Source organism: Streptomyces sp. NPDC053432 (assembly GCF_055585365.1).
This window is the reverse complement of record NZ_JBVJKF010000026.1, coordinates 1-53192: the sequence shown is the minus strand read 5'-3', so window position 1 is coordinate 53192 and position 53192 is coordinate 1. Positions and strand designations below refer to the sequence as shown.

Annotated in this window: 55 protein-coding genes and 1 tRNA gene (1 of these 56 running past the window's edge); 19 read left to right on the top strand and 37 right to left on the bottom strand. The window is 73.1% G+C overall.

What is annotated here, in order from left to right:
• The 6 genes from ACZ6Y1_RS32010 to ACZ6Y1_RS31985 form a co-directional block, all read right to left on the bottom strand.
• Positions 1 to 1274, bottom strand: partial view of a pyridoxal phosphate-dependent decarboxylase family protein gene (locus tag ACZ6Y1_RS32010; RefSeq protein WP_469638029.1) — the 5' portion only. The gene continues 136 nt to the left of window position 1, outside the view; only the first 1274 of its 1410 coding nucleotides appear in the window; its start codon is at positions 1272 to 1274; its stop codon lies off the left edge, out of view.
• Positions 1275 to 1753: 479 nt separating this feature from the next.
• The gene (pepN, locus tag ACZ6Y1_RS32005) at positions 1754 to 4345 is read right to left on the bottom strand and encodes an aminopeptidase N (protein WP_469638026.1); all 2592 of its coding nucleotides are present in this window, start codon (positions 4343 to 4345) and stop codon (positions 1754 to 1756) included.
• 74 nt (positions 4346 to 4419) lie between these two features.
• Entirely contained in the window at positions 4420 to 4737 is a 318-nt protein-coding gene (locus ACZ6Y1_RS32000; RefSeq protein WP_469638023.1) for a chorismate mutase, read from the bottom strand.
• 76 nt (positions 4738 to 4813) lie between these two features.
• Entirely contained in the window at positions 4814 to 5998 is a 1185-nt protein-coding gene (locus ACZ6Y1_RS31995) for a sensor histidine kinase (protein WP_469638020.1), read from the bottom strand.
• Between the two features lie 412 nt (positions 5999 to 6410).
• The gene (locus tag ACZ6Y1_RS31990) at positions 6411 to 7064 is read right to left on the bottom strand and encodes a response regulator (protein WP_469638017.1); all 654 of its coding nucleotides are present in this window, start codon (positions 7062 to 7064) and stop codon (positions 6411 to 6413) included.
• 157 nt (positions 7065 to 7221) lie between these two features.
• Positions 7222 to 8040, bottom strand: a complete 819-nt coding sequence (locus ACZ6Y1_RS31985; protein ID WP_469638014.1) for a serine protease — start codon at positions 8038 to 8040, stop codon at positions 7222 to 7224.
• 107 nt (positions 8041 to 8147) lie between these two features.
• On the opposite strand from ACZ6Y1_RS31985, the gene ACZ6Y1_RS31980 reads away from it, so the two are divergent.
• The gene (locus ACZ6Y1_RS31980; RefSeq protein ID WP_469638011.1) at positions 8148 to 9056 is read left to right on the top strand and encodes a hypothetical protein; all 909 of its coding nucleotides are present in this window, start codon (positions 8148 to 8150) and stop codon (positions 9054 to 9056) included.
• 122 nt (positions 9057 to 9178) lie between these two features.
• Complete coding sequence (locus tag ACZ6Y1_RS31975) at positions 9179 to 9829, top strand: HAD family acid phosphatase (protein WP_469638008.1); 651 nt, start codon at positions 9179 to 9181, stop codon at positions 9827 to 9829.
• Between the two features lie 29 nt (positions 9830 to 9858).
• Here ACZ6Y1_RS31975 and ACZ6Y1_RS31970 read toward each other — a convergent pair whose 3' ends face one another.
• Genes ACZ6Y1_RS31970 through hsaA form a run of 5 tightly spaced genes read right to left on the bottom strand, consistent with a single transcriptional unit; the run spans position 9859 to position 14967 of the window.
• Complete coding sequence (locus ACZ6Y1_RS31970) at positions 9859 to 11556, bottom strand: FAD-dependent oxidoreductase (protein WP_469638005.1); 1698 nt, start codon at positions 11554 to 11556, stop codon at positions 9859 to 9861.
• Positions 11553 to 12056 (bottom strand): flavin reductase family protein, encoded by a 504-nt coding sequence (locus ACZ6Y1_RS31965; protein WP_469638002.1) that lies wholly within the window; start codon positions 12054 to 12056, stop codon positions 11553 to 11555. The genes ACZ6Y1_RS31970 and ACZ6Y1_RS31965 overlap by 4 nt, the downstream gene beginning before the upstream one ends.
• A complete protein-coding gene (locus ACZ6Y1_RS31960; RefSeq protein ID WP_469637998.1) occupies positions 12044 to 12937 on the bottom strand; it encodes a VOC family protein in 894 nt (297 codons plus the stop codon). Before ACZ6Y1_RS31960 ends, ACZ6Y1_RS31965 begins: the two co-directional genes overlap by 13 nt.
• Before the next feature lie 12 nt (positions 12938 to 12949).
• Positions 12950 to 13801, bottom strand: coding sequence for a 4,5:9,10-diseco-3-hydroxy-5,9,17-trioxoandrosta-1(10),2-diene-4-oate hydrolase (hsaD, locus tag ACZ6Y1_RS31955; RefSeq protein ID WP_469637995.1), 852 nt, complete (start codon positions 13799 to 13801; stop codon positions 12950 to 12952).
• Positions 13798 to 14967 carry a 3-hydroxy-9,10-secoandrosta-1,3,5(10)-triene-9,17-dione monooxygenase oxygenase subunit gene (gene hsaA / locus ACZ6Y1_RS31950; RefSeq protein WP_469637992.1) on the bottom strand — a complete coding sequence of 390 codons (1170 nt, stop codon included), beginning with the start codon at positions 14965 to 14967 and terminating at the stop codon, positions 13798 to 13800. Before hsaA ends, hsaD begins: the two co-directional genes overlap by 4 nt.
• Positions 14968 to 15335: 368 nt before the next feature.
• Here hsaA and ACZ6Y1_RS31945 point away from each other — a divergent pair, with 368 nt between their 5' ends.
• Positions 15336 to 16217: an IclR family transcriptional regulator gene (locus ACZ6Y1_RS31945; protein ID WP_469637988.1), complete on the top strand. Its 882-nt coding sequence runs from the start codon at positions 15336 to 15338 to the stop codon at positions 16215 to 16217.
• An 86-nt stretch (positions 16218 to 16303) separates the two neighbouring features.
• Here ACZ6Y1_RS31945 and ACZ6Y1_RS31940 read toward each other — a convergent pair whose 3' ends face one another.
• From ACZ6Y1_RS31940 to ACZ6Y1_RS31905, 8 genes are all read right to left on the bottom strand, one after another.
• Positions 16304 to 17371 (bottom strand): 2Fe-2S iron-sulfur cluster-binding protein, encoded by a 1068-nt coding sequence (locus ACZ6Y1_RS31940; RefSeq protein ID WP_469637985.1) that lies wholly within the window; start codon positions 17369 to 17371, stop codon positions 16304 to 16306.
• Complete coding sequence (locus ACZ6Y1_RS31935) at positions 17364 to 17594, bottom strand: hypothetical protein (RefSeq protein ID WP_469637982.1); 231 nt, start codon at positions 17592 to 17594, stop codon at positions 17364 to 17366. The genes ACZ6Y1_RS31940 and ACZ6Y1_RS31935 overlap by 8 nt, the downstream gene beginning before the upstream one ends.
• The gene (locus ACZ6Y1_RS31930; protein ID WP_469637977.1) at positions 17594 to 18733 is read right to left on the bottom strand and encodes a Rieske 2Fe-2S domain-containing protein; all 1140 of its coding nucleotides are present in this window, start codon (positions 18731 to 18733) and stop codon (positions 17594 to 17596) included. The genes ACZ6Y1_RS31935 and ACZ6Y1_RS31930 overlap by 1 nt, the downstream gene beginning before the upstream one ends.
• 96 nt (positions 18734 to 18829) lie before the next feature.
• A complete protein-coding gene (gene dmpG, locus ACZ6Y1_RS31925) occupies positions 18830 to 19861 on the bottom strand; it encodes a 4-hydroxy-2-oxovalerate aldolase (RefSeq protein WP_469637974.1) in 1032 nt (343 codons plus the stop codon).
• A complete protein-coding gene (locus ACZ6Y1_RS31920; RefSeq protein ID WP_469637971.1) occupies positions 19858 to 20757 on the bottom strand; it encodes an acetaldehyde dehydrogenase (acetylating) in 900 nt (299 codons plus the stop codon). The genes dmpG and ACZ6Y1_RS31920 overlap by 4 nt, the downstream gene beginning before the upstream one ends.
• Before the next feature lie 15 nt (positions 20758 to 20772).
• On the bottom strand, positions 20773 to 21558 hold the full coding sequence (locus ACZ6Y1_RS31915; RefSeq protein ID WP_469637968.1) for a 2-keto-4-pentenoate hydratase: 786 nt from the start codon (positions 21556 to 21558) through the stop codon (positions 20773 to 20775).
• A gap of 460 nt (positions 21559 to 22018) precedes the next feature.
• Positions 22019 to 22933: an SDR family oxidoreductase gene (locus ACZ6Y1_RS31910; protein ID WP_469637965.1), complete on the bottom strand. Its 915-nt coding sequence runs from the start codon at positions 22931 to 22933 to the stop codon at positions 22019 to 22021.
• A 1-nt stretch (position 22934) separates the two neighbouring features.
• Positions 22935 to 23699, bottom strand: a complete 765-nt coding sequence (locus tag ACZ6Y1_RS31905) for an SDR family oxidoreductase (RefSeq protein WP_469637962.1) — start codon at positions 23697 to 23699, stop codon at positions 22935 to 22937.
• Positions 23700 to 23755: 56 nt separating this feature from the next.
• On the opposite strand from ACZ6Y1_RS31905, the gene ACZ6Y1_RS31900 reads away from it, so the two are divergent.
• Genes ACZ6Y1_RS31900 through ACZ6Y1_RS31880 form a run of 5 tightly spaced genes read left to right on the top strand, consistent with a single transcriptional unit; the run spans position 23756 to position 28127 of the window.
• Positions 23756 to 24511 carry an enoyl-CoA hydratase family protein gene (locus ACZ6Y1_RS31900; RefSeq protein ID WP_469637959.1) on the top strand — a complete coding sequence of 252 codons (756 nt, stop codon included), beginning with the start codon at positions 23756 to 23758 and terminating at the stop codon, positions 24509 to 24511.
• A complete protein-coding gene (locus tag ACZ6Y1_RS31895) occupies positions 24508 to 25359 on the top strand; it encodes a CoA transferase subunit A (RefSeq protein WP_469637956.1) in 852 nt (283 codons plus the stop codon). The genes ACZ6Y1_RS31900 and ACZ6Y1_RS31895 overlap by 4 nt, the downstream gene beginning before the upstream one ends.
• Positions 25356 to 26084, top strand: coding sequence for a CoA-transferase subunit beta (locus ACZ6Y1_RS31890; RefSeq protein WP_469637953.1), 729 nt, complete (start codon positions 25356 to 25358; stop codon positions 26082 to 26084). Before ACZ6Y1_RS31895 ends, ACZ6Y1_RS31890 begins: the two co-directional genes overlap by 4 nt.
• Positions 26085 to 26090: 6 nt before the next feature.
• The gene (locus tag ACZ6Y1_RS31885; RefSeq protein ID WP_469637949.1) at positions 26091 to 27164 is read left to right on the top strand and encodes an NAD(P)H-dependent flavin oxidoreductase; all 1074 of its coding nucleotides are present in this window, start codon (positions 26091 to 26093) and stop codon (positions 27162 to 27164) included.
• A 30-nt stretch (positions 27165 to 27194) separates the two neighbouring features.
• The gene (locus tag ACZ6Y1_RS31880; RefSeq protein WP_469637946.1) at positions 27195 to 28127 is read left to right on the top strand and encodes a tyrosine-protein phosphatase; all 933 of its coding nucleotides are present in this window, start codon (positions 27195 to 27197) and stop codon (positions 28125 to 28127) included.
• 100 nt (positions 28128 to 28227) lie between these two features.
• Here ACZ6Y1_RS31880 and ACZ6Y1_RS31875 read toward each other — a convergent pair whose 3' ends face one another.
• Together ACZ6Y1_RS31875 and ACZ6Y1_RS31870 are read right to left on the bottom strand one after the other, a co-directional pair.
• Entirely contained in the window at positions 28228 to 29901 is a 1674-nt protein-coding gene (locus ACZ6Y1_RS31875; protein ID WP_469637943.1) for a DEAD/DEAH box helicase, read from the bottom strand.
• A 100-nt stretch (positions 29902 to 30001) separates the two neighbouring features.
• The gene (locus tag ACZ6Y1_RS31870) at positions 30002 to 30205 is read right to left on the bottom strand and encodes a cold-shock protein (RefSeq protein WP_030028954.1); all 204 of its coding nucleotides are present in this window, start codon (positions 30203 to 30205) and stop codon (positions 30002 to 30004) included.
• Positions 30206 to 30415: 210 nt separating this feature from the next.
• On the opposite strand from ACZ6Y1_RS31870, the gene ACZ6Y1_RS31865 reads away from it, so the two are divergent.
• A complete protein-coding gene (locus ACZ6Y1_RS31865; protein ID WP_469637939.1) occupies positions 30416 to 31057 on the top strand; it encodes an SIMPL domain-containing protein in 642 nt (213 codons plus the stop codon).
• A 160-nt stretch (positions 31058 to 31217) separates the two neighbouring features.
• On the opposite strand, the gene ACZ6Y1_RS31860 is transcribed toward ACZ6Y1_RS31865, so the two are convergent.
• From ACZ6Y1_RS31860 to ACZ6Y1_RS31845, 4 genes are read right to left on the bottom strand one after another with little or no spacing between them, the layout of a single operon-like run.
• Positions 31218 to 32375 (bottom strand): acetyl-CoA C-acetyltransferase, encoded by a 1158-nt coding sequence (locus tag ACZ6Y1_RS31860; protein WP_469637937.1) that lies wholly within the window; start codon positions 32373 to 32375, stop codon positions 31218 to 31220.
• Between the two features lie 21 nt (positions 32376 to 32396).
• Positions 32397 to 33011, bottom strand: coding sequence for a TetR/AcrR family transcriptional regulator (locus tag ACZ6Y1_RS31855; RefSeq protein WP_469637934.1), 615 nt, complete (start codon positions 33009 to 33011; stop codon positions 32397 to 32399).
• A gap of 15 nt (positions 33012 to 33026) precedes the next feature.
• On the bottom strand, positions 33027 to 33812 hold the full coding sequence (locus tag ACZ6Y1_RS31850; protein WP_469637932.1) for an SDR family oxidoreductase: 786 nt from the start codon (positions 33810 to 33812) through the stop codon (positions 33027 to 33029).
• The gene (locus tag ACZ6Y1_RS31845) at positions 33809 to 34954 is read right to left on the bottom strand and encodes an acyl-CoA dehydrogenase family protein (RefSeq protein ID WP_469637928.1); all 1146 of its coding nucleotides are present in this window, start codon (positions 34952 to 34954) and stop codon (positions 33809 to 33811) included. Before ACZ6Y1_RS31845 ends, ACZ6Y1_RS31850 begins: the two co-directional genes overlap by 4 nt.
• Positions 34955 to 35000: 46 nt before the next feature.
• Between ACZ6Y1_RS31845 and ACZ6Y1_RS31840 the strand changes: the two genes are divergently transcribed.
• Genes ACZ6Y1_RS31840 through ACZ6Y1_RS31830 form a run of 3 tightly spaced genes read left to right on the top strand, consistent with a single transcriptional unit; the run spans position 35001 to position 38025 of the window.
• Entirely contained in the window at positions 35001 to 35864 is an 864-nt protein-coding gene (locus ACZ6Y1_RS31840; protein ID WP_469637926.1) for an enoyl-CoA hydratase, read from the top strand.
• Positions 35864 to 37045 carry an acyl-CoA dehydrogenase family protein gene (locus tag ACZ6Y1_RS31835; protein ID WP_469637924.1) on the top strand — a complete coding sequence of 394 codons (1182 nt, stop codon included), beginning with the start codon at positions 35864 to 35866 and terminating at the stop codon, positions 37043 to 37045. The genes ACZ6Y1_RS31840 and ACZ6Y1_RS31835 overlap by 1 nt, the downstream gene beginning before the upstream one ends.
• Entirely contained in the window at positions 37045 to 38025 is a 981-nt protein-coding gene (locus ACZ6Y1_RS31830) for an acyl-CoA dehydrogenase family protein (RefSeq protein WP_469637921.1), read from the top strand. The genes ACZ6Y1_RS31835 and ACZ6Y1_RS31830 overlap by 1 nt, the downstream gene beginning before the upstream one ends.
• Here the strand turns inward: ACZ6Y1_RS31830 and ACZ6Y1_RS31825 are convergent.
• Together ACZ6Y1_RS31825 and ACZ6Y1_RS31820 are read right to left on the bottom strand one after the other, a co-directional pair.
• Positions 38007 to 38363, bottom strand: a complete 357-nt coding sequence (locus ACZ6Y1_RS31825) for a YrdB family protein (RefSeq protein ID WP_469637918.1) — start codon at positions 38361 to 38363, stop codon at positions 38007 to 38009. The two genes, ACZ6Y1_RS31830 and ACZ6Y1_RS31825, sit on opposite strands and share 19 nt — an antisense overlap.
• Before the next feature lie 56 nt (positions 38364 to 38419).
• The gene (locus tag ACZ6Y1_RS31820) at positions 38420 to 39142 is read right to left on the bottom strand and encodes a class I SAM-dependent methyltransferase (RefSeq protein WP_469637915.1); all 723 of its coding nucleotides are present in this window, start codon (positions 39140 to 39142) and stop codon (positions 38420 to 38422) included.
• Positions 39143 to 39231: 89 nt separating this feature from the next.
• On the opposite strand from ACZ6Y1_RS31820, the gene ACZ6Y1_RS31815 reads away from it, so the two are divergent.
• Positions 39232 to 39696, top strand: coding sequence for a hypothetical protein (locus ACZ6Y1_RS31815; RefSeq protein WP_469637912.1), 465 nt, complete (start codon positions 39232 to 39234; stop codon positions 39694 to 39696).
• 67 nt (positions 39697 to 39763) lie between these two features.
• Here ACZ6Y1_RS31815 and ACZ6Y1_RS31810 read toward each other — a convergent pair whose 3' ends face one another.
• Positions 39764 to 40129 (bottom strand): hypothetical protein, encoded by a 366-nt coding sequence (locus tag ACZ6Y1_RS31810; RefSeq protein ID WP_469637909.1) that lies wholly within the window; start codon positions 40127 to 40129, stop codon positions 39764 to 39766.
• A 43-nt stretch (positions 40130 to 40172) separates the two neighbouring features.
• Positions 40173 to 40724: a hypothetical protein gene (locus ACZ6Y1_RS31805; RefSeq protein ID WP_469637906.1), complete on the bottom strand. Its 552-nt coding sequence runs from the start codon at positions 40722 to 40724 to the stop codon at positions 40173 to 40175.
• Between the two features lie 42 nt (positions 40725 to 40766).
• Between ACZ6Y1_RS31805 and ACZ6Y1_RS31800 the strand changes: the two genes are divergently transcribed.
• Positions 40767 to 40840, top strand: a tRNA-Ser gene (locus ACZ6Y1_RS31800).
• Positions 40841 to 40844: 4 nt separating this feature from the next.
• On the opposite strand, the gene ACZ6Y1_RS31795 is transcribed toward ACZ6Y1_RS31800, so the two are convergent.
• From ACZ6Y1_RS31795 to ACZ6Y1_RS31785, 3 genes are read right to left on the bottom strand one after another with little or no spacing between them, the layout of a single operon-like run.
• Positions 40845 to 41720 (bottom strand): alpha/beta hydrolase, encoded by an 876-nt coding sequence (locus ACZ6Y1_RS31795; RefSeq protein ID WP_469637903.1) that lies wholly within the window; start codon positions 41718 to 41720, stop codon positions 40845 to 40847.
• Positions 41717 to 42448: an SDR family NAD(P)-dependent oxidoreductase gene (locus ACZ6Y1_RS31790; RefSeq protein WP_469637900.1), complete on the bottom strand. Its 732-nt coding sequence runs from the start codon at positions 42446 to 42448 to the stop codon at positions 41717 to 41719. The genes ACZ6Y1_RS31795 and ACZ6Y1_RS31790 overlap by 4 nt, the downstream gene beginning before the upstream one ends.
• 3 nt (positions 42449 to 42451) lie before the next feature.
• On the bottom strand, positions 42452 to 43579 hold the full coding sequence (locus tag ACZ6Y1_RS31785; RefSeq protein ID WP_469637897.1) for an LLM class flavin-dependent oxidoreductase: 1128 nt from the start codon (positions 43577 to 43579) through the stop codon (positions 42452 to 42454).
• Between the two features lie 109 nt (positions 43580 to 43688).
• Here ACZ6Y1_RS31785 and ACZ6Y1_RS31780 point away from each other — a divergent pair, with 109 nt between their 5' ends.
• Entirely contained in the window at positions 43689 to 44309 is a 621-nt protein-coding gene (locus ACZ6Y1_RS31780) for a PadR family transcriptional regulator (protein ID WP_469637894.1), read from the top strand.
• Here the strand turns inward: ACZ6Y1_RS31780 and ACZ6Y1_RS31775 are convergent.
• Positions 44219 to 44791: a flavin reductase family protein gene (locus tag ACZ6Y1_RS31775; protein ID WP_469637890.1), complete on the bottom strand. Its 573-nt coding sequence runs from the start codon at positions 44789 to 44791 to the stop codon at positions 44219 to 44221. The genes ACZ6Y1_RS31780 and ACZ6Y1_RS31775 overlap by 91 nt on opposite strands.
• Positions 44792 to 44889: 98 nt before the next feature.
• On the opposite strand from ACZ6Y1_RS31775, the gene ACZ6Y1_RS31770 reads away from it, so the two are divergent.
• Genes ACZ6Y1_RS31770 through ACZ6Y1_RS31755 form a run of 4 tightly spaced genes read left to right on the top strand, consistent with a single transcriptional unit; the run spans position 44890 to position 49008 of the window.
• Entirely contained in the window at positions 44890 to 46467 is a 1578-nt protein-coding gene (locus ACZ6Y1_RS31770) for a FadD3 family acyl-CoA ligase (protein ID WP_469637888.1), read from the top strand.
• Positions 46464 to 47714, top strand: a complete 1251-nt coding sequence (locus ACZ6Y1_RS31765; protein ID WP_469637885.1) for an acyl-CoA dehydrogenase family protein — start codon at positions 46464 to 46466, stop codon at positions 47712 to 47714. The genes ACZ6Y1_RS31770 and ACZ6Y1_RS31765 overlap by 4 nt, the downstream gene beginning before the upstream one ends.
• Positions 47715 to 47728: 14 nt before the next feature.
• Positions 47729 to 48457, top strand: coding sequence for a VWA domain-containing protein (locus tag ACZ6Y1_RS31760; protein WP_469637880.1), 729 nt, complete (start codon positions 47729 to 47731; stop codon positions 48455 to 48457).
• Positions 48458 to 48492: 35 nt separating this feature from the next.
• Positions 48493 to 49008 (top strand): pyridoxamine 5'-phosphate oxidase family protein, encoded by a 516-nt coding sequence (locus ACZ6Y1_RS31755; RefSeq protein ID WP_469637877.1) that lies wholly within the window; start codon positions 48493 to 48495, stop codon positions 49006 to 49008.
• Here the strand turns inward: ACZ6Y1_RS31755 and ACZ6Y1_RS31750 are convergent.
• The 4 genes from ACZ6Y1_RS31750 to ACZ6Y1_RS31735 form a co-directional block, all read right to left on the bottom strand.
• Positions 49001 to 50305, bottom strand: coding sequence for a DUF1906 domain-containing protein (locus tag ACZ6Y1_RS31750; RefSeq protein WP_469637874.1), 1305 nt, complete (start codon positions 50303 to 50305; stop codon positions 49001 to 49003). The two genes, ACZ6Y1_RS31755 and ACZ6Y1_RS31750, sit on opposite strands and share 8 nt — an antisense overlap.
• A gap of 419 nt (positions 50306 to 50724) precedes the next feature.
• Positions 50725 to 51741 carry an ABC transporter permease subunit gene (locus ACZ6Y1_RS31745; protein WP_469637872.1) on the bottom strand — a complete coding sequence of 339 codons (1017 nt, stop codon included), beginning with the start codon at positions 51739 to 51741 and terminating at the stop codon, positions 50725 to 50727.
• Entirely contained in the window at positions 51738 to 52598 is an 861-nt protein-coding gene (locus ACZ6Y1_RS31740; protein WP_469637869.1) for an ABC transporter ATP-binding protein, read from the bottom strand. The genes ACZ6Y1_RS31745 and ACZ6Y1_RS31740 overlap by 4 nt, the downstream gene beginning before the upstream one ends.
• Positions 52595 to 53008, bottom strand: coding sequence for a GntR family transcriptional regulator (locus tag ACZ6Y1_RS31735; RefSeq protein ID WP_469637866.1), 414 nt, complete (start codon positions 53006 to 53008; stop codon positions 52595 to 52597). Before ACZ6Y1_RS31735 ends, ACZ6Y1_RS31740 begins: the two co-directional genes overlap by 4 nt.
• Between the last annotated feature and the right edge of the window lie 184 nt (positions 53009 to 53192).

Genomic DNA, 53192 nt, shown 5'->3' with positions numbered 1-53192 from the left:
TGGAGGAGGGTGCGGCGCAGTTCGGCGACGTCCTCGTCGGTGGCGTGGGCGGGCCGAAAGAGGACGGTGCTGATGGTGGGCGGTGCGTGGAGTTCGAAGCGGGGGTGGGCGTCGAGGCGTTCGGCGAGTCGCCGGGCGAGTGCGCAGGTGTGGTCGATGAGGTGGGCGAGTCCGTCGCGGCCCAGGGCGCGCAGGGTGGTGGCGATCTTGAGTGCGTCGGGGCGACGGGTGGTGCGCAGGGAGCGGCCGAGGAGGTCGGGGAGGCCGGCTTCGGTGTCGTCGGTGGCGTTGAGGTAGTCGGCCTGGTGGGCGAGGGGGGCGAGCAGGGCGGTGTCGGGGACGAGGAGGAGTCCTGCGGCGACGGGCTGCCAGCCGAGTTTGTGGAGGTCGACGGTGAGGGAGTGGGCGCGGTCGGTTCCGGCGAGTTTGTGGCGGTGGTGGGGGCTGAGGGCGAGGGGTCCGCCGTAGGCGGCGTCGATGTGGAGGTCGGCGCCGTGGTGGTCGCAGAGGTCGGCGATGGCGGGGAGGGGGTCGATGAGGCCGGCGTCGGTGGTGCCGGCGGTGGCGGTGACGAGGGTGGGGCCGGTGGTGGCGGCGAGGGCCTCGGCGAGGCGGTCGGGGTCGAGGGTGCCGTTGGGGGTGGGGACGGTGACGGCGGGCGGGAGGCCGAGGAGCCAGGCGGCGCGGGGGATGGAGTGGTGGGCGTTGGCTCCGTGCAGGACGGTGAGGGCGGGGCCGTGGCGTTCGCGGGCGAGGAGGATGCCGAGCTGGTTGGCTTCGGTGCCGCCGGTGGTGACGAGGGCGTCGGCGTGGGGGGTGTCGTAGAACTCGGCGGCGAGTGTGCGGGTGAGGAGGGCCTCGATCGCGGAGGCGGCGGGGGCCTGGTCCCAGGAGTCGAGGGAGGGGTTGAGGGCGGCGGCGGCGAGGTCGGCGGCGGCCGCGACGGCGAGGGGCGGGCAGTGCAGGTGGGCGGCGCAGAGGGGGTCGGCGGGGTCGGCGGCGCCGGCGGCGAGGGTGTGGACGAGGGTGGTGAGGGCTTCGTGGGGGCCGGTTCCTTTGTCGGGCAGTACGTCGCGTACGTCGCCCAGCGCGGCCTCGACGCCGGCGGTGACGGTGGCGGGGCCGCCGGGTGGGAGGGGGCCGCCGCGCGCCTGGGCGCCGGTGTGGAGGGCGGTGAGGACGGTGTCGAGGAGGGGGCGCAGTGACTCGGCGCCGGTGGCTCCGCCGGCGAGCGGTGGGGTTCCGGGTCGGCGGGCGGGGGGCGGCGCGGTCATGTCGGTGTCCTCACGGGGATGGGGCGGCGGCGGGGCCGGCCCTTCGTGGGGGCAGGTGGCGGGGGCGGTGCCGCGGTGGCGGCGGGTGCCCGGTGGGTACAACGATCAGACCCGAATGGGGTAACCGCCGGGGTTTTTCCGGGTTTCGTTTCGACCGGTTCCCTCCCGGGGGGCGGGTTCCTTGGCCTGTGCCTGGGCGGGTTCCTTGGCCGGGCCTGGGCGGGTTCCTTGGCCGGTTGCAGGGCGGATTCCTTGGCCGGTTGCGGGGCGGGGCGGGGCTGCCGGGCGGGGCGGGGGCCGCTGCGCGGAGCTGCTCCCCGCCCCGCCCTTTCTCCGTTTCCCGGGCTCCGCCCGGACCTGGTCCTCGAACGCCGGACGGGCTTGAACGGCACCGGAGCCGGCCCCGAGGGCCGGACGGGCTGGGTGGTCCAGCCTCGCCGGCGTTTGAGGCGCAGCGGAGCGGCGCGCCCCCGCGGGGGTCAGGTGCCGCGGACGCGGAGGGCGCGGGCGAGGTCGTCCAGTTGGTCGATCAGTTTGCGGCGGAGGAGGGGGAGGATGTCGTCGTTCGCCAGGCAGGTGCGGCCCGCCTGGAGGTTGGATTCGTCGATGGCGTGGACGGGGAAGGCCCAGCGGCCGGCGGCTTCGGCGATGGCGGGGCCCCGACGGGCGCCGAGGGCCACGGCTTCGGGGTAGAAGCGGGGCACGTAGTCCCGTACGAGGTCGGTCTGTTCGGGCTGCCAGAAGCCCTGGGCGGTGGCGCTGAACAGGTAGTTGGACAGGGTGTCGTCGTGGAAGAGGCGCTCCCAGGCGGCCGCCTTGGCCTCGGGGGTGGGCAGGGCGGCGCGGCAGCGGGCGGCGCCTTCCTGGCCGGTGGCGCTGGGGTCGGTGGCGAGCGCGGCGTCGATGGCGGCTTCGTCGACGGCGCCGAGTACGCAGAGCCGGGCGAGGATGCGCCAGCGCAGTTCGGGGTCGAGCTCGGGGCCGCCGGGGACGGTGTCGTCGGCGAGCCAGGCGGCGATGGTGTCGGGCTGGGTGGCGCTGTCGACGAGGGCGCGTACGGCGGTCAGCCGCAGGCCCGGGTCCGAGCCGTCCTCGGTGCGGCGCAGCAGGTCGCGGGCGATGCCGGTGAGGGTGTTGAGGGCGGCGGTGCGCTGCTCGGGCGGGAGGAGGCGGACGGCGACCTGGGTGCGGGCGAAGCCGAGGACGCCCTGGACGATGGCGAGGTCGTGTTCCTCGGGGAGGTGGGCGCGGGCGGTGGTGAGGTAGTCCTGCGGGTCGAGTTCGCCGTCGCGGACCATGTCGCGCAGGGAGTTCCAGACGACGGCCCGGGTGAGCGGGCCGGGGATGCCGGACAGGCCGCGCAGGACGGTTTCGACGGAGGTTTCGTCGAGGCGGACCTTGGCGTAGGTGAGGTCCTCGTCGTTGACGACGAGGAGTGCGGGGCGCGGGCCGCTGACGGAGAGGACCTCGTCGGAGGGGACGTCGAGGTGGAGGAGTTCGGTGCGTTCGAGGAGGCGGCCGTCGAGGGGGTCGCGGTCGTAGACGCCGACGGCGACGTGGTGGGGGCGGGTGCCGTGGCGGTCGATGGTGAGGGTCCAGCCGGTGGGGCCGGCGTCGGTGCCGGGGTCCTGCTCGATCTGGGGGGTGAGGGTGTCGATGCCGGTGGTGCGCAGCCAGATGTCGGCCCAGGCGTGGATGTCGCGTTCGGTGTGGGCGGCGAGGGAGTCGACGAAGTCGGCGAGTGAGGCGTTGGCGAACTTGTGGCGGGCGAAGTGGGTGTTGATGCCGGCGAGGAAGTCCTTCTCGCCGAGCCAGGCGACGAGCTGGCGCAGGGCGGAGGCGCCCTTGGCGTAGGAGATGCCGTCGAAGTTGAGGAGGGCGGAGGCGGTGTCGGGGACGTCGTCGGGGGTGGGGGCGACGGGGTGGGTGGAGGGGCGCTGGTCGGCGTCGTATCCCCAGGGTTTGCGGGTGACGCCGAATTCGGTCCAGGTGTCGGTGAAGCGGGTGGCTTCGGTGAGGGTCTGGTAGCCCATGTATTCGGCGAAGGACTCGTTGAGCCAGATGTCGTCGAACCAGGCGAGGGTGACGAGGTCACCGAACCACATGTGGGCCATCTCGTGGGCGATGACCATGGCGCGGGACTGGCGTTCGGTGTCGGTGACGGCGGAGCGGTAGATGAACTCGTCGCGGAAGGTGACGAGTCCGGGGTTCTCCATGGCTCCGGCGTTGAACTCGGGGACGAAGGCCTGGTCGTAGGAGTCGAAGGGGTAGGGCTCGGTGAACTTCTCCTGGTAGCGGTCGAAGCAGGCCGTGGTGATGGAGAGGATCTCGTCGGCGTCGGCGTCCAGGTGGGGGGCGAGGGAGCGGCGGCAGTGGATGCCGAAGGGGAGGCCGGCGTGCTGGGTGCGGACGCTGTGCCAGGGGCCTGCGGCGATGGCGGCGAGGTAGGTGGAGATGAGGGGGGTGGGGGCGGAGTGCCAGACGCCGACGGAGGCTTCCCGGTCCGTGTCGCTACCGTCGTCGTTGCGGCTGCGGCTGCGGCTGTCGCTGCCGTCGCCGTTGTCGTCGCGTTCGCCGGTTCGGGTGGTGATGCCGTTGGCGAGGACCGTCCAGTGGGCGGGGGCGGTGACGGTGAAGGCGAAGACGGCCTTGAGGTCGGGCTGGTCGAAGGCCGGGAAGACGCGCTGCACGTCGTCCATGAACATCTGGCTGTAGACGTACGTCTCGCCGTCGGCGGGGTCGGTGAAGCGGTGGAGGCCTTCGCCCGTGCGGGAGTAGCGCATGCGGGTGTCGATGCGCAGCTCGTGGGGGCCTTCGGTGAGGCCGGTGAGGGGGAGGCGGTTGTCCTGGAGCGCGGTGACGGGGAGGGGTTCGCCGTCCAGGAGGGCGCTTTTGAGGGTTTCCGGCTTGAGCTCGACGAAGGTGTCGCCCGCGGCGCGTGCGGTGAAGCGGATGTGGACGCTGGAGTCGAAGGTTTCGTCGCCGACGGTGAGGTCGAGGGCGACGGCGTAGTGGTGGACGTCGAGGAGCCGGGCTCGGAGTTGCGCTTCGTTGCGCGTCAGTGCGGACATGGGGCCCATGCTGCCGCAGTGGGCGGTCGGGCCCCAGTCGCCGGTTCGGCGGATGCGCTCGGGCCGCGCTTCGGCTACGCCTCGTCCTCGCTGGCGGCGATGGTCTCGTGGTGGCGGATGACCTCGGCGATGATGAAGTTGAGGAGCTTCTCGGCGAAGGCCGGGTCCAGTTTGGCGTTCTCGGCGAGCTGGCGCAGCCGGGCGATCTGGGCGGCTTCGCGGCCCGGGTCGGCGGGGGGCAGCTGGTGGCGGGCCTTGAGGTGGCCGACCTGCTGGGTGCACTTGAACCGCTCGGCGAGCATGTGGACCACGGCCGCGTCGATGTTGTCGATGCTGTCCCGCAGGCGGGCGAGTTCGGCGGCGACGCTTCCGTCGATGGCACTGTTGTTCATGGTCCCCGAGAATACGTGCCGGGGGCGGCGCGGGCCCCGGCCGGCCGGGTTGTGAGACGCGGCCGTGATCTTGTGGTCACAGGGGCAGGAGTGCGGTGACGCTCCAGCCGCCTTCTGGGGTGGGACCCGCGGTGAGGGTGCCGCCGAGGGCTTCGGCGCGTTCGGTCATTCCGGCGAGTCCGTAGCCGCCGCCGCGGGCGTTCTCGGAGAGTCGGGCGGGGTGGCCGCCGTCGTCGGCGATCCGTACTTCCAGGCCGGTGGGGACGGTGCGCAGGGTGACGCGGACGGCGGTGGCGGTGGCGGCGTGCTTGCCGGTGTTGGTGAGGGCTTCCAGGACGATGCGGTGGGCGGTGGCGGCGACGTGGCCGGGGATGCGGTGCTCCAGGCCTTCCTCGATGTAGAGGGTCACGGGCGGGCCGGTGGCGGAGAACCGTTCGGTGAGTTCGCGGATGTCGGCGAGGCCGGCGACGGGGGTGGTGGCGGCGGTGCCGGCCGTGCCGGGGCCTGTGCCGGGGCCTGTGCCGGGGGTTCCGTTCTCGCGGAGGACCTTCACGACCCGGCGCATGGAGCCGAGGGCTTCGTCGCCGGCGGTCTCGATGCGGCCGAAGATCTCGGCGGCGCGTTCGGCGGAGACCTTGGTGAAGCGGGCGGCGCGGGCCTCGACGACGATGCCGGTGACGTGGTGGGCGACGAGGTCGTGGAGCTCGCGGGCGAGCTCCAGGCGTTCGGCGGTGCGGACGGCCTGCAGGTCGCGCAGGCGCTGGACGGACTGCAGGCGCAGGAGGAGCGAGTACGTGCTGATGACGACGGTCAGGACGGAGAAGAGGAGGGTGAAGCGGCCGGGGTCGGTGTCCCGTACGGGTACGGCCATGCAGCCGAGGCCGAGGAGGGGGCCGAGGACGGCGGCGGTGCGGGCGGGGGCGCGGAGCAGGACCTGGGAGAGGAGGACGAGGAGGGCGAGGGCCTCGCCGCCGCCCCAGACGACGAGGGGGTGGTTGCCGAACATCAGGGTGAGGGTGGCGGTCCAGGTGACGGCGGCGGCGAACCAGGCGCGGGTGAGGAGGGGGATGCGGGGCCAGGGCGCTGCGCTGAGGCAGACGAGGATGCCGGACACCCAGACGGTGGCGTGCGGGACGCTGGGCTGGCGGGTGAGGACGACGCCCTCGAAGGTGACGAGGGCGAGGAGGACGAGGGAGAGGGTGAGGCGGGCCAGGTCGGCGGAGTGGGGGTGGCGGCGGGCCCAGCCGCTGAGCGGGCTCATCCGGGGCTCCCGTCCCTGGCGGTGGCCGTTGCCGTGGCCGTGGCCGTGGCCGTGGCACCGGGGCCTTCCGGGGTTCCGCCCCGGGCCCCGTGCCGGGGGCGGCTGCGGATGTGGCTGCGGCCGGTGGCCGGGCGCGCCTCACAGACCGGGGCTCCGCCCCGCACCCCGCTCCTCAAACGCCGGAGGGGCTGGTTTGGGCCGATGCCGTCCGTCCCGTGCGGCTCACGGAACGAGCCTCCGCCGCGGGACCCGCGCCCCGGGCGCCGGAGGGGCTGGTTTGGGCCGATGCCGTCCGTCCCGTGCGGGTCACAGAGGGGGGCTCCGCCGCGGGATCCGCGCCCCGGGCGCCGGAGGGGGTGGTTTTTGGCCGGGCGCGCTTGGACGTCGGGCGGGGGGTGGTGGGGGTGCGGCGTCATGCCGCGCTGGTGGCCAGGCCGGATTCCCAGGCCCAGGCGGCGATTTCCACGCGGTTGCGGGCGTCGAGTTTGGCCTGGACGTTGGCCAGGTGGGTCTTGACCGTGGAGAGGGAGACGTAGAGCTCCGCGGCGATCTCGGCGTTGGTCAGGCCGCGGGCCAGGCAGCGGACGACGTCGCGTTCCCGTCCGGTGAGCGGTTCCGCGGGGCGGCGGGCCTGGGTGGCGGGGGTGCGGGGGGCCATTTCCCGTAGGAGGCGGACGGTGATGGCGGGTGAGACGAGGGAGTCTCCGACGGCTGCCGCTCGGACCGCTTCAACCAGCATGGCCGGGCTCGCGTCTTTCAGGAGGAAGCCGGATGCTCCGCCGTGGAGCGCCGCGTGGACGTATTCGTCGAGGTCGAAGGTGGTGACGATGACGATGCGTGGCCGGTCGCGGTCGGAGAGCCGCCGGGTGACCTCCAGGCCGTCGAGTTTCGGCATGCGGATGTCGAGGAGGAGGACGTCCGGCCGGTGTTCCTCGACGGCGGCCAGGGCGGCTTCGCCGTCGACGACGTCGGCGAGGACCTCGATGTCGGGCTGGCTTTCGAGGATCATCCGGAAGCCGGTCCTGACCATGTCCTGGTCGTCCGCGATGACCACTCTGATCGCCATGCGCTGCCTGCCCCACTGTCGCTGTCGCCCGCTGCCGGTGGACCCGGTGGGCCCGGTGGATCCTTCTCATGGGAACGGTGGCGGTAGCGGGGCGCAAGCGGGGCTTCGTCCTTCCGGCCGTACGGGGACGACGGGCCGGAAGGACGAGGACCGGCTGCTAGAGGGTGGCCGCCGCGGCCTTGATGTCGGCGGCGAAGGTGGAGACCTCGGTGTAGACGCCGGGGTAGCCCGCGCGGGCGCAGCCTTCGCCCCAGCTGACGATGCCGACCTGGATCCAGGCGTTGTTGTCGTCGCGGCGGAACATGGGGCCGCCGCTGTCGCCCTGGCAGGTGTCGACGCCGCCCTGGTCGAAGCCGGCGCAGATCTCCTCGCCGGGGACGAGGGAGCTGCCGTACGCGGCCTGGCAGGCGGCGTCGGAGACGAAGGGGACGGTGGCCTTCATGAGGTAGCGCTGCTGGGACCCGCCTTCGCGGGTGGCGCCCCAGCCGGCGACGGTGAAGGTGCCGTTGTCGAAGGCCTTCGTCTCGGCGATCTTGAGGGTGGGCAGGTTGACGGGCTTGGCGAGTTTGATGAGGGCCCAGTCCTTGCCCTGGCCGTTGTAGCCGGGGGCCTGGAGGACCTTGGTGGATTTGACCTTGATGGCGCTGGAGCTGCGCAGGTCGACGACGCCGGCGGTGGCGGTGATGGTGGTGTTGTTGCCGGAGCCGTCGACGCAGTGGGCGGCGGTGAGGACGATCTGCTGGGTGTAGAGGGCGCCGCCGCAGCCCATGGAGAGGCGGACCATGAAGGGGAATTCGCCCTGTGCGGCGCGGGTGCCGCCGACGACGGGGGTCGGGGAGGCGGTGGCGGCGCCGGGCTGGAGGCTGAAGGCCGCGAGGGCGACGGCGCCGACGGCGAGGGTGCGCTTGACGAGACGCGCAAGGGTGGTCACGTTCAACACACTGCCTTTCGTGGGGGGTTGGGCGGTGCGGGCCATCAAAGAGATGACGGGGCCATGACACACCGGTTGGACGGGGGGCATCAAGAAGGTCTTTTCGGCCAACTGCGGCCGAGCACAGCAGGGTTTGCGGCGAGGGGTGCCCGATGACGCACGACGGGAGGCCGGGAGGCCCGGTCGAGCACGGATTTCCGCACCTGCCCACGGTGCGCGCCTCGATCACCGCGCTGTTCCGGCGGCTGTCGGCCGACGGGATCCGCGCCTACTCGACGAGCCTCTCCCCCGCCGAGGTGGCCTTCGGCCCCTCCGACGACCTGCACCTGGGCGCGCAGCGGGTGGCCTCGGCCATGGTGCGGGCCCTGCGGCTGCCGGAGGCGCGCATGGTCGTGAGCTTCCGGCCGATGCGGGACGCGGCGACGGTGGAACTGGCGGCGGGACCGGAGTACTTCGTGGAGGTCAACGACCGCTTCCGCACGCACCGCCGGGACCTGGCGGCGGCGCTCTCCCACGAGGTGGCGCACGTGCTGCTGCACCGGCTGGGCCTGCGCTTCGCGGACACCGCGCGCAACGAGATCCTCACCGACACCGCGACCGCCTACCTCGGGGCCGGCTGGCTGCTGCTGGACGCCTACCGCGAGGACGCGCTGACCCTGCAGCGGTTCGGCTACCTCACGCCGGAGGAGTTCGGGTTCGTCCTGGCCAAGCGGGCGGCACTGTTCGGCGAGGACCCCGCGCCGTGGTTCACCAGCCCGCAGGCGTACGAGGCGTACGTGCGCGGCCGCGCCGTGGCCGAGCGGGACCTGCGGCGGGCTCCGCTGGCCGCGGCGGGGCCGGTGGCCCGGCTGCGTTACGCCAAGGACCGCCGCGCCGGGACGGCTGCGGTACCGGGCGCGGGTGCGGCGTACCGCTTCGAGGGGGTGGCGGGGGTGGACGGGGGCCCGCCGCGGGTGAGCTTCCCGTGTCCGGTGTGCGGGCAGCGGGTCCGGGTGCCGGTGCGGGGGCGGCTGCGGGCCCGGTGCGGGCTGTGCCGTTCGGTGCTGGACTGCGAGACGTGACCGCGGTCCACCAGGGTTCACCGGGTGGCCACGAAAAATTACCTACTGGCCGGTAGACATCGGTGGGGATCTGGCCAACCCTGGTCGCGTACATGCCAATGCGTGACCGAGGAGCGTCCCCCATGCGCAGCACCCGCACCGCCGCCACCACCGCCGCCCTGGCCGCGGCCGCCGCCGTCCTGGCCCTGGTTCCGGCCGGCGCCGCCCAGGCGGCCCCCGCCGCGACGACCGCCTACACCGCGTCCGCGCCCGGCGGGAACGCGGCGATCCTCGGCATCGACTACGCCACCTGGCAGCGCGACGTGGCGGGCGTCATCGACGCGGTCCGCCCGGCGATCGAGCGGCGCATCGCGGCCTCCCCGGCCGGCGAGAAGCCCGCGATCGTCCTCGACATCGACAACAGCTCGCTGGAGACGGACTTCCACTGGTTCTGGACGTTCCCGACCCCGGCGATCGCCAAGGTGCGCGAGCTGACCCGGTACGCGAACGACCGCGGGGTGGCCGTCTTCTTCGTCACCGCCCGCCCGGGGATCGTCCACTCCCTCACCGAGCGCAACCTGCGGGCCGTCGGCTACCCCGTCTCGGGCCTCTACGTCCGCGACCTGCCCGACCTGTTCGACGAGGTCAGCGCCTACAAGACGGGCAAGCGCGCGGAGATCGAGGCGCGCGGCTACACGATCATCGCCAACATCGGCAACAACACCAGCGACCTCGTCGGCGGCCACGCCGAACTGACCGTCAAGCTCCCGGACTACGGCGGCAAGCTGTCCTAGGGCCGCCGCCGCGCCCAGCCCGCCTCACGTCAGCGGGCCGGGTCCGGCCGCTCCCCCGCGATGGCGTTGACCGCCGCCCAGCTGAAGGCCATGGCGGGGCCGATCGTCGCGCCCGGGCCGGGGTAGGTCTCCCCCATCACCGCCGCCGAGCAGTTGCCGGAGGCGTACAGGCCGGCGATCGCGGTGCCGTCCTCGCGCAGCACCCGGCCGTCGCCGTCGGTGACCAGGCCGCCCTTGGTGCCGATGTCGCCGGGGTGGACGGGGACCGCGTAGAAGGGGCCCTTGTCGATCGGTGCCAGGTTGGGGTTCGGCAGGGTCGGGTCGCCGTAGTAGCGATCGTAGACGCTGGTCCCGCGCCCGAAGTCCTCGTCGACGCCCTGCTCGGCGAAGCCGTTGAAGCGGCGGATCGCGGCGGGCAGCCCGGGCGCCGAGATCTGCCGGGCCAGCTCCTCCACGCTGTCGGCCCGCTTCAGGAAGCCGCTCTCCAGCCACTTCCTGGGGAAGGGCCGGCCGGGGAAGAGGCCGGCGAAGATGTACCGGGCCTTGGAGCGGGCGTCGAGGACCAGCCAGGAGGGCACGGTCCTGGCCTCCGGGCGGTCGGCGGCGTACATCCGGTCCACGAACGCGTGATAGGGCGCGGCCTCGTTGGCGTACCGCTCCCCCGCCTCGTTGACGATGACCATGCCCGGGATGCCACGGTCGGCGACGAGGAAGAACGGCTTCTCGCCGGGCGGGCACACCGAGGGCGCGCCCCACACCTTGTCGAGCAGGTCGGTTGCGGCGCCCAGTTCCTCGCCGAGCCGCAGCGCGTCACCGGTCTGGCCCTCGGAGGCGTGCGTCCAGGCCGTGGAGGTGGGGTGCGGCAGGTGCTTCTCGCGCAGCTGCTGGTCGTGGGAGAAGCCGCCGGAGGCGAGCACCACCCCGCCCCGGGCCCGTACGGTCACCTCGCGCCCGTCGCGGGTGACCCGTACGCCCGCCACCCGGCCGGCCGCGTCGGTGACCAGGCCGGTCAGCGGCGCCGACAGCCACAGCTCACCGCCGAGCCGGTGCAGGGACAGCCGCATCCGGGCAACGAGCGCCTCCCCGAGGGAGAGCAGGCTGCGGCCGGTGACCAGGGCCTTCACGGCGCGCGCCCCGACCTTGAGGGTCACCTTCCTGCCCGCCCGGGTGCGGGTGACCATGTTCAGGAAGCGGAAGTCGTGGGAGGTCATGGTCAGCCCGTACGTGGGCAGGCCGGCCCGGCGCATGTCGTGGCGCAGCGCGCCCAGCTGCTTGAAGTCGACGATGCACGGCTCGATGGAGCGGCCCTGCCCCATGCCGCCCTGGGCCTCGGGGAAGTAGTCCGAGTAGCCGGGGGTGTACATGAAGCGGATCGCGGTGCGGTCGTGGAACTCCTCGACCATGCGCGGCCCGTGGGCGAGGTAGGCCTCCTTGCGGGCGGCGGGGACGCGGTCGCCGACGGTGGCGTCGAGGTAGGCGCGGGCCTTGTCACGGGTGTCGGCGAGGCCGGCCCGGTCGAGGTGGAGGTTGCCGGGGACCCAGATCGCGCCGCCGGACAGGGCGGTGGAGCCGCCGTACTTGTCGGTCTTCTCGACGACGAGGGCGCTCAGGCCGCGCAGCCGGGCGGTGACGGCGGCGGCGAGACCGGCCGCGCCGGATCCCACCACGACCACGTCGTACTCGTGCTCGTACTCGGGCTCGTGCTCGTACTCGTGCTGGTCGGTCATTCGAAGGCTCCGGTGGCGTAGTCGCTGCGGAAGTAGAGCAGGGGCGATCCGCCTTCCCGGGCGGCCAGTTGGAGGATCCGGGCGGTGACCAGGTAGTGGTCGCCGGCTTCGTGGACCTCTTCGAGGGCGCAGTCGAGGGTGGCGAGCGCCCCGGTGATGCGGACGGCCCCGTGCCCGGACAGCTCCCACTCCACTCCGTCGAACTTCTCGCCGCCGCGCCGGCCGAGGGCCCGGCAGACCTCGCGCTGTTCCTCGGCGAGGATGCTGACCCCGAACCGGCCGGCGGCCCGCACGGCGGGCCAGCTGGCGGAGGACCTGCCCACGCACAGCAGGACCAGAGGCGGGTCCAGGGACAGGGAGGCGAAGGACTGGCAGGCCAGGCCGGCCGGGCGGCCGTCGTCACCGACGGCCGCGACGACGGTGATCCCGGAGGCGAAGGTGCCGAGGACCTCGCGGAAGGAGGCCGGGTCGACCGGGGTGGCCGGGGTCAGCCGTTCCACTGGTGGCCCCAGAAGCTGTCCGCGGTGATCTCCTTCGCCGTCCAGGTGGCGGGGTCGACGATCAGCCCGTCCCAGCCGTATTCGACCTGGAAGCCGCCGGGGGCCTGGGCGTAGAAGGAGACCATGTGGTCGTTGGAGTGCCGGCCGAGGGTGGAGGCGATGGGGATGCCGGCCGCGTTCATGCGGTCCAGGCAGTGGCCGACGTCGTCGAGGCGCTCCAGTTCGACCATGAAGTGGACGATGCCGGGGGGCAGTGCACCCGGGTAGAGGCCGAGGCTGTGGTGGCGGCGGTTGGGGCTGAGGAAGTGCATCCAGTGGAAGTCCTTGCCGGGGGCGCCGGTGGGGACCGCGACGGGGGGCAGCTTCATGGAGTCGCGCAGCTGGAAGCCGAGGAGGTTCTCGTAGAAGTCGAGGGTGGTCTCGGTGTCGGGGGCCGGGAGGACGACGTGGCCGAGGCCGAGTTCGCCGGTGACGAAGCGGTTGCCGTACGGGGAGGCGAGCGGGGTGTGGTCCTGGGCCTGGCCCCAGTAGAGCTCCAGCGGGTTGCCGCTGGGGTCCTGGCAGTGGACCAGGCCCTGCACGCGGCGGTCGGCGAGGGTGGTGGCGTCGCCGGGCTTGACGGCGTGTCCGGCGGCCTCCAGCTCGGCTGCGGCCTCGGCCAGCGCCTTCGCGTTCGCGACTTCGAAGCCGGCGGCGAGCAGCCGGTCCTGGGAGCCGGCGACGAACTGGAAGCGGTGGATGCGGTCGTCGATGCGGACGTTCAGCCGCTCGGCCGTGGAGCCCTGTGCTTCGGTCATGCCGAGGACGTCGAGGACGTAGCCGCGCCAGGCGGCGAGGTCGGTGGTCTCGATGCGGAGGTATCCGAGTGCGCGGATGTCCATGTGCGGGCTCCTCTAGTACAGGAAGAAGTCGGTGGCGAGGCGGTTGAACGCGGCGGCAGCCTCGGTCTGCGCCCAGTGGCCGCAGTGCGGGAAGACGTGGAGGCGGGCGTCGGGGATGGCCTTGAGGGCGACGAAGGCCCCGTCGACCGGGTTGACGCGGTCCTCGCGGCCCCAGGTCAGCAGCACGGGGCAGGTGATGCGGTGGGCGTCGCGCCACAGCTGGGAGTCCTGGGGCCACCTGGCGAAGGCGGCGCCCATCCGGGCGTTGCCGAGGGCCGCCTCGGGGTCGGTGGCCTGGGTGTAGCGCTCCTCGACGAGTTCGTCGGTGACGATCGCCGGGTCGTGGACGAGGGTGGTGAGGAAGGCGCGCATCTGCGCGCGGGTGGGTTCGGCGCTGCCGGAGAATTCGAAGAGCCGCTTGATGCCTTCGGTCGGGTCGGCGGAGAAGAGGTTGAGGGAGATCCCGCCGGGTCCCATGAGCAGGAGCTTGCCGACCTTGCCGGGGTGGTCGAGCGCCATGCGGGTGGCGGTGCCGCCGCCGAGCGAGTTGCCGACGAAGTGGGCCTTGTCGATGCCCAGTTCGTCCATGAGGGCGGCGACGGCGTCGGCGGCGAAGCTGAAGAAGTCCTTGTCCGGTTCGGGCTTGTCGGACTTGCCGAAGCACGGCTGGTCGACGAGGAGTGTGCGGAAGTCCTCGGCGAAGTGGGGGAGGTTGCGGCCGAAGTTGGACCAGGCGGAGGCGCCGGGGCCGCCGCCGTGCAGGAGGATGACGACGTGTCCGTCGGCCGGGCCCGCCTCGTGGTAGTGGAGGGTCAGGCCGCCGGCCTCGGCGGTGCGCGAGGTGTTCTCGTACGTGATCGTCACAGCATGGTGTCCTGGATGTCGAGGCCGAGGGCGCCCTGGCCGAAGAGGACGAGGGCCCGCTCGGGGTCGTTGGCGGCGTGGCCGCGGCCGGTGTGGACGTCGCGCCAGGCCCGCTGGACCGGGTTCGGGCCGGTGCGCATGGCGCTGCCGCCCGCGTTCTCCATGAGGAGGTCGACGGCGCCGACGCAGCGTTCGGTGGCCAGGACCTGGTCGCGGCGGGCCCGGGTGCGCAGCGCCATCGGCAGTTCCTCGCCGCGTTCGGCGAGGGCGTAGAGCTCGGCGATGTTGCGGCGGAGCTGGAGCCAGGAGGCGTCGATGTCGCTCGCGGCGCGGGCGATGCGGACCTGCGCGAAGGGATCCTCGGCGACCTGCTGGCCGTAGGAGATGCGGAACCGCTCGCGGGTGGCCGCGACGTACGCCTCGTACGCGCCTTCGGCGATGCCGACGATCGGGGTGGAGATGGTGGTGGTGAACACGGAGGCGTAGGGGAGGCGGTAGAGCGGCTCGGGGTTGGCGGCGTGGCCGGGGACCTTCAGCGCGGTGACGGGGCCGAAGCTGAGCGCGCGGTGTTCGGGGACGAACACGTGGTCCAGGGTGATGTCGTTGGAGCCGGAGCCGCGCAGGCCGACGGTGTCCCAGACGTCGTCGACGCGGTACTGGGAGCGCGGGACGAGGAAGGTGCGCATGTCGACGGGCCGGCCGTCGGCGTCGGTGACGAGGCCGCCGAGGAGGGCCCAGTCGGCGTGGTCGCAGCCGGAGGAGAAGTGCCAGCGGCCGCTGACGGTGAAGCCTCCATCGACGGGGGTGACCTTGCCGGTGGGGGCGTAGGAGGAGCAGATGCGGGTGTCGGGATCGGTGCCCCAGACCTCTTCCTGGGCGCGGGGGTCGTAGAGGGCGACGTGCCAGGGGTGGACGCCGACGACGGAGGCGACCCAGCCGGTGGAGCCGCAGGCCTTGGCGATCTCCTTGACCGCGTCGTAGAAGACGGCGGGGTTCGCGGCGCGGCCGCCGTGGGCCCGGGGCTGGAGGAGGCGGAAGAAGCCGGTGTCGGCGAGTTCCTTGATGCTCGCCTCGGGGACCTTGCGCTGGGCCTCCGCCTCGGTGGCGCGTTCGCGCAGGGCCGGGGCGAGGGCGCGGACTGCGTCGAGGACGTCTTCGTCGCTCATGGTGTCCCTTTCTCGGGGTCGACCTCTCTGCGTCGACGGCTTCGGGGTGCGGTGAACGTACGCCCGGGGGTCGGGGGCGTGGAACGGGCGGTTCCCGGTGAGTGGGAAGGCGGAGCCCGGCTGCGGCCCGCGGGTCCGGGCCGGGAGCCCGCCTGTCCCGTACCGCCGGCGCTCCGGTGCCGCCCGCCCCTGCCGCGGTGCCGCCCGGGCCGCGCGCGGGGCCTCCACCGAGCGGTCTCCCTTCGTGCTTCCCACTGCCGCCTGGCTACCCGAAGTATTACTGATTGAAATACATGCCTTCCGGGTGCTTCCCTCCGCCCGGGGGCCCGTGGCAGGGTCGGGCCAATACCTCACGCAGGGGGTTTCTCGTGCTCGACCAGGTCATGGAGACCGAGCTCGCACCGCTGTCGCTGCTGGAGAAGGCCGCGAGGGTGCTGGGCGCCTTCGAGGGGTCGCAGCCGCGGCTCTCGCTCACCGAGGTCGTCCGCCGCTCCGGGCTCCCACGCTCCTCCGCCCACCGGATCCTCGACCAGCTGGTGCGGCTGCGCTGGCTGGACCGCGAGGGCCGCGACTACCGGATGGGCATGCGCATGCTGGAGCTCGGCGCGCTCGCCTCCCACCACAACCGGCTGCGCCGGGCCGCCCTCCCGCTGCTGCACGCGCTGCACGAGCAGACCGGGCAGGTGGTGCACCTGTCGGTGCCGGACGGGGGCGAGGTGGTCTGCCTGGAGCGGATCGGCGGCTCGGAGGCCACGGCCGTGCCCTCCCGGGTCGGCGGCCGGCTGCCCGCGTACTGCACCGCCGCCGGCAAGGCGATCCTCGCCTTCAGCGACCCGGCGGAGCTGGAACACGTCATCGGGCACGGGCTGCGGCCGCGTACGCCCCGAACCCTGATCCGGCCCCTCGCGCTGCGCGCCGAGCTGGCCGCCACGCGCGAGCGCGGGGTGGCGTACGACCGGGAGGAGACCTTCCGCGGCATCTCGTGCGTGGCGGTGCCGCTGCGGGGCGCGGGGCGGGCGGTGGCCGCCGTCTCGGTCTCCACCGGCCGCGGCGAGCGCGAGCTGGCCCGGCTGGCGCCGGCGGTGAGCGCGTGCGCGCGGGCGGTGTGGCGGGAGCTGTACGGGCCCGGTCGGACGGGGTGGCCCGGGCGGGCCGGGCGGGCGGCCGCGGGGCCGCAGCCGGAGCCGGCCGTCTCGGCGCAGGCGATGGACAACATGATGGGCTGGCTGCGGTTCAGCGAGTGGATGTAGCGGGTAGTCATATCCCATCGCACGACAAGGACCCGGACCCGACCCCTCGCCAGGGGGCCGGGCCCGTTCCTTTTTCCGGCCTGCGCTCAGCCCTCGTAGGTGACCCGGACCCGGTCGCCCTCCGGCAGGGCCTGGCAGGCCAGGACATAGCCCTCGGCCAGGTCCTCCTCGTCCAGGACCTCGTTGCGGGCCATCGTGACCTTGCCCTCCACGACCCGGCAGCAGCAGGCACTGCACGCCCCTTCCCGGCAGGAGTACGGCGCCGGGACGCCCGCGGCGAGCAGGGCGTCGAGCAGTGGGACCCCCGCGTCCCAGGGCACCGTGTGGGACGCCCCGTCCAGCTCCACCTCGGCGGTGACCCGGCCGGCGGCGGCCGAAGGCGCTGCTCCCGCTGCCGGGGCGCCCGCTCCGGCCGCCCGGGAGGCGGGGGCGAACACGTCGGAGGCGAGGGAGAAGTACCGCTCGCGGTGTATCGCGCGCGGGAGCGCACCGGCGGCGCGCAGGGCGCTCTCGGTGGCGTCCATCAGCGGGCCCGGCCCGCACAGGTAGGCCTCGCGGCCCGCGTACGGTTCCACGAGCGGGCCGAGCCGGACGGCGGTGGGCAGTCCCTGGAGGCTCTCCAGCCAGTGGATGACGGTCAGCCTCCCGGAGTGCGCCTCGGCGAGCCCCCACAGCTCGTCGCGGAAGATCACCGACTCGGGGTCTCGGTTGGCGTACACCAGGGCGATCCGGGCCCGGCCGGCGGCGAGCGCCGATTTGGCGAGGGAGAGGACCGGGGTGATCCCGCTGCCGCCGGCGAGCAGCAGCAGGTCCCGGTCGAGGCCGCCGGGGCCCGGGGTGAAGGTGCCCGCGGGCGGCAGGACCTCCAGCTCGTCCCCGGCGGCGACCTCCTGGCAGATCCAGCCGGAGCCGAGCCCGCCGGGGACCCGCTTGGCGGTGATCCGCATCGGCTCGCCGGTGTGCGGGGAGCTGGCCAGCGAGTAGCAGCGGGCCGCGCCGCCGGGTATCCGCAGGGTGAGGAACTGGCCGGGGGCGTAGGGCAGGTCGCAGTCCAGCACGAGCGACACCGCGTCCGCGGTCTCCTGCACCCGCTCCCGCACCCGCACCCGCACCGGTCCCCCGGCCCGCGGGGCTTCGTACGCGGCCTCAGACATCGGCGGGCACCTCCAGCCGGCCCTCGCGGACCGCCGCCTCGATGCTCGCGCGCAGCGCCGTACAGGAGCGGACGCGGGCGCTGAGTTCGCCGGCGGCCACCCGGGCGGCGATGCGGGGGCAGGTGGCGGCGGCCTCGTCGGTCCACTGGACCTGGGTGTGCGCGGGGCTGAACTTCTCGCACAGCACGGCGGTGCCGCATTCCCCGCACACGACGGGGCGCATCAGACGGCCCCGGCCGCGCGGCGGGCCAGGTTCTCGGCGACCTCGGCCTTCCAGGCGGCGGTGGCGCGGGTGGTGTCGATCTCGAACTCGAAGCGGCGCACCATCTCGTCCTTGACGTCGGCGGCGTCCACGTAGAACTGCTCGTACCAGCGGCGCAGCTGGTAGACCGGCCCGTCCTCCTCCGTCAGGAGGGGGTTGTCGATGCGGGTCTTGTTCTTCCAGATCTCGACGTCCTGCTCGAAGCCGACCGCGAGGCCCTCGGAGGTGAGGCGGGCGGCGTCGGCGGCCTGTTCGTCGGTCATGCCGGGGAGCTTCTTGACGATCGCCCCGTACATGAGCATGAAGCTGTTCTCGTCGATCGGGTAATGGCAGTTGATCAGGACGGACTCCAGCTCGACACCCCCGCCGACGTCGCTCCACAGCTTGTCGATCATGTACGAGGGGCCGTAGTAGGAGGCGTCGGAGCGCAGGCCGCCGCCGGTGGAGAGGGTGCCGAGGTCGACGTCGCCGCGCGGGGTGGACTCCATGTACTGGGTGGCCACGTGCCCGTCGAAGACGTTCTTGAAGTAGTGCGGGAAGGCGTAGTGCACGTAGTAGAAGTGCGCCATGTCGACGACGTTGTCGACGATCTCCCGGCAGTTGGAGTTCTCCACGCGCAGGGAGTTCCAGCTCCATTCGCTCCATTCGGGGCTGCCGACGCCCTCGATCCGGGGGATGGTGACGTCCTCCGGCGGCGGGTTGCCCTCCGGGTCGTTCCAGACGTAGAGCTGGGCGTTGCGCTCCAGGGTGGTCCAGGCGCGGGTCCGGGCGCGGGCCGGGACGCGGCGCGCGTACGGGATGCCGGCGCAGCGGCCGTTGCCGGACCAGCGCCAGTCGTGGAAGGGGCAGGCGAGGGTGTCGCCCTTGACGGTGCCGTGGGCGAGGTTGCCGCCCATGTGGGGGCAGTGGGCGTTCAGGACGTGCAGGGCGCCGGTGTCCTGGCTCCGGAAGACGACGAGCTTGGTGCCGAAGGCCTCGACCTCGTGGGGCGTGCCGTCCTTGAAGGAGTCGGCGAGCCCGAGGCAGTGCCAGCCGCGGGCGAACCGGGTCGGCACTGCGGCCGCCTCGATGACGCGGGGTCCTTCGTCGGTCGCGGTCATGGGGGCTCTCCACTTCATCGGGGTAAGCGGTGGGGGTGTGGTTCGTGGGGGTTGGAGGGGTTGGGGGGGTTGGGGGTTGCGGCGCGGCCGGAGCGGTCAGTGCTCGGCGAGTTCGACGGCGATGTCGATCAGCTGGTCCTCCTGGCCGCCCACCAGGCGGCGTTCGCCGGCGCGCAGCAGGATCTCGGCGCCGGAGACGCCGTAGCGCTCGGCCTGGCGGTAGGCGTGCTTGAGGAAGCTGGAGTAGACGCCGGCGTGTCCCATGAGCAGGGCCATCCGGTCGAGTCGGCATTCGTCGTCCATGACGGGCCGGACCACGTCCTCGGCCGCGTCGATGATCTTCAGTACGTCGATGCCGGTGCGGAGGCCCATCTTCTGGCAGACCGCGGCGAAGGCCTCGACGGGTGTGTTCCCGGCGCCCGCGCCGAGCCGCCGCGTGGAGCCGTCGATCTGGAGCGCCCCGGCGCGCACGGCGGCGACCGAGTTGCCGACGCCGAGGCCGAGGTTCTCGTGGCCGTGGAAGCCGACCTGCGCGTCGTCGCCGAGTTCGGCGACGAGGGCGGCGACGCGGTCGGTGACCTCGTCCATGACCATGGCTCCGGCCGAGTCGACGACGTACACGCACTGGCAGCCGGCGTCGGCCATGATCCGGGCCTGGCGGGCGAGGTTCTCGGGGGTGGTGGAGTGGGCCATCATCAGGAAGCCGACGGTCTCCAGGCCCATGTCGCGGGCGAGGCCGAAGTGCTGGACGGAGATGTCGGCCTCGGTGCAGTGGGTGGCGATCCGGCAGATCGTCCCGCCGCCGGCGTGGGCGGCGCGGATGTCGTCCTTCACGCCCAGCCCCGGCAGCATCAGGAAGGCGATCTTCGCGTTCCGTGCCGTCGCGGCGGCGATCCTGATCAGTTCCTGCTCGGGGGTCCCGGAGAAGCCGTAGTTGAAGGAGGAGCCGCCGAGCCCGTCCCCGTGGGTGACCTCGATGACGGGGACGCCCGCGCCGTCGAGGGCGGTGACGATCGACCGCACGTCCTCACCCGTGAACTGGTGGCGCTGGGCGTGGGAGCCGTCGCGCAGGGAGGAGTCGGTGATCCGGATGTCGAGGCTGTCGGAGTACGTGTGGGGGGCGTTCATGCGACGAGTCCCTTCGCGAACTCCTCGCCGACCTTGGTGGCGGCGGCGGTCATGATGTCGAGGTTTCCGGCGTAGGGCGGCAGGTAGTCGCCCGCACCCTCCACCTCCAGGAAGATCGCGACGCGGGCCGTCCCGCCGTTCATCACGGAGGCTTCGTCGAACTGCGGCTCGGTGCGCAGCCGGTAGCCGGGTACGTAGGTGGCGACCTCCGCGGCGATCTGCTCGACGGAGGCGGCGATGGCCGCCTGGTCGGCGTCGGGCGGGATCGCGCAGAAGACGGTGTCGCGCATCATGACGGGCGGCTCGGCCGGGTTGAGGATGATGATGGCCTTGCCGCGGACGGCGCCGCCGATCTCCTCGATGCCGCGGGCGGTGGTACGGGTGAACTCGTCGATGTTGGCGCGGGTTCCGGGGCCGGCCGAGACGGAGGCGACCGAGGCGACGATCTCCGCGTAGGCGACGGGCACCACCCGCGAGACGGCGTACACCATGGGGATGGTGGCCTGGCCGCCGCAGGTGATCATGTTGACGTTGGGCCGGTCCAGGTGTGCGGTGAGGTTCGCGGGCGGGACGACGGCGGGGCCGACGGCGGCGGGGGTCAGGTCGATGGCCTTGACGCCGAGTTCGGCGTAGCGCGGGGCGTTGGCGCGGTGCACGTACGCGGAGGTGGCCTCGAAGACGAGGTCGGGGAGCTCGCCCTGGGCCAGGAGCCGGTCGACGCCCTCGTGGGAGGCCTCGATTCCGGCGCGCCGGGCGCGGGCGAGGCCTTCGCTGTCGGGGTCGACGCCGATCATCCAGCGGGGCTCGATGTACGGGGAGCGCCGGAGTTTGTAGAGGAGGTCGGTTCCGATGTTGCCGGAGCCGACGATGGCGGCGGTCGCTTTCGTCTTGGTCACGGTCACCTCAGGAGCTCAGGAGAAGGAGAGGGACACCGGGCCGAGGCCGGTGAAGTCGGCGGTGTAGGTCCGTCCGGCGGTCACGTCCACGGCGCGGGTGCAGGAGCCGGGCAGGACGAGGTGTCCTTTGCGCAGGGGGACGCCGAAGCGGGCGACGGTGCGGGCCAGCCAGGCGACGGCGGTGGCGGGGTCGCCGAGCACGGCGTCGGAGCGGCCGGTGGCGAGGGTCTCGCCGTGGCTGGTGAGGCGGGCCTCGACGGCCTTCAGGTCGAGTTCGCGCGGGTCGCGGCCCTCGCCGATGACGTAGCCGGCGGAGGAGGCGTTGTCGGCGATGGTGTCGGCGATGGAGATCCGCCAGTCGGCGATGCGGCTGTCGATCAGCTCCAGGGCGGGCACGACGCGTTCGGTGGCGGCCAGGACGTCGGCCTCGGTGCAGCCTTCGCCGGGCAGGTCGGCGCCGAGGACGAAACCGACCTCGACCTCGATGCGGGGCGCGCAGTAGGCGGCGGTGGGCACGGGGGTGTCCTCGTGCAGCTCCATGGCGTCGAGGAGGTGGCCGTAGTCCGGTTCGTCGACGCCCATCATGGCCTGCATGACGGGGGACGAGAGGCCGACCTTGTGCCCGGTGATGCGGGCGCCCTCGGTTTCGGCGCGGTGGCGGATGTTGAGGAGCTGGATCTCGTAGGCGTCCCGCGCGTCGATGCCTTCGTACAGCTCGCTCAGGGGCCGGACGGGGGCCCGCCGCCGCTCCGCCGCGCGCAGCGCCTCGGCGGCTTCGCGCCGGTGCCGGTCGTTGAGCATGGGGTCCTCCCGGCTGCGGTGGTGTGTGGTGCGGCAGACGGTAGGCGCGGGGCGGGCGCGGGCGGGAGGCCGTGTTCCCGCTGAGCGGGATAGCCCTGCCTGGGCCGGTGGCAGGTGACCCCTCGCCCTCGCCCCATGGGCCGGTCGCAGGTGTGCGGGGAGCGGGGGCGCGCAGGGGCGTCCCCGCAGGAGGAGCGCGCAACCACCCTGCGCATTGAACGGTGCCCGCAGGCGCGACGACGAGGAGTCGCCCCGGAGGGCCCCCGCGGACCGACCCGCACGATCGAAGCCCCCGGCCCGGGAAAACCCAGCCCCTCCGGCGATTGAGGAGCGGGGGTGCGGGGGCAGCGCCCCCGGAACGGCGCCGCACCCCGCAGACGACGGCAGCGAAATCAGCCCCGCCGGCGTTTGAGGCGCGGGGGGGGGGGAAAAGAGAGCCGGGGGCCGCGCCCCCGGAGGGTTACACCGCGGCCCCGTACACCGGCAGCGGCGGCACCGACTCCGCCAGCAGCTTGACCGCGGTCTCCCCCGCCTCGGCCGGAGTCCACCGCCCGCCCCGGTCGGCGGTGGGCCCGGGCCGCCAGCCCTCCATCACCGTGATCCGGCCCCCCTCCGCCTCGAAGACCCGCCCCGTCACCCCGGCCGAGGCGCCCGAACCGAGCCACACCACCAACGGGGACACGTTCTCCGGTGCCATCGCGTCGAACGCGCCGGCGGCCGGTGCGGCCATGGTCTGCGCGAAGGTCTCCTCCGTCATGCGGGTCCGCGCCGCCGGGGCGATCGCGTTGACCTGGACCCCGTACCGCCCCATCTCCGCCGCCGCGACCATCGTCAGGCCCAGGATCCCCGCCTTCGCCGCGCTGTAGTTGCCCTGTCCGACCGAGCCCAGCAGCCCGGCCCCCGAGGAGGTGTTGACCACCCGCGCCGCCACCGGCCGGCCGGCCTTCGCCTCCGCCCGCCACCACGCCGCCGCCGACCGCAGCGGCAGGAAGTGCCCCTTCAGGTGCACCCGCATGACCGCGTCCCAGTCGTCCTCGTCCAGGTTGACGAGCATCCGGTCGCGCAGGAACCCCGCGTTGTTGACCAGGGTGTCGAGCCGCCCGAAGGTGTCGACCGCCGCCGCCACCAGCGAGGCCGCGCCCTCACCGGTCGCGATGTCCCCGCCGTGCGCCACCGCCTCGCCGCCCAGGGCGCGGATCTCCTCGGCCACCCGCGCGGCCGGGGAGTCCGGCCCGGGCTGCCCGTCGAGTCCCACCCCGAGGTCGTTGACGACGACCTTCGCCCCTTCCGCCGCGAACGCCAGCGCGTGGGCACGGCCCAGCCCCCGCCCCGCGCCCGTCACGACGACCACACGGCCTTCGCTGATTCCCGCCATGTCAGCTCTCCTTGTTCGCAGTTGCCGCATCCAAGAACGCGGGGCGTTCCCCGCCCCCGTGCACCAGCAGGCTCGCCCCGCTCACGTATGCCGCCCGGTCCGAGGCCAGGAACACCGCGGCCTCCCCGACGTCGGAGGGTTCCGCGAGCCGTCCCAGCGGTACGGTCGCGGCGACCGCCGCGATCCCGGTCTCGTCCCCGTAGTGCAGGTGGGACAGCTCGGTCCGCACCATGCCCAGGACCAGCGAGTTCACCCGTACCTCGGGCGCCCACTCCACGGCCATGGAGCGGGCCAGGTTGTCCAGGCCGGCCTTGGCCGCGCCGTACGCCGCCGTGCCCGGTGAGGGCCTGGTCCCGCTGACGCTGCCGATCATCACGACCGATCCCCGGGTCCGGCGCAGCATCGGGTGGGCGGCCAGTGAGGCCGTCATCGGGGCGATCAGGTTGAGCTCGACGACGCGTGCGTGGCGCTCGGCCCCGCCGCCCCCCAGCAGCCGGTACGGGGTTCCGCCGGCGTTGTTGACCAGGCAGTCGAGCCGCCCGTAGCGGTCGGCGACCCCGCCGAAGAACTCCTCGACGGCGGCCGGATCGCGCAGGTCCAGCGGTACGAACGTGGCCTTCCTGCCGCCCGCCGCCACCGGTTCCTCCGGGGGCCGGCGGGCGCAGACGACGACGTGTGCGCCGGCCGCGAGGAACGACCGGGCGATGCCGGCGCCGACGCCCCGGGTTCCCCCGGTGACGACGACAACCCTCCCGTCGAGCTCCATAGGCTGCTACCTTCCTCACCTAACAAATGTTTGGTGGAAAGGTAGCTGATCCGCTCATGGGTGTCTCCACCTCCAGCCCGGCCGAGGGCATCGCACTCGTCACAGTCGACTTCCCGCCCGTCAACGCACTGCCCGTGCAGGGCTGGTACGACCTCGCCGACGCCCTGCGCGCCGCCGGCCGCGACCCCGGGATCCGGTGCGTGGTCCTGGCCGCCGGGGGCCGCGGCTTCAACGCCGGCGTCGACATCAAGGAGATGCAGCGCGACACCGGCCACACCGCCCTCATCGGCGCCAACCGGGGCTGCTACGAGGCCTTCGCCGCCGTGTACGAGTGCGAGGTGCCGGTCGTCGCGGCCGTGAACGGGTTCTGCCTGGGCGGCGGCATCGGCCTCGTCGGCAACGCGGACGCCATCGTGGCGAGCGACGACGCCACCTTCGGCCTGCCCGAACTGGACCGGGGCGCGCTCGGCGCCGCCACGCACCTGGCCCGGCTCGTCCCGCAGCACCTGATGCGCGCCCTGTACTACACCTCCCGCACCGCGACCGCCGCCGAACTGCAGGCGCACGGCTCGGTCTGGAAGGTGGTCCCCCGGGACGGACTGCGCGCGGCCGCCCTGGAACTGGCCGCCGAGATCGCGAAGAAGGACGGCTACCTGATCCGGCTGGCCAAGGCCGCCATCAACGGCATCGACCCGGTGGACGTGCGCCGCAGCTACCGCTTCGAGCAGGGCTTCACCTTCGAGGCCAACCTCAGCGGGGTCGCCGACCGGGTGCGGGACACCTTCGGGAAGGAAGAGGGGAAGAGCGCATGACCGACAAGACCATGAGCCCCGACGAGGTCGTCGGGCGGCTCCGCAGCGGGATGACCATCGGCATCGGCGGCTGGGGATCCCGGCGCAAGCCCATGGCCCTGGTGCGAGCGCTGCTCCGCTCCGGGATCACCGATCTCACCGTGATCTCGTACGGAGGCCCCGACGTCGGGCTGCTGGCCGCCGCCGGAAGGATCCGGAAGCTCGTCGCCCCCTTCGCCACCCTCGACTCCATCCCGCTGGAGCCCCACTTCCGGGCCGCCCGCGAGCGCGGCGCCTTCGCCCTCACCGAGCTCGACGAGGCCATGTTCATGTGGGGCCTGCACGCCGCCGCCAACCGGCTGCCCTTCCTCCCCGTCCGGGCCGGCCTCGGCTCCGACGTGATGCGGGTCAACCCGCAGCTGCGCACCGTCACCTCCCCCTACGCCGACGGCGAGGAGCTCGTCGCCGTCCCCGCGCTGCGGATGGACGCCGCCCTGGTCCACCTCAACCGCGCCGACCGCCTCGGCAACGCCCAGTACCTGGGCCCCGACCCCTATTTCGACGACCTGTTCTGCGAGGCGGCCGACGCCGCGTACGTCTCCTGCGAGCAGATCGTGGAGAGCGCCGAGCTCGCCAAGTCCGGCCCCCCGCAGTCCCTCCTCGTCAGCCGTCACTCCGTCACCGGGGTCGTGGAGACCCCGAACGGCGCGCACTTCACCTCCTGTGTCCCCGACTACGACCGCGACGAGGCCTTCCAGAAGCTGTACGCGACCACCCCCTGGCCCGAGTTCGCCGACCGGTTCCTGTCCGGCCCGGGCGAGCACGACTACCAGTCCGCCGTCCGGACCTGGCACGAGGAGCAGAAGTGATCAGCCGCTCGGAATACTGTGTCGTCGCGTGCGCCGAGGCCTGGCGCGACAACGGCGAGGTGCTCGCCAGCCCGATGGGCCTGATCCCCTCCTTCGGCGCCCGCCTCGCGAAGCGGACCTTCTCCCCCGACCTGCTGCTGACCGACGGGGAGGCCATGCTGGTCGGGCTCGACGGCACGGCCGAGGGCTGGCTCCCGTACCGGCGCCACCTGACCATGGTCACCGGTGGCAAGCGGCACGTGATGATGGGCGCCAGCCAGATCGACCGCTTCGGCAACCAGAACATCTCCTGCATCGGTGACTGGGCGCAGCCGGCCCGCCAGCTCCTCGGGGTCCGTGGGGCGCCGGTCAACACCCTCAACAACCCGGTGAGTTACTGGGTCCCCAAGCACTCCACCCGGGTGTTCGTCGAGCGCGTCGACATGGTCAGCGGGGTCGGCTACGACCGTGCCGAGGCGGCCGGCCCCTCGGCCACCCGCTATCACCGGCTGCCGCGCGTGGTCAGCGACCTCGGCGTCTTCGACTTCACCGGCCCCGGCCACTCGATGCGCCTGGCTTCCGTGCACCCGGGGGTGACGGTCGGCCAGGTGCGCGAGGCCACCGGTTTCGAGCTCGCCGTCGCCGACGAGGTCCCCTTCACCCGGGAGCCGACCGCCGAGGAACTGCGGCTGATCCGCGAGGTGATCGACCCCAAGGGGTTGCGGGACCGGGAAGTCCGGGGCTGAGCGGCCATGGAGACGGCATTCACCAAGCTGGTCGGCGTCGAGCACCCGATCGTGCAGACGGGCATGGGCTGGGTGGCCGGCCCCCGGCTCGTGTCGGGTGCGGCGAACGCGGGAGCCCTGGGCATCCTGGCCTCGGCGACGATGACCACGGAGCAGCTGCGGTCCGCGATCCACGAGGTCAAGTCCCGGGTCCCGGAGGGCACTCCGTTCGGGGTCAACCTGCGGGCGGACGCCGGGGACGCGGCCGAGCGGGCGCAGCTGATCATCGACGAGGGCGTACGGGTCGCCTCGTTCGCCCTCGCGCCGTCCAAGGAGCTGATCGCGCGGCTGAAGGACGCGGGCGTCGTCGTCATCCCGTCGATCGGTGCGCGGCGGCACGCCGAGAAGGTGGCCGCCTGGGGCGCCGACGCGGTGATCGTGCAGGGCGGGGAGGGCGGCGGTCACACCGGGGACGTGGCCACGACCGTGCTGCTCCCGCAGGTCGTGTCCGCGGTGGACATCCCGGTGGTCGCCGCGGGCGGGTTCCGGGACGGGCGGGGCCTGGTCGCGGCGCTGGCGTTCGGGGCGGCGGGCATCGCGATGGGCACCCGGTTCCTGCTGACCTCCGACTCGACCGTCCCGGACGCGGTGAAGGCCGAGTACCTGAAGGCGACGGTCAAGGACGTCACCGTCACCACGGCCGTCGACGGGCTGCCGCACCGGATGCTGCGGACCGAGCTGGTCGACTCCCTGGAGCGGGCCGGCCGCACCCGGGCGCTGGCCCGGGCCGTCCGGCACGCGGCCGGCTTCAAGAAGCTGTCCGGCCTGAGCTGGTCGCAGATGGTGCGCGACGGCCTGGCGATGAAACACGGCAAGGACCTGTCCTGGAGCCAGGTCCTGCTCGCCGCGAACACCCCGATGCTCCTCAAGGCGTCCATGGTCGAGGGCCGTACGGACCTCGGCGTCATGGCATCGGGCCAGGTCGCGGGGGTGATCGACGATCTTCCGTCCTGTGCGGAGCTCGTCTCCCGCGTCATGGCCGAAGCACGACAGGCACTCGAAGAGCTGCACTCGCTCCGCACTCTGCCACCACCAGGGTGATCCCCCTTCTCCGTCACAGGAGTCGCACATATGAGCCGTGCCCGAATCCGCCTGGCGACCGCGGCGTCCGCCGCCGCGCTCGTCATCGGGACCCTGCCCGCCTCCGCGTACGCGGCGGCGGCGCCCGGAGCCGGGGCCAGTGCCCGGCCCCACTGGTACGAGCAAGCAGAACCGATCCGTCAGATCCCCCTCCAGGGCGCGGTCAACTTCCGTGACCTGGGCGGATACCGCACCTGGACCGGCGGTCAGGTCCGCCGGGGCCTGGTGTACCGCTCCGACGCACTGAGCAAGCTGACCGCCGCGGACGTCACCACCGTCTCCGGTCTCGGCCTCACGAAGGCCGTCGATTTCCGCATCCCCATGGAGCTCCAGTACGACGGCGCCGACAAGCTGCCCGCCGGGCTCTCCCCGACCTCCCGCCCGGTCAGCGACCTGGGCCTCTACGGCACCCTCATGGGCGCGATCGCCAGCGGCGACCCCGTCAGGCAGGAGCAGATCCTCGGCGGCGGCCGGGCCGAGGCCTACATGCGCGACATCTACCGCAGTTTCGTGACGAACCCCGAGAACCGGGCGCAGTTCGCGCAGACCGTGCGGGAGGCGGCGGACGGCGGGCAGGGGCCGCTCCTCTACCACTGCACCTCCGGCAAGGACCGGACCGGCTGGATGAGTTACGTCCTGCTGCGCGCGCTGGCCGTCCCCGAGGGCACCGCCGAGCGCGACTACCTGGCGTCGAACACCTTCCGCGCCGCGTACGACGCCCAGGTGCGGGCGGGCATCAAGCAGTCCGGCCGGATGCAGAACCCCGACCTGCTGATCCCGCTGCAGGAGGTCCGCCAGGACTACCTGGACGCGGCGACGGCGCAGATGGAGGCCGACTACGGCAGCTTCTACGGCTATCTGACGGACGGGCTCGGCCTGGACGTGCGGACGCTGGCGAAGCTCCGGAAGAAGATGGTCCGCTGACGCGGTACGGACAGCACGACGCCGGGCAGTGCTCCACGCACTGCCCGGCGTCGTCCGTTCGTCCGTTCGTCCGTCCGTCCGTCCGTCCGGAAGCGTACGGTCAGACCGCCCGGCGGCGGCCATGGCCGCCCGTGCCGACCCGGCTCCGCGCGGACGCGGCGGCCGCGCCGCCCGAGGCGGCACCGCCGGAGCGCCGGCCGCGGTCACCGGAGCCGGTGGCCGCGCCACCGCCCTGTCCGCGGCGGGCCTGGCCCGAACCGGAGGCGGCCGGGGCCTGCCCCGAGCCACCGCCGGAGGAGCGGCGCCCGCGGCCGCCGGCCGCCGGGGCGGAACCCGTGGCGGAGCCGGTGCGCGGCCCGCCCGAGCGCCGGCGCGAACCGGAACCGGAGCCGGAGCCGGTGCGGGGCTTCGGTGCGGGCTGCTGCGGCACCTCCAGCACCACGGGGACGCCCGAGGGCTCCTTGGCGCCGGTCAGGCGGGTGAGCTCCTCGTCGGAGGACCTGATCTGCGCGGTGCGCGGGGAGATCCCGGCGTCCGACATCAGCCGGGTCATGTCCCGCTTCTGGTCGGGCAGCACCAGGGTGACCACGCTGCCGGACTCGCCGGCCCGGGCGGTGCGGCCGCCGCGGTGCAGGTAGTCCTTGTGGTCGGTCGGCGGGTCCACGTTCACGACGAGGTCGAGGTCGTCGATGTGGATGCCGCGGGCGGCCACGTTGGTGGCGATCAGCGCGGTGACCTCACCCGTCTTGAACCAGTCGAGCGTGCGGTTGCGCTGCGGCTGCGAGCGCCCGCCGTGCAGGCCGGAGGCCCGTACGCCCTCCGCGAGGAGCTTCTTGACCATGCGGTCGACACCGCGCTTGGTGTCCACGAACATGATCACCCGCCCGTCACGGGCGGCTATCCGTGTGGCCACGGCCTTCTTGTCGGTCTCGTCCATGACGTACAGGACGTGGTGCTCCATGGTCGTGACCGCACCGGCCGACGGGTCGACGGAGTGGCCGACCGGGTCGGTCAGGAACATCTTGACGAGCTTGTCGATGTTCTTGTCGAGGGTCGCCGAGAACAGCATGGTCTGGCCGCCCTCCTCGACCTGCTTGAGCAGCGCCGTGACCTGCGGCATGAAGCCCATGTCGGTCATCTGGTCGGCTTCGTCGAGGACGGTGATCGAGACCTGCGAGAGGTCGGCGTCACCGCGGTCGATGAGGTCCTTGAGGCGGCCGGGGGTGGCGACGAGCACCTCGGCGCCGCGGCGCAGGGCGCCCGACTGCCGGTTGATCGACATGCCGCCGACGACGGTAGCGATGCGCAGGTTGACGGCCGTGGCGTACGGGGCCAGGGAGTCGGTCACCTGCTGGGCGAGCTCGCGGGTCGGTACGAGGACCATCGCGAGCGGCGCCTTCGGCTGCGCGCGGCGGCCGGCGGTCCGGGCCAGCAGCGCCAGGCCGAAGGCCAGCGTCTTGCCGGAGCCGGTGCGGCCGCGGCCGAGCAGGTCACGGCCGGCGAGGGAGTTCGGCAGCGTCGCGGCCTGGATCGGGAACGGCTCGGTGACGCCCTGGGCGGCGAGGGTCTTCAGCAGCGCCTCGGGCATGTCCATGTCCTCGAACGCGGCGACCGGCGGCAGCGCCGGGGCGATCGGCTCGGGCATGGTGAATTCCTGGGGCCGGGGGGCGGGGGCGGACTTCTGCCGTCCCGCGCCAGCCTTCGGACGTCCCTGTGCCGCACCTCGGCCCCGGGTGGGGCGGCGGCTGGGTCGTGCGGAGCTGGAGCTGGTCATGCGAGAAAGCCCTCCTGAAACCGGCAGGTAAAACAAAGTCGAGACAGCAGACAAGCCGGGGTCCGCACCTCACGGCGCGGACCCCGGCAAGCTGAAAAAATTAGGCGGGGATGATGTTCTCCGCCTGGGGGCCCTTCTGGCCCTGGGTGACGTCGAAGGACACGCGCTGGCCCTCGGTGAGCTCACGGAAGCCCTGGGTGGCGATGTTCGAGTAGTGGGCGAACACGTCCGGACCGCCACCGTCCTGCTCGATGAAGCCGAAGCCCTTTTCCGAGTTGAACCACTTCACGGTGCCAAGTGCCATTTGAATCTCCTGAGTAGGCGGCAAGGGCCCCATCCGGGAGAATCCGGCAAAAACAATAAAAGCGCCTGAGGAACATTCCCGTCAGGCGCACATAAAGTTCATGGGTACCACAACTGCAACGCCTCTAAGCTAGCACACCCCGGTCGGGGGGCGTTCCTCGCCCACGGGGCGGGTCTGGTCGGCGCGGTCCGATCTTGGTTCAATGCGCGGATGGCATCGATCAAGGAGCCCTGGGGGCTCAGTGTGCTCGGAGCGGGCAGCACGTCCGCCGAACCCCGGCTCGCGCAGGTGGACTTGGCGGTCGATCTGATCGCCCCGTCGCCGAAGGAGGCCTTCGCCGAGGCGGGCGCGGCGGTGGCGCGCCTGCGCGCGGTCCTGCGGGAGCACGGCATACCGGACTCGGACGTGTCCGGCTCACGGCTCCAGCTGACCTCGCAGTACAAGGGCTACGGCGTTGACCGCACCTTCCTCGGCTACGGCTGCGAGGCCACGTACACCGTGCAGACGTCGGCGCTCGACCGGCTGGAACTGCTCATCGAGGACGCGGTGACGGCCGGCGCGAACCGGGTCGACGCCGTCCGCTTCGAGGTCGAGGACAAGCCCGCGATGCGCGACGAGGCTCGACGCCGGGCGGTGGCGGCCGCCCGGCGCAAGGCCGAGGTCTACGCGGAGGCCTGCGGAGTGCGGCTGGGGGCGGTGATCCACATCGAGGACGTCGACCCCGAGTCGATGGACGTCCGCAGCCATGGCCGCCGGCTGGGCGGGGACCCCGAGCCCGACGGCTCCCTCGCCCCGGGCTCGGTCCGCGTGGAGGCCGCCGTCCTCCTGGGCTTCGCCCTCCTCCCGGCCTGACGCCTGTGCCGCGGTCTGCGGGCCGTCTGTCCGTGCGGCTCCCCTGCCGGGGCTCCGCCCCGGACCCCGCGCCTCAATCGCCGGCGGGGCTGGATGGTGTCCCGTTTGAGGCGCGCGGGTGCGGGGGCGGCGCCCCCGGAACGGATCCGCAGCGAGGCGGCTACAGGCGCTCGATGATGGTGACGTTCGCCTGGCCGCCGCCCTCGCACATCGTCTGGAGTCCGAACCGGCCCCCTGTGCGCTCCAGTTCGTGCAGCAGGGTGGTCATGAGCTTGACCCCCGTCGCCCCCAGCGGGTGGCCCAGCGCGATCGCGCCGCCGTTCACGTTCACCCGCTCCGGATCCGCGCCCGTCTCCTTCAGCCACGCCAGGACCACCGGCGCGAACGCCTCGTTGATCTCGACCAGGTCGATGTCGGCCAGGGACATGCCGGTCTTCTTCAGCGCGTACGCCGTCGCCGGGATCGGCGCCGACAGCATGCGGATCGGGTCCTCGCCCCGCACCGAGAGGTGGTGGATCCGGGCCCGCGGCCGCAGGCCGTGCTCCCGTACGGCCCGCTCGGAGGCGATCAGCATCGCCGCCGCGCCGTCGGAGACCTGGGAGGAGACGGCCGCGGTGATGGTGCCGCCCTCGACGACCGGCTTCAGTGTCGCCATCTTCTCCAGCGTGGTGTCCCGCCGCGGGCCCTCGTCCACCGTGACGCCGCCGTACGCCGCGATCTCGCGGTCGAACCGGCCCTCGTCGATGGCCCGCAGCGCCCGCCGGTGGGAGCGGAGCGCGAACTCCTCCATGTCCCGGCGCGAGATGCCCCACTTCTCCGCGATCAGCTGGGCGCCGTGGAACTGGTTGACCGGCGCGTCGCCGTAGCGGGCCCGCCAGCCTTCCGAGCCCAGGTACGGGCCCTGCGTGAAGCCCAGCGGTTCCGCCGCCTGCCGCGAGGCGAAGGCGATCGGGATCATCGACATGTTCTGGGTGCCGCCCGCGACCACCAGGTCCTGGGTGCCGGACAGGACGCCCTGCGCGGCGAAGTGCACCGCCTGCTGCGAGGACCCGCACTGGCGGTCGACCGTGACCCCCGGCACCTCCTCCGGCAGGCCGGCCGCCAGCCATGCCGTCCGCGCGATGTCGCCGGCCTGCGGCCCGACCGTGTCGAGGCAGCCGAACACCACGTCCTCCACGGCGGCCGGGTCCACCCCGGAGCGCTCGACCAGCGCCTTCAGTACGTGCGCGCCCAGGTCGGCGGGGTGGACGGCGGACAGGCCGCCGCCCCGCCGCCCCACGGGGGTGCGTACCGCTTCGACTATGTAGGCCTCGGGCATCGGGACTCCTCTGCTGATGGGTCAGGTGCGTAGGGCGATCCCGTCCAGCACCATCGACAGGTACTGGCGGGCGATCTCCTCGGGGCTGTGCTGTCCGCCCGGCCGGTACCAGGACGCCGCCACCCACACCGTGTCGCGCACGAAGCGGTAGGTGAGGCGGATGTCGAGGTCGGCGCGGAAGACCTTGGCCGCCACCCCGCGTTCCAGCGTCCCCAGCCATGCCTTCTCGAACTTCACTTGCGAGTCGGACAGGTAGTGGAAGCGGGGCTGCGCGGAGAGCGTGCGGGCTTCCTTCTGGTAGATGGCGACGGCCGCGCGGTGCCGGTCGATCTCCCGGAAGGACTCGGTGACGAGGGCCTCGATGGTCTCCCGGGGGCCGAGACCGGCCGCGAGGACGGTGTCGTACCCCTCCCACAGCTCGTTCAGGAAGGCCGAGAGGATCTCGTCGAGCATCGATTCCTTGGAATCGAAGTGGTAGTAGAGGCTGCCGGCGAGCATGCCGGCGGCGTCGGCGATCTTGCGGACGGTGGTGGCGTTGTAGCCCTGCGCGGCGAAGACCTCGGCGGCGGTGTCGAGGAGTTCCCGGCGCCGCTCGGGTGAGGCAGTCACCTGCGGCTTCTTCTTGTTCGTTGGCACGGGCCCATTCTGCGGCTACGCGTGCTGGCTGCTGACCGAGACGGTCTCGCCCGTCATGTACGACGAGTAGCCGCTGGCCAGGAAGACGATGACGTTGGCGACCTCCCAGGGCTCGGCGTACCGCCCGAAGGCCTCGCGGGAGGTGAGTTCGGCGAGGAGTTCCTCGCTGGTCACCTTCACCAGGTGCGGGTGCATGGCCAGGCTCGGGGCGACCGCGTTGATCCGTACGCCGAACTCGGCCGCCTCCAGGGCGGCGCAGCGGGTCAGTGCCATCACGCCGGCCTTGGCGGCGGCGTAGTGGGCCTGGCCGGTCTGGGCGCGCCAGCCGATGACGGAGGCGTTGTTGACGACGACCCCGCCCGCGGTGCCGGCGGCCCTGAAGGAGCGCAGGGCGGCGCGGGTGCAGCGGAAGGTGCCGCCCAGGGTGACGTCGAGGACGCGGCCCCACTGTTCGTCGGTCATGTCGACGAGGTTCGCGGTGCCGCCGAGTCCGGCGTTGTTGACGACGATGTCGAGGGCGCCGTGGGTCCGTTCGGTGAGCGTGAACAGGGCCTGGACCTGCTCCTCGTCGGTGACGTCGCACGGGAGGGAGGTGACGCGGTCGGCGCCGAACTCGGCGGCGAGGGCGTCCTCGGTCTCCTTGAGGCGGCGGGCGTGGGCGTCGCTGATGACGACGCGGGCGCCTTCCTCCAGGAAGCGGCGGGCGGTGGCGCCGCCGATGCCGGCTCCGGCGGCCGCGGTGATGACGGCGGTGCGGCCCTTCAGCAGGTCGTGCCCGGGGACGTAGGTGGGGGTGTTCACGCCCGTACCTCCTTGGGAAGGCCGAGGATCCGCTCGGCGATGAGGGTGCGCTGGATCTCGTCCGAGCCCGCGTAGATGGTGTCGGCGCGGGAGAAGAGGAAGAGGCGCTGCAGGTCGTCGAGGTCGTACGGGTCCCCGTGCGCGCCGGTCGCGAGGAGCGAGGGGGCTCCGCAGACGTCCATGGCGAGTTCGCCGAGGTCGCGGTGCCAGCGGGCCCAGTACAGCTTGGCCACGGAGGGCGCCGTGGGGCGCTGGGCGGTGGCGCGCATGGTTTCCAGGCCGATCCAGGCCTGGACGAGCCGGTCGCGGATCAGCGGATCGGCGAGGGCACCGTTGGCGCGGGCCAGGCCGGCGAGGTTGTCGAGTTCGCGGCGGAAGCCGACCTGCTGGCCGAGGGTGGAGACGCCGCGCTCGTGGCCGAGGGTGGCCATGGCGATGTTCCAGCCGTCGCCGGGGGCGCCGACGACGTGGGCGGCGTCGGTGCGGGCGCCGTCGAAGAAGACCTCGTTGAACTCGGAGGTGCCGGTGAGCTGGACGATGGGCCGGGCCTCGACCCCGGGCTGGTCCATGGGGACCAGGAGGTAGGACAGGCCCGCGTGGCGGCGCGTGCCCGGTTCGGTCCGGGCGAGGACGAAGCACCACTGGGCCTCGTGGGCGAGGGAGGTCCAGGTCTTCTGGCCGTCCACCACCCACTGTCCGTCCCGGAGGGCGGCGCGGGTGCGGACGCCCGCGAGGTCGGAGCCGGCGTCGGGTTCGCTGTAGCCCTGGCACCACAGCTCTTCGACGGCGCGGATGGGCGGCAGGAAGCGGCGCTTCTGCTCCTCGGTGCCGTGGTCGATGAGGGTGGGGCCGAGGAGCTGTTCGCCGATGTGGTTGACGCGGGCGGGGGCGTCCGCGAGGGCGTACTCCTCGTGGAAGGCGATCTGCTCCTCGGTGCTCGCGCCGCGGCCGCCGTATGCGACGGGCCAGCCGAGGCAGGTCCAGCCGTGGGCGGCCATGTGCCGTTCCCAGGCGAGGCGTTCGGTGAAGGCCTCGTGCTCCCGGCCCGGTCCGCCGCGGCCCTTGAGGGCGGCGAACTCGCCGGTGAGGTGGGTCCTCAGCCAACTCCGAACCTCGGTGCGGAACTCCTCGACGCTGCTCATGGCCGTACGTTAACCTACCAAACACTTGTTAGGGAAGGATCCAGGGATGCCCGACGACACCCCCCATGACACCCGCGACACCCCCGTGCTCTACGAGCGCCGCGGCCCGGTCGCGTACGTGACCATGAACCGCCCCCGCTACCGCAACGCGCAGAACAGCGCGATGACGTACGCCCTCGACGACGCCTTCTACCGCGCCGCCGACGATCCCGAGGTGAAGGTGGTCGTCCTGGGCGGGGCCGGTGAGCACTTCTCCGCGGGCCACGACATCGGCACCCCGGAGCGCGACGCCCACCTGCCCTTCGAGCGGCGGGCCGGGCTGTGGTGGGACCACTCGCGGCGTGCGGGCGCCGAATCCCGCTTCGCCCGCGAGTCGGAGGTGTACCTGGGGATGTGCCGGCGCTGGCGGGAGCTGCCGAAGCCGGTGATCGCCTCGGTGCAGGGGGCCTGCGTGGCGGGCGGGCTGATGCTGGCCTGGGTCTGCGACCTGATCGTGGCGAGCGAGGACGCCTTCTTCGCCGACCCGGTCGTCCGGATGGGCATCCCGGGCGTCGAGTACTTCGCGCACCCGTGGGCGATGCCCCCGCGGATCGCGAAGGAGTTCCTGTACACGGGCGACCGGATGCCGGCCCGCCGGGCGTACGAGATCGGCATGGTCAACCGGGTCGTGGAGCGGGCCGCCCTGGCGCAGGAGACCGCCCGCCTCGCCCTGCGCGTCGCCGGGATGCCCGGCTTCGGCCTGGCCCTGACCAAGCGGGCCGTCAACCAGGCCGAGGACCTCCAGGGCCTGCACACCGGCATGGACTCGGTCTTCGGCCTGCACCACCTCGCGCACGCCCACAACGCGGAGACGGCCGCGGACCCGCTCGGCGGCATGGACGTCACCGCCATGAAGGAGGCGAATGCCTGATGAACCTCGACCACGCACCGGATGTGGAGGCCTTCCGGGCCGAAGCACGGGCCTGGCTCACCGCCCACGTGCCCGCCGACCCCCTGCCCTCCCTGGAGACGGAGGAGGGCTTCGCCGCGCACCGCGCGTGGGAGGCCCGGCTGCACGCGGACCGCTGGTCGGTGGTGTCCTGGCCCGAGGAGTACGGGGGCCGGGGCGTCGACATCGTGAAGTGGCTGGTGTTCGAGGAGGAGTACTGGGCGGCGGGCGCGCCCGGCCGGGTCTCCCAGAACGGCATCAACCTCCTCGCGCCGACCCTCTTCGACCACGCCACGGACGGGCAGCGGGCGCGGGTGCTGCCCTCCATGGCGAGCGGCGAGGTGATCTGGGCGCAGGCCTGGTCCGAGCCGGAGTCGGGCTCCGACCTGGCCTCGCTGAAATCGCGGGCGGTGCGCACCGGGGGCGGCTGGCTGCTGTCCGGGCAGAAGACCTGGTCCTCGCGGGCCGCCTTCGCCGACCGGGCCTTCGGCATCTTCCGTACCGACCCGGACGCCGCCAAGCCGCACCAGGGGCTGACGTACCTGATGTTCGACCTGCGCGCGCCGGGGGTGACGGTGCGGCCCATCGGCCGCCTCGACGGCAAGCCGGCCTTCGCCGAGCTCTTCCTGGACCAGGTCTTCGTTCCGGACGAGGACGTGATCGGCGAGCCGGGGCAGGGCTGGCGGATCGCGATGTCCACCACGGGCAACGAGCGCGGGCTCACCCTGCGCTCCCCCGGCCGGTTCCTGGCGGCCGCCGGCCGGCTGCGGGCCCTGTGGGAGGCGGCCGGCGACCCCTCCGACACGGCGCTGCGCGACCGGGTGGCGGACGCGGTGGTCGGGGCGCGCGCCTACGAGCTGTTCACCTGGGCCAGCGCCTCCCGCTTCGCGGCGGGGGGAGGGGGCGCCCCCGCTCGAACGGAGCCGAGAGTGGGGGACCTCGGCGCCGAGTCCAGCCTGAACAAGGTGTTCTGGTCCCAGTACGACATCGCCCTGCACGAGACGGCCCTGGACCTGCTCGGCGCGGACGCGGAGCTGGCGGAGGGCGAGTGGGCCGAGCCGTGGGTCTTCTCCCTGGCCGGGCCGATCTACGCGGGCACGAACGAGATCCAGCGCGACATCATCGCCGAGCGGCTGCTCGGCCTCCCGAAGGGCCGCCGCTGATGCGCTTCCTGCTGACCGACGAACAGTCGGACTTCGCCCGTACGCTGCGCTCCCTGCTCGGGGCGGCGGAGGTGCCCGCGGCGGTACGGGCCTGGGCGGACGGCGAGTACGGCCCGGGGCGGACGGTGTGGTCCCGCCTCGCGGAGACCGGCCTGTTCGCGCTGGCCGCGGCCGAGGAGTACGGCGGCGCGGGCCTGCTGCCGCTGGAGCTGGCCCTGGGCTTCGTGGAGCTGGGCCGGGCCGGGGTGCCGGGGCCGGTGGTGGAGAGCGCGGCGGTGTCCGTACTGCTCTGCGGACTCGGGGACGAGGCGGTGGCCGAGCGTTTCCTGCCCGGGCTGGCCGGGGGCGGGACCTCGGCGACGCTGACCCTGCCCGGCGGGAGCCCGTACGCCCTGGACGCGGACGCGGCCACGTACTGCTTCACCGTGTCGGAGGCGGATGAACTGCGTCTGGCGGAGGGCGGGGAGCCGGCGGCCTCCCTGGATCCGGCGCGCAGGCTCTCGGTCCCGGCGCCCGGCGGCGAACTGCTCGCGGCCGGCCCGGCCGTCACGGCGGCAGCGGAGGCGGCCGGCCTGTGGGCGCGGCTGCTGACGGCGGCCCAGTGCCTGGGGGTGGGTGAGGCGCTGCTGGCCCGGACGGTGGAGTACGCCAAGCAGCGCACCCAGTTCGGGGCCCCGATCGGCTCCTTCCAGGCGGTCAAGCACCGCCTGGCGGACACCCTGCTGGGCCTGGAGTTCGCCCGGCCGCTGCTGTGGGCGGCCGCCCTGAGCCTGTCCCCGGCGGACGTGGCGGCGGCCAAGCTGACGGCGGGCGAGGCGGCGTACGCGGCCGCCCTGAGCGCCCTGCAGCTCCACGGTGCCGTGGGCTACACCGAGGAACTGGACCTCTCCCTGTGGCTGCGCAAGGCCCGCCCGCTGCGCGACGCGTGGGGCGGGCCGTCGGCCTGCCGGGCGGAGGTCCTTCAGCCGCGGCTGCGGTAGTAGACCGCCAGGGCGTTGTTCAGCAGGACGATCCCGCCGAACCACAGGGCCCCGGCCCGCCACCCGACCGCGTACAGCGCGAGGGTGGCGGACCCGAACACCAGCACCTTGACGGCGATCTGGACGAGGAGCGGTACGTCGTAGGTGGCCTTGGGCGCGGCGAACATGCCCCAGAGCGCGGCGGCGGCGAGCGGGGCGGCCACCGCGAGGCCTATGGACCAGCCCCGGCCGACGTCCCGGGTCCAGCCCCACCGGGCCAGGGCGGCCAGGGCCGCGAGTTCCAGGAAGAAGGCGAGGCCCTCGTTGGCGAGGAAGAAGAGCCGCAGGATGGAATTCATGGGGCACAACCTGGCGGACCCCGCCCCGGGGCGTCCACCGATTACCGGGGGCCGTCTCACATCACGGCGAGCTTCAGCGTGACCACGTAACTCTCCTCGACGGTGCCGTCGGGGAACAGGGTCTCCAACCGGGCCCGTTCGGCGTCGAGGAAGGTACGGGTGCCCTCCTCGCCGAGCAGCAGGAAGGCGGAGTGGCTGGCGGTGTTGGCGAGGTGCATGGCGAGGGGGATCCGCCGGGACCACCGCACTTCGCGGGTGATGACGTCCAGCCCGTCCAGGGACTCCCGGGTGGGGAGCCCGGTGGCCCCGAAGAAGGCGCGGAGCCGTTCGTCCTGCTCGGCGATCCAGGGGACGCCTGTGTCCAGGTCGTTCCACCAGAGCGCGAGCGCGCCGCCGGGCCGCAGCACACGGCGGGCCTCCGGGACCGACCGGGTGGCGTCGGTCCAGTGCCAGGCCTGGGCGTACGTGAGGAAGTCGAACGCGGCGCCCGCCAGCGGCAGCCGGTCCCCGTCGCCGCGTACGACCGGGATCCCCGGGTTCGCCGGCCGGAACTCGGCGGCCATCCCGTCCCCGGGCTCCACGGCGAGCACTTCGGCCCCGCGCTCGCGCAGCAACGCGGTGGCGATCCCGGTCCCGGCCCCCACGTCGGCCACACGCGCCCCGGCGAGCGGCCGTCCCGCGAGCTCCTCGACGGCGTCGAAGAGGGCGGGCGGATAGCCGGGCCGGTTCGCACGGTAGAGCGCGGCGGCGGCGTCGAAGGAGCGGGCTCGTTTCGTCATGGGGTCAACGTAGGGAACCGACAAGGGATCTGATGGCATCCCTAGTGAACGGACGTACGACGGACGACGCAGAACGAGGTACAGCGAACATGCGAAGCACGACCACCGGGATGATGACGCTGTGCGCGGCGGCGGCTGCGGTGCTGCTCACCGGCTGCGGCAGCGACGCCCCGAAGCCCGCCGCCGACCAGGGGAAGGCCGCGGCCTCCCCGAGCGCCGCCCCCGCGTCCTCCGCACCGGCGGGCAAGTCCGGCGGCGCGACGCACGAAGTGACCCTGGAGGTCGGCGGCACGGGCAGGACGGCGGTCATGTACAGCGGCATCGGCAGCGGCTTCGAACAGCAGACCCTGCCGTGGACCAAGTCGGGCACCGCCGAACTCACCCCCGCGGAGCAGAAGGTGGGCTACCTGGTGAACGTGGTCCCGGGAACGATCACCGGCCCCGACGGCAAGCTCCAGCAGGCGCCGTGCGTGATCAAGGTCGACGGCAAGAAGGTCGTGGAGAGCGACGGCGTCACCCAGACGAAGGGCTGCTCGTACCTGATCAAGCAGTAGGACATCCGGCGGGCGGTGGTCCTGGCCCCGGACCGGGCGGGGCCCCGGACCGGGCAGTCCTCCCGGTTCAGGCCTCCGGGCGGAACTCGTGCACGACCTCGATGCGCCCCACGATGTGCCGGTTGAACTCATCGAGCTCCTCGGCCGGGACCCACAGCTCCAGGATGGTCCGGCCGCCGGCCTGCTGGACCGGGTAGCGGGTGAGGAACTCCGTCTCGACCTCGAACCGGGTCACGAAGCCCGCGCCGTCGTGCTTGACGTTCCAGTCGCGGGCGATGCGGACCGCGTAGTCCTCGTTCATGACCGGGTAGAAGATCGGCTGCTCGGGCAGGCGCGGGGGCCAGGCCCGCCAGTCGAGGGCGCGGACCAGGTCGAGCTCGACGGGGCCGGTGGGGCGCCAGAGGGTGGTCGTGGGTTCGGCCGTGGTGGACATGCCGCGACCCTAGGGTTCAGACCCCGGCCCTGACCAGCGGGTTTCAGTCGCGGGGGCGGCGCAGGGAGAGGCGGCCCACGAGCGCCGTCTGGAACAGCAGGAGCGCGGCCGTGCCCGCCGCCTGCCAGAGGGGTTCGGACGGGCGGGGGCCGGGCGACCAGGCCGGGCCGTCGGGGTCCGCGGTGACCGTGAGGCGGGCGCCGACCGCGAGGTCCCTCGACAGCGAGCCCGGCAGGTCCCGGCCCGCCTGTGTGCGCAGGCGCAGGGACGGGGAGAGGCCGGAGCCGTCCTCCACCATGGTCCGCGAGATCACCACCGCGGCCTCCTCCCGGCCCCGGTCGTGGAGGGTGTGCCGGTCCCAGGCGGCCCCGCCGGCCCACACCACCCCCACGGCGACGAGCGCGACGGCGGTGCGCGCCACGAACTCGGCGCCGGTGCCGTGCGGTACGGCGGCGCCGATGACGAAGACGGCGAGCAGGACCGGGATCCACGCCCCCTCGGGGCCCCGCAGCAGCCAGATCGCCGCGAACTCCGCTGCCAGGAGCAGGCAGTTGCGCAGCAGCGCCCCCGGCAGCCTCCGTATCGCTTCAGCCATGGACACATCATGCCTGGGCTGCCGTCTGAGATCACCGGCTGGGCGGGGTCGTAGCACAGAGGCAGTGCGCCTGCTCCACTGAAGGAGGACGCCGGTTCGAACCCGGCCGCCCCGCCCCCCTCATCCGACCGTCGCGACCCACGCCGCCGCCGCCCGCAGGGCCTCGGCCCCGGCCGGGAGCGACAGCCCCAGGAAGCCGTGGAAGACGCCCGGGTGGAGCTGGACGGTGCAGTCCACTCCGGCCGCCGCCAGCCGGCGCCCGTACGCGAGGCCCTCGTCCCGCAGGAGGTCGCAGTCGGCGAGGACGATCAGCGCGGGCGGCAGACCCGACAGGCCGGGGGCGTGGAGCGGCGAGACGTGCGGATGCGCAGGGTCGCCGCCGTACTGGTCCCAGTACCAGGCCATGTGGGCGGCGGTGTGGAAGTACCCCTCCGCGTACGTCTCCACCGAGGCCGAGCCCATCGAGGCGTCCAGCGGCGGATAGAACAGCAGCTGGCCCGCCGCGAGTCCGGACGCGCGCAGGGCGGTCACGGCGGCCAGGTTGCCCCCGCTGGAGTCCCCCGCCAGCACCACCCGGTCCGCGTCGCAGCCCAGCGCGGCGGCCTCGGCGCGGGCCCACAGCAGTACGGTCAGCGCGTCGTCCGGCGCCGCCGGCCAGGGGTGCTCCGGGGCGAGCCGGTAGTCGGCGGAGACGACCACCGCGCCCGAGGCCGCCGCCAGTCGGCGGCACAGCGCGTCGTGGGTGTCGAGCCCGCACATCACCCAGCCCCCGCCGTGGAAGTACACGACCAGGGGGCGGCCGCCGGCGCCCGGCTCGGGGTCGTAGACCCGGACCGGGACCCCGTCGGCCACCGCGTCGTACACGGAGGCCAGGTCCGGGCCCGGCGGCCCGGGTACGGCGGCCGCCCGCAGGGCCGCCACGTCGCCGGGCCCGGGGAAGCCGGCCGCCATCGCGTCGCACAGCCGCCTGGCCTGCGGTGAGAGCCCGTCGCTCATGCGGTCGTCATCCCGCCGTCGACGGTGAACTCCGTGCCCGTCACGTAGGAGGACGCGTCGGAGCACAGGAAGAGCACCAGCTCCCCGACCTCCTCCGGCCGCCCCATCCGCCCGAGCGGTACGTGCGACCAGTCGCGGCCCGCGACCGCCTCCGCCACCATCGGGGTGTCGATGGCCCCCGGGTGCACCGAGTTGACCCGGATCCGGTCCCCGGCCAGGTCCAGCGCCGCCGACCGGGTCAGTCCGCGCAGCCCGAACTTGGTCGATCCGTAGGCGGCGTGGCCCGGGATGCCGACCAGTCCGGCCGTGGAGGAGATGTTGACGATCGAGCCGCCCCCGCCCGCCCGCAGCACGGGTGCCACCGCCTGGATGCCGAGGAACGGCCCGAGCAGGTTGACCCGCAGCAGGGTCTCGAAGTCCGCCAGGGACTGCTTCTCGACGTGGGCCGTGCGCCACAGGGCCGCGTTGTTGACCAGGGCCGAGAGCGTGCCGAAGGCCGACACCGCCGCATCGACGGCACCGGCCCAGCTCGCCGCGTCGGTCACGTCGTGCTGTACGTACAGGCCCTGGTCGCCCAGCGAGGCGGCGACCGTCCGGCCCTCCTCCTCCCGCACGTCCGTGACGACGACCCGTGCGCCGGCCTCGGCGAACAGGCACGCTTCGGCGGCGCCCTGGCCGCGTCCGGCTCCGGTGACGAGGACGACCTTGCCTTCCAGGGAGATGCCCATGGCTCAGCGCTCCGATTCCGTCGCGCGGAAGTGCGGGATGACCTTCTCGCCCCACTGGCGGATGGTCTCCAGGCAGGCCTCCTGCGGGACCGTACCCATCTGGATCAGGCACATCACCTCGTCGACGCCGATCTCGCGCAGCTGCTCGACGTACGCGATGGCGGTCTCGGGGCTGCCGTAGGCGTGCTCCGCGTTGTAGGTGCCGGTGTCGACGGGCCGGGCCGGGATGCTGGCCTCGTGGAGCCTGGCGACGAGTTCCTCCCGGCCCTGCGCCAGGGCCGCGACGTGGTCCTCGTCCTCCGCGTAGCCGGTGGGTGCGGGGGCGTTGCCGTACCAGTGGGCGATGGATTCGGCGAAGAACCGCTGGCCGCGCGTGCCGAGGCGCAGCGCGCGCTCGGCGTCGTCGAGGACGATGGTCGGGCAGAGGGCGGAGAGGTGGTCGTTGACCTCGGTCGAGACGAGGCGTTCGCCGGTGCGGGTCGCGATGGCCTCGTCGTAGACCTTGCGCATGGCGCGCACGTCGTCGGCGCCCGCGAAGCCCATCACCAGGGCGCCGATGCCGAGTTCGGCGGCGAGCTTGAGGGTGTCGTGCTTGGAGCAGGCCATGAAGAGCGGCGGGTGCGGGTCCTGGACGGGGCGGGGCAGGATCGCGCCGGGGCCGATGTCGATGGAGCCGTGCCATTCGAACTCCGGCTCCCGCCAGGCGGCGGCGAAGATCCGCAGAGCCTCCTCCATCTGCGGGTAGGTGTCCTCGGGCTTCACCCCGTACATGGACATCTCCTGGCGGGTGGCGCCGCGCCCGGCGCCGATGTCGACGCGGCCGCCGGAGAGGACGTCGAGCATCGCGGCGCGCTCGGCGACGCGTACCGGGTGCTGGTAGCCGAAGGGCATGGTGACGACGCCGTGGCCGATGCGGATCTTCCGCGTACGGGCGGCCACCCAGGTGAGGAAGATCTCGGAGGCGCTCATGTGGGCGTACTGGGTCAGCGAGTGGTGCTCGACGGCCCAGATCCGGTCGAAGCCCATCTCCTCGGCGAGGACGGCCTGTTCGACGCAGTCGTGGATGACCTGGCGCTCGCGCTCGGGGGTCGGGTCGACGAGCTGGGCCTCGAAGATCATCGAGAACTTCACGGGGAGGTCCCTCCATCCGGGGGATTCACTATTTCGAATAGGAATACTTCTAGCAGTCATACCCCTCAGGGGGAAGGGCGCCGCGGGGACCGGTCGTAGACTGCGCTGCGTGGCAGAAGAGAAGGCGGACGAGACGACAGGCGGGGCGGACAGGCCCACGCTCCCGGCGACCAGCTGGGCGGTGCTCGGGCTGCTCTCCTTCGGGGAGGAGCTGTCCGGGTACGACCTGAAGAAGTGGTCGGACTGGTCGCTGCGCTTCTTCTACTGGAGCCCGTCCTTCAGCCAGATCTACAGCGAGCTCAAGCGCCTGGAGAAGGCCGGCTACGCCTCCTCCCGCATGGTCAGCCAGGACACCGGCACCCGCGACAAGCGGGTCTACCGGATCACCGGCGAGGGCATGGCGGCCGTACGGGAATGGGCCCGCGAGGCCCCCGTGGATCCGCCGGTCCTCAAGCACGGGCCGATGCTGCGGCTGTGGCTGGGCCACCTGCTGGAGCCCGAGCAGATGCGGGAAGTCCTGGTCCAGCACCAGGAGTTCGCGGAGAAGATGCGCCGCCGGGCGGTGGCCGACGTGGAGGGCGCGCAGGACGAGTCCGCCTGGGCGTACCCGACGCTCACGCTCAAGTGGGCCGAGCGTTACTACGCCTCCGAGCGCGACCTGGCCGCCGCCATGCTGGAGGACATCGAGGAGCTCGCCGCCGCCCGGGGCGAGCGCGGCAAGCGCCCGTAGGCGCGCCGGAAGTAGAGCAGCGGCGGCTCGCCCGCCCGGTGCGCGGTCAGGGCGGTGACCCTGCCGAGGGCGATCTCGTGGTCGCCGCCGTCCAGTACGCCCTCCAGGTCGCACTCGATGCTCGCGAGCACGCCGTCGAGCAGGGGCGCGCCGTTGGCGCCCGCCCGCCAGCGGACCCCGGCGAACTTGTCGCCGCCCGTGACCGCGAAGCCGCGGCACAGTTCCCGCTGGTCGGCGGCCAGGATGTTGACGGCGAAGGCGCCGGCCGCCCGGATCCCCGGCCAGGTGCCGGAGGTGCGGGCGGGGCAGAAGCAGACCAGCGGCGGGTCCAGCGAAACCGATGAGAAGGACTGCACGGCCATCCCGACGGGACGGCCGTCGCCCTCGCGCGCCGTGATGACGGCGACGCCGGTGCAGAAGCTGGACAGGACCGACTTGAGGTCCTCCTGGGTCTGCCTCTGTGTCTGGGTCCGGGTCTCCACGGGAGCCTCCAAATATTTCTACTAGGTATATGCCTAACCGAAACACCTGTGATTGGATACCGCCCACGCTCGCTCGTCAAGTAGGGAGGGTTCGTCCGATGCCACCGCCACTGCCCACTACGCTCGCCCGGCTCCCCGAGTACGCGGCCGCCGCGTACGGGGAACGGGAGGCGCTCGCCGACGGGGAGGTCCGCTGGACCTTCACCCGGCTCGCCGCCGAGATAGCCGCCGCCGCCCGCGCGGCCATCGCGCACGGCATCCGGCCCGGGGACCGGGTGGCCGTCTGGGCGCCCAACAGCCGCCGGTGGATCACCGCCGCCCTCGGCGCGGCCGGCGCGGGAGCGGTCCTCGTACCGGTCAACACCCGCTACAAGCCCGCCGAGGCCGCCGACGTCATCCGGCGCAGCGGCGCCCGCGTGCTCTTCACCGAACGCGGCTTCCTCGGCACGGACTACGTCCACGAACTGCACGCCTCCGGCGAGGACCTCGGCGCGCTCGGCTCCACCGTCGTCCTGCGCGGCGGGAGCGGCCCCGAGTCCTGGGAGGCGTACCTGGCCGGCGGGGAGTCCGTCACCGAGGCGGAACGGCTCGCCCGCGCCGACCGCATCCGCCCGGGCGATCTCAGCGACATCCTCTACACCTCCGGCACCACCGGCCGCTCCAAGGGCGTCATGACCACCCACGGCCAGACCCTGCGGCTCTACGCCTCCTGGTCCGAGCTGGTCACCCTGCGCCCCGGGGACCGCTACCTGCTGGTCAACCCCTTCTTCCACACCTTCGGCTACAAGGCCGGGGTCCTGGCCTGCCTGCTGCGCGGGGTGACGATGCTCCCGGAAGCGGTCTACGACACCGACCGCATCCTGGCCCGGATGGCCGCCGAACGCGTGACCTGCCTGATGGGCCCGCCGACCGTCTTCCACGGCCTGATCCGGCACCCCGCGCTCTCTGCGCACGACCTGTCGGCCCTGCGTCTGGCCGGCACGGGAGCGGCATCCGTCCCGACCGCGCTGGTCGAGGAGATCCGCTCCGTGCTGGGCGCGCCCGACGTGTTCACCGCGTACGGGCTGACGGAGTCCGGCGGGGTCGTCTCCGTCTGCCCGACCGACGCCGACGCCGAGACGGTCGCCCACACCGTCGGCCTGCCGCTGCCCGGCACCGAGGTGCGGATCGCCTCCCCGCTGGGCGAGGTGCTGCCGGCCGGGCAGCCGGGCGAGGTGCAGGTGCGCGGCTACCACGTCACCCCCGGCTACCTGGACGACCCCGCCGCCACCGCGGAGGCCGTGCTGCCGGGCGGCTGGCTGCGCACCGGGGACATCGGCGTCCTGGACGGGCGCGGCTACCTCTCCATCACCGACCGGCTGAAGGACATGTACGTGGTCGGCGGGTTCAACGCCTACCCGGCGGAGGTGGAGAACGTCCTGCTGACCCATCCGGCCGTCGCCGACGCGGCGGTGGTCGGCGCCCCGGACGAGCGGCTGGGCGAGGTGGGGGTGGCGTACGTGGTCACCTCCGGCCCGCCCGTCACCCCCGCCGAACTCACCGAGTGGAGCCGGGAACGACTGGCCAACTTCAAGGTCCCGCGGCGGTTCCACCTGGTGGCGGAGCTCCCGCGCAACGCGGGCGGCAAACTGCTGAAGGCGCATCTGCGGCGGGCGGCGCGGGGGGAGGACGCGTGAGCGGCCTGGAATGGACGCCCGAGCAGCGGGAACTCCGGGACGCGGTGCGCGCGGTCCTCGCCCGCCACCCCGGCCACGAGGCCTGGGCCCCGCTGACGACCCAGGTGGGGGCGGCCGCACTGGCGGTACCGGAGGAGTACGGCGGCCTGGGCTGCGGACCGGTAGAGGTCGGCGTGGTCATGTCGGAACTGGGCCGCGCGCTGAGCCCGGTCCCGTACCTGGGCTCCGCAGTCCTGACCGTGCAGGCCCTCCTGGCCTCCGGCCACCCGGAGGCGTGCGCCCGCCTCCTGCCGGCCCTGGCCGAGGGCTCCCTGCTGGGCGCCCTGGCCTGGGCCGAATCCCCTCGCGGGGCGCCGACCGAAACCGGACCGGCCCCGACCCCGACCCCCGGCGGCGACCTCCCCGCGAGCCCGGGCCCGGGCCCGGGCGCGGGGGGCGGGCCGGGGGCGCTCGTCGGCGGGGGTGCGGGGCGCGGCCCCGGTCCCCGCCCCGGGGGCTGGGAGGCGGCCGACATGGCGACCCTCGCGGAGCCGGACGGCGACCGGTGGCTGCTGACCGGCACCAAGCGGTACGTACTGGCCGGTCCGGCCGAACCGGGACTCGTACTGGTCCTCGCCGCCATGACCGACGGCCCCGCACCCGCCGCCACCACGCCCGGCCAGGGCAACGGCAGGCTAGGGCTGTTCGAGCTGACGGAGCCGCCCGCCGCCTGGACCGCCCGGGCCACCATGGACCGCACCCGCCCCCTCGCCGAGCTCACCCTCGCGCGGACCCCGGCCCGGCTGCTCTCGCCCGACGGCGCCGGAGTCCTGGCCCGGGTACGGGACCTGGCCTGCACCGCCCTGGCCGCCGAGCAGGCGGGGGCCGCCGCGCGGGCGCTGGAGTCCACGGTCCGGTACGCGAAGGACCGGCACCAGTTCGGCCGGCCCATCGGCTCCTTCCAGGCCGTCAAGCACCGGCTCGCCGACATGTACACGGCCGTGGAGTCGGCCCGCTCCACGGCCCTCGCCGCCGCGGCGGCCGACGCCCCGCCCCACCTGGCCGCCGCCGCCAAGTCGGCCTGCTCGCAGGCGTACTCGTACGTCGCCGGGGAGATGATCCAGCTGCACGGCGGCATCGGCATCACCTGGGAGCACGAGGCGCACGAGTTCTTCAAGCGCGCCCACGGCTCCGCCCTCCTCTTCGGCTCCCCCGCCACCCACCGTGCCCGGCTCGCCGCCCAACTCGGATACGCCGACGTCAGTTGACGTAACCTCGGCGCATGACGCGCAGCGCGATAAACCTCCGCAAGGTCGAAGAAACGGCTCCGGCGCTCGTGAGCCTCTACAAGAGCGCCGGGGTCTCGCTGCGCAAACACGGAATGGAGGACGGCCGCGCCGCCGTCTACCTGGTCCTGGACTACTCGGGGTCGATGAAGCCGTACTACGCCGACGGCAGCGTCCAGGCCCTCGCCGACCGGGTGCTGGGCCTGTCCGCGCACCTGGACGACGACGCCCGCGTGCCCGTGGTCTTCTTCTCCACCGACGTCGACGCGGTGGAGGAGATCTCCCTCGCCGGCCACGAGGGCCGGGTCGACGCCATCGCCTCCCGCCTCGGCCACATGGGCAAGACCGCCTACCACGCCGCGATGGACGCCGTCATCGACCACTACATCGACTCGGGCTCGACGGCGCCCGCCCTCGTCGTCTTCCAGACCGACGGCGGCCCGATCAACAAGCTCGCCGCCGAGAAGTACCTGTGCAAGGCGGCCCGCCTCCCCCTCTTCTGGCAGTTCGTCGGCTTCGGCAACACCCGCAGCTCGCAGTTCGACTTCCTGCGCCGCCTCGACGAACTGCCCGTACCGGAGCGCCGCCAGGTCGACAACGCCGGCTACTTCCACGCGGGCGAGGACCCCCGCAAGGTCCCGGACGCGGAGCTGTACGACCGCCTCGTCGGCGAGTTCCCGGCCTGGCTGGCGGCGGCCCGCGCCGCGGGGATCGTGCGCGCCTGACCTGCGACCGACGGGGCCCGCGCTTTGATGGACGTATGACGCACACCAGCTGGGCAGTCTTCGAGAAGGCGGAACCGGAGTTCGCGGCGGCCGTCCAGGCCCGTTTCGCGCAGTACCCGCACCACGTCCTGGCCACCCTGCGCAAGGACGGCTCGCCCCGGGTGGCCGGACTCAACGTCGACATCCGGGGCGGGGAGCTGTGGCTCGGCATGATGCCGGGGTCGATGAAGGCCAGGGACCTGCAGCACGACCCGCGCTTCGCCCTCCACACGAACCCGGGCGCGGGCGACCGGATGCCCGAGGGGGACGTACGGATCTCCGGCCGCGCGCTGGAACAGCTCGACCCGCCCGAGCTGCACCGGTACGCGGAGGAGACGGAGACCCCGCACCCCTTCCACCTCTTCTACGCCGACCTGACCGAGGTCGTCCGCGTCACCGTGCAGGGCGACGAACTGGTCATCCGCTCCTGGACCCCGGCCCACGGCCTGCGCACCCTGCGCCGGGGCAACGACGACGAGCCCCCGCGCGAGGACCCGGCGCCGGCTAGCTGAGCGGCAGCGGCACCGGAAGCGGGAGGATCCCGCCGCCACCGCCACCACCACCACCGAGCACGGACGGATCGACGTCGACCCAGTTGCGGTCGATGTTCAGCGTGACCTCGCCGTACGAGGCGTCGTGGTCCCCCCGGAACTGGTGTGCCCGGCGCCGCCCCGACCACTGGCCGGTGCCCGGGGGCAGGCCCATGTCCGCGTCCGTCACGGACGCCGCGCCGTTCCACCGGGCCACCCACAGCACGTCCGGCATGACGTCGGGGGCCTGCTGGTGGTAGGCGCTCAGCGCCTTGGCGCCGGAGCTCGCCGAGACGTAGGCGCCGGAGCGGTATCCCAGGGCGTGCAGCCGTGCCGTCCAGGCGGTCAGGTAGGCGACGACCGGATCGTCCCAGGTGTCGCGGTCCGTGTAGTTCTCCAGGTCGTTGTAGAGCACGGTGCCCGCGCCGAGCCCGAGCGAACGGGCGGCGTCCACCGCGCCCTCGGCGGCGGCGCGGCCCTGCCCGTCGGCCTCGGCGAGCTCGGTGGACAGTCCGGTGCTGGAACTGCGCCAGGGCTGCGGGCCGACCCAGATGGGCATCAGGTGCCACCCTGCCCCGGCCTGCCGCGTGACCCACTCGGCGGTGAGCTGCGGCTGGGCGCAGGCCCGCGCGCGGCCGCCGATGTAGATGCCGACCGCGCCGAAGGGGGATTCGGCCTTCCAGGCGTCCATGGCCCGCTGGGTCGGGGCGGTGCAGGCGTCGAAGCCTTGGCCGGTGAAGGGCTCCTGGGCCTTCGCCGCGCCGGCGGCCACGGCGGGCACGACGACGTCCAGGGGACGGCCCCCGGCCACGGCGGTACGGGCCGCCCGGGCGAGGATCCCCCGCACGGCGTCGGGCGCGTCCCCGTAGGACACGGTGGCCACGACCCCGGCCCGGCGCAGTTCGTAGCGCAGCTCGTTGCTGTCGACGCGGGGCAGGGCCGCGGACAGGTCGCCGATGGTCGGGATGTCGGCACGCGGCGGGGCCCCGTCGAGGGGTTCGAGGTGGAGGGTGTCGGCGCGGCGGACGGCGGCGCGGCCGGTGCAGCTCGCCTGGGTGCCGGCGTGGCCGAGGTAGAGGGTGGGGACGTCGAGGCGCAGACAGGCACCGGGCTCCCGGTCGAGGTCGACGACGCGCCAGTTCGCGGGGACGTCGATCCGGAGTCCGTGGTACTCGACACTCCGCGTGTCGGCGGGGCCGGCGGGGCCGGCTGTGGCCGGCGACACGGGGATCAGCAGCGAGGCGCCGAGGAGCGCGCTCAGCATGGTTCGGGTGGGCATGTGACCCACTGTTACCAGAGGGTCACATCCCCAACTGCACGCACCGGCCGCCGACATGCCCCGTACGGCCTACGGGAAAACCCAGCCCCTCCGGCGATTGAGGAGCGGGGTCTGGGGCGGAGCCCCGGTCTTTGAGCCGCTCCGGACAGCGGACAGCAGCAAAATCCAGCCCCTCCGGCGATTGGGGAGCGGGGTCCGGGGCGGAGCCACGGGTGGGGAGCCGCACCGGACAGGCGACGGGAACTCCAGCCCCGCCGACGATTGAGGCGCGGAGCCGGGGCCCCGGAAGGCGCCGCACCGGCAGCGACTCCACCCGCACGAGTGAGCCCAGCTCGGTAAGGTCGGCAAGGGAAGGGCGGCCGAAGCCAGTTGCGTTGGCTTCGGCCGCCCCTCCCCCGGTTGGTCCACCGGGCCGCCGGTCAGGCCACCCGCCGCCGCAACCACCACGCGCAGACGCCCGCCAGTAGCCCGGACAGCGCGAGGAAGATCCCCGTCTCGATCCACTGGAAGGTCCAGTAGCGGTCCGCGGGCTGGTAGGCCACCTTGATGTGCAGATCCGACTTCGCGAAGCACTCGAAGGGGTCCATGGTGGGTTTCGCACAACCTTGGGTGCCGCCGACCTCCCGGCCCGAGGAGTCGAGGACCCGGCCCGGGTCGGAGACGACCCAGTCACCGGCCCTGAACACCCCCACCTCCAGGCGGGTGTCGTCACCGGACCCCAGCAGGTGGACGTTCAGCCCCTGCCAGCCCTCCGTCGGGGCCCCCATCTGCACGGCGAGCGAGGAGAGCGCGACGTCGGCGCGCTCAGGCGCCATGTAGTACGGGCGGATCGCCTGGGGGACCAGGATCTGGATCGCCGCGAAGGCGACGAGCGTGGCGGCCATCGCGGGCACGGTGCGGCGGATCAGCAGTCCGGCACACACCCCGAAGGTGAAGGCGAACACGCCGTAGCCGATCGGCGCGATCGCCCGCCCGCCGAACGCCATCGCGGTGAACCGGTCCACGTTGATCCGGTCGACCGGACTCGCCCACCAGGTCACCAGCAGGGTGAGCAGTCCCATCACGACGACGACCACCAGGCCGACGGCAACGAGCTTGACCATGAGCCAACGCCCGCGGGTGATGCTCTGGTTCAGGACGAGACGGTGGGTGCCGGTCTCCAGTTCGCGGGCGATCAGCGGAGCTCCCCAGAAGATCCCGAGGATTCCGGGCACGAGGATCAGCGCACTCGTGACGCCGTAGGCGAGGGTCTGGTACTCGGAGAGCAGCGCGTCCTTGGCCCTCTGGCAGGCGTCGCCCTGGCAGTGGGCGACGGTGCTGTCGTAGAGGTCCCGGATCTGGAAGCCGGTGACCAGGAGGAAGACCGCGAACCCGGCCACGGCGGCCAGGGTCACGATTGTCTGCACGCGGTATTGGCGCCAGGTCAGCCAGATCATCGCCGGGGCTCCTGACTCATGTAGGTGAGGACGAGGTCCTCCAGGCTGAGCGGATCGAGGACCCAGGAGGGATCCTGGACCGGCTTCTCGGCCCGCACGATGAAGGTGCTCTGCCGCTCGGTGTGGGTCTCGTGGATGACCCGCATGCCCTCGGGCAGGGTGCCGGCGTCCCGGCGGGCGGTGGTGAGCCGGAAGTGGCCGGCGAGCAGGTCGTCGACGTCGCCCGCGACCTGGACCCGGGAGGCGACGAGCGAGACCAGGTGGTCGCAGACCCGTTCCAGGTCGGAGACCAGGTGGGACGAGAGCACGACGGTGGTGCCGTGTTCGGCGACGTACTCCATCAGGCCCTGGAGGAACTCCCGCCGGGCCAGCGGGTCGAGGGCGGCGACGGGTTCGTCGAGGATCAGCAGCTCGGGCCGCTTGGCCACGGCCAGGGTCAGGGCGACCTGGGCGCGCTGCCCGCCGGACAGCTTCCCGGCCTTCTGAGCGGGGTCGAGTCCGAGCTGCCGGATCCGCTCCTCCGCCAGGGCGGCGTCCCATCCCGGGTTGAGCCGGGCCCCCAGCTTCAGGTGGTCGGCGACGGACAGTCCCGCGTAGGTGGGGGTGTCCTGGGCGACGAACCCGACCTTGGCGAGCTGCTCACGCCCCGACCCGGGCCGTCCGCCGAGCACTTCGATACTGCCGGAGGTCGGGCCGATCAGCCCGCAGGCCAGCTGCAACAGGGTTGACTTTCCAGCTCCGTTGGGGCCGACCAGGCCGATGACCCGCCCGGCCGGCAGGCTCAGTGTGCACTCGCTCAACGCCTGTTTGCGGCCGTACCGCTTGCCCAGCGCGTGGGCTTCCAATATCGCCGTCATTTCCCCTCTTCGGTTTTCGCGTGCGTGTGCGTACTGCGATCACGGAAGGTGCTCCGGAACAGCGCCTCGATGCTCTCCTCGTCCAGTCCGGCGCTCCGCGCCTTCTCCAGCCACAGCTGCAACTCCCGCCGCAGCGGCTCGTGTTCGGACAGGGAGGCGTCGTCGCCGAGGGTCCCGGAGATGAAGGTCCCGACTCCGGGCTTCTTGGCGACCAGGCCCTCGTACTCCAGCTCCCGGTACGCCTTCAGCACGGTGTTCGGGTTGATCGCCACGGAGGCGGCGACGTCCTTGACCGTGGGAAGCCGGTCCCCCTGCGAGAGCAGCCCCAGCCGCAGCGCCTGGCGCACCTGATGGACGAGCTGCATGTACGGGGCGACACCGGACCGGGCATCGAGGTGAAACTCGATCACTGCCCACCTCTATTCATCTAGCTTCCTAGCACTATAGGACTATGCGTGTGCCGCTGCCGTCAAGACGTGGGGTCAAGTGCCTGGTGCGGCGCCGTTCCGGGGGCTCCGCCCCCGCGCCCCCGCGCCTCAAACGCCGGCGGGGCTGGGGGGTGTCCCCGGGCGGGACCGGCCAGTTGGGGCGGGG

Coding starts and splice junctions, on each gene's coding strand:
- pepN (WP_469638026.1), bottom strand. CDS start 4,345: ATGTCCGCACTGACGCGCAACGAAGCGCAACTCCGAGCCCGGCTCCTC.
- ACZ6Y1_RS32000 (WP_469638023.1), bottom strand. CDS start 4,737: ATGAACAACAGTGCCATCGACGGAAGCGTCGCCGCCGAACTCGCCCGC.
- ACZ6Y1_RS31995 (WP_469638020.1), bottom strand. CDS start 5,998: ATGAGCCCGCTCAGCGGCTGGGCCCGCCGCCACCCCCACTCCGCCGAC.
- ACZ6Y1_RS31990 (WP_469638017.1), bottom strand. CDS start 7,064: ATGGCGATCAGAGTGGTCATCGCGGACGACCAGGACATGGTCAGGACC.
- ACZ6Y1_RS31985 (WP_469638014.1), bottom strand. CDS start 8,040: ATGGCCCGCACCGCCCAACCCCCCACGAAAGGCAGTGTGTTGAACGTG.
- ACZ6Y1_RS31980 (WP_469638011.1), top strand. CDS start 8,148: ATGACGCACGACGGGAGGCCGGGAGGCCCGGTCGAGCACGGATTTCCG.
- ACZ6Y1_RS31975 (WP_469638008.1), top strand. CDS start 9,179: ATGCGCAGCACCCGCACCGCCGCCACCACCGCCGCCCTGGCCGCGGCC.
- ACZ6Y1_RS31970 (WP_469638005.1), bottom strand. CDS start 11,556: ATGACCGACCAGCACGAGTACGAGCACGAGCCCGAGTACGAGCACGAG.
- ACZ6Y1_RS31960 (WP_469637998.1), bottom strand. CDS start 12,937: ATGGACATCCGCGCACTCGGATACCTCCGCATCGAGACCACCGACCTC.
- hsaA (WP_469637992.1), bottom strand. CDS start 14,967: ATGAGCGACGAAGACGTCCTCGACGCAGTCCGCGCCCTCGCCCCGGCC.
- ACZ6Y1_RS31940 (WP_469637985.1), bottom strand. CDS start 17,371: ATGTCTGAGGCCGCGTACGAAGCCCCGCGGGCCGGGGGACCGGTGCGG.
- ACZ6Y1_RS31935 (WP_469637982.1), bottom strand. CDS start 17,594: ATGCGCCCCGTCGTGTGCGGGGAATGCGGCACCGCCGTGCTGTGCGAG.
- ACZ6Y1_RS31930 (WP_469637977.1), bottom strand. CDS start 18,733: ATGACCGCGACCGACGAAGGACCCCGCGTCATCGAGGCGGCCGCAGTG.
- dmpG (WP_469637974.1), bottom strand. CDS start 19,861: ATGAACGCCCCCCACACGTACTCCGACAGCCTCGACATCCGGATCACC.
- ACZ6Y1_RS31915 (WP_469637968.1), bottom strand. CDS start 21,558: ATGCTCAACGACCGGCACCGGCGCGAAGCCGCCGAGGCGCTGCGCGCG.
- ACZ6Y1_RS31910 (WP_469637965.1), bottom strand. CDS start 22,933: ATGGCGGGAATCAGCGAAGGCCGTGTGGTCGTCGTGACGGGCGCGGGG.
- ACZ6Y1_RS31905 (WP_469637962.1), bottom strand. CDS start 23,699: ATGGAGCTCGACGGGAGGGTTGTCGTCGTCACCGGGGGAACCCGGGGC.
- ACZ6Y1_RS31900 (WP_469637959.1), top strand. CDS start 23,756: ATGGGTGTCTCCACCTCCAGCCCGGCCGAGGGCATCGCACTCGTCACA.
- ACZ6Y1_RS31895 (WP_469637956.1), top strand. CDS start 24,508: ATGACCGACAAGACCATGAGCCCCGACGAGGTCGTCGGGCGGCTCCGC.
- ACZ6Y1_RS31885 (WP_469637949.1), top strand. CDS start 26,091: ATGGAGACGGCATTCACCAAGCTGGTCGGCGTCGAGCACCCGATCGTG.
- ACZ6Y1_RS31880 (WP_469637946.1), top strand. CDS start 27,195: ATGAGCCGTGCCCGAATCCGCCTGGCGACCGCGGCGTCCGCCGCCGCG.
- ACZ6Y1_RS31875 (WP_469637943.1), bottom strand. CDS start 29,901: ATGACCAGCTCCAGCTCCGCACGACCCAGCCGCCGCCCCACCCGGGGC.
- ACZ6Y1_RS31870 (WP_030028954.1), bottom strand. CDS start 30,205: ATGGCACTTGGCACCGTGAAGTGGTTCAACTCGGAAAAGGGCTTCGGC.
- ACZ6Y1_RS31865 (WP_469637939.1), top strand. CDS start 30,416: ATGGCATCGATCAAGGAGCCCTGGGGGCTCAGTGTGCTCGGAGCGGGC.
- ACZ6Y1_RS31860 (WP_469637937.1), bottom strand. CDS start 32,375: ATGCCCGAGGCCTACATAGTCGAAGCGGTACGCACCCCCGTGGGGCGG.
- ACZ6Y1_RS31845 (WP_469637928.1), bottom strand. CDS start 34,954: ATGAGCAGCGTCGAGGAGTTCCGCACCGAGGTTCGGAGTTGGCTGAGG.
- ACZ6Y1_RS31840 (WP_469637926.1), top strand. CDS start 35,001: ATGCCCGACGACACCCCCCATGACACCCGCGACACCCCCGTGCTCTAC.
- ACZ6Y1_RS31835 (WP_469637924.1), top strand. CDS start 35,864: ATGAACCTCGACCACGCACCGGATGTGGAGGCCTTCCGGGCCGAAGCA.
- ACZ6Y1_RS31830 (WP_469637921.1), top strand. CDS start 37,045: ATGCGCTTCCTGCTGACCGACGAACAGTCGGACTTCGCCCGTACGCTG.
- ACZ6Y1_RS31825 (WP_469637918.1), bottom strand. CDS start 38,363: ATGAATTCCATCCTGCGGCTCTTCTTCCTCGCCAACGAGGGCCTCGCC.
- ACZ6Y1_RS31820 (WP_469637915.1), bottom strand. CDS start 39,142: ATGACGAAACGAGCCCGCTCCTTCGACGCCGCCGCCGCGCTCTACCGT.
- ACZ6Y1_RS31815 (WP_469637912.1), top strand. CDS start 39,232: ATGCGAAGCACGACCACCGGGATGATGACGCTGTGCGCGGCGGCGGCT.
- ACZ6Y1_RS31810 (WP_469637909.1), bottom strand. CDS start 40,129: ATGTCCACCACGGCCGAACCCACGACCACCCTCTGGCGCCCCACCGGC.
- ACZ6Y1_RS31805 (WP_469637906.1), bottom strand. CDS start 40,724: ATGGCTGAAGCGATACGGAGGCTGCCGGGGGCGCTGCTGCGCAACTGC.
- ACZ6Y1_RS31795 (WP_469637903.1), bottom strand. CDS start 41,720: ATGAGCGACGGGCTCTCACCGCAGGCCAGGCGGCTGTGCGACGCGATG.
- ACZ6Y1_RS31790 (WP_469637900.1), bottom strand. CDS start 42,448: ATGGGCATCTCCCTGGAAGGCAAGGTCGTCCTCGTCACCGGAGCCGGA.
- ACZ6Y1_RS31770 (WP_469637888.1), top strand. CDS start 44,890: ATGCCACCGCCACTGCCCACTACGCTCGCCCGGCTCCCCGAGTACGCG.
- ACZ6Y1_RS31760 (WP_469637880.1), top strand. CDS start 47,729: ATGACGCGCAGCGCGATAAACCTCCGCAAGGTCGAAGAAACGGCTCCG.
- ACZ6Y1_RS31755 (WP_469637877.1), top strand. CDS start 48,493: ATGACGCACACCAGCTGGGCAGTCTTCGAGAAGGCGGAACCGGAGTTC.
- ACZ6Y1_RS31750 (WP_469637874.1), bottom strand. CDS start 50,305: ATGCCCACCCGAACCATGCTGAGCGCGCTCCTCGGCGCCTCGCTGCTG.
- ACZ6Y1_RS31745 (WP_469637872.1), bottom strand. CDS start 51,741: ATGATCTGGCTGACCTGGCGCCAATACCGCGTGCAGACAATCGTGACC.
- ACZ6Y1_RS31740 (WP_469637869.1), bottom strand. CDS start 52,598: ATGACGGCGATATTGGAAGCCCACGCGCTGGGCAAGCGGTACGGCCGC.